Origin of the sequence: Caballeronia sp. LZ029, from assembly GCF_031451275.1 — a bacterium.
Classification (GTDB): Bacteria; Pseudomonadota; Gammaproteobacteria; order Burkholderiales; family Burkholderiaceae; genus Caballeronia; species Caballeronia jiangsuensis.
This window is the reverse complement of sequence record NZ_JARUXO010000001.1, coordinates 2,562,319-2,619,683: the sequence shown is the minus strand read 5'-3', so window position 1 is coordinate 2,619,683 and position 57,365 is coordinate 2,562,319. Positions and strand designations below refer to the sequence as shown.

Genomic DNA, 57,365 nt, shown 5'->3' with positions numbered 1-57,365 from the left:
GCCGCCGACGTGCGTTTCCGCGACGACGCAGCGAAGGAATAAAAGCAACCACGAGGAGAAAGCGCACGATGCGTTCCGTCATCGCCGCTGCGAAGCGAATCGTAGTGAAAGTAGGGTCCAGCCTCGTCACCAACGACGGGCGCGGACTCGACCATGCGGCCATCTCGCGCTGGGCGTCGCAGATCGCGGCGCTGCGCGAGCAGGGCAAGGAAGTCGTGCTCGTGAGTTCGGGCGCGATCGCGGAAGGCATTCATCGGCTCGGCTGGACCAAGCGGCCGCGTGTCATCGACGAATTGCAGGCCGCGGCCGCCGTCGGACAAATGGGCCTCGCGCAGGTCTACGAAAGCAGCTTCGGCGCGCACGGCATCCGCACCGCGCAGATTCTGCTCACGCACGCCGATCTCGCCGATCGCGAACGCTATCTGAACGCGCGCTCGACGCTGCTCACGCTGCTGCGTCTCGGCGCGGTGCCGATCATCAACGAGAACGACACGGTCATCACCGACGAGATCAAGTTCGGCGACAACGACACGCTCGGCGCGCTCGTCGCGAATCTGATCGAAGGCGATGCGCTCGTCATCCTCACCGATCAGCGCGGTCTCTTCACCGCCGATCCGCGCAAGGACCCGAACGCGACGCTCGTCGAGCAAGCCGATGCCGGCACGCCCGAGCTCGAGCAGATGGCCGGCGGCGCGGGTTCGAGCCTCGGACGCGGCGGCATGCTGACCAAGATTCTCGCGGCTAAGCGCGCGGCGCACAGCGGCGCGAACACGGTGATCGCAAGCGGTCGCGAAGCCGATGTGCTCACGCGCCTCGCATCGGGCGAGATGATCGGCACGCAACTCATCGCGCGCACGGCGCGCATCGCGGCGCGCAAGCAGTGGATGGCGGATCACTTGCAGGTGCGCGGCCACGTCGTGATCGACAACGGCGCGGTGCAGAAGCTCACCGCCGACGGCAAGAGCCTTCTGCCGATCGGCGTGATCGACGTGAAGGGAGCGTTCGATCGCGGCGAAGTGATCGCCTGCGTCAACGATCAGGGGCAGGAAGTCGCGCGCGGCATCACGAATTACAGCAGTTCGGAGGCGCGGCTGATTCATCGGCGGCCGAGCGGCGAGATCGAAACGGTGCTCGGCTATATGCTGGAGCCCGAGCTGATCCATCGCGACAACCTGGTGCTCGTCTGATACAAAAAAGCCCGCTGATCCAGCGGGCTTTTTCATTCTGGCGCGACTTGAAATCAGCGCAGATTGATCGAGGTCTGCGTGCGCTTGTACTGGATGTTGTTGACGATCTGCTTCGCATCGCCGGCCGGCAGCTTGCTTGCGCAGAAGTAATCCTGATAGAGCGCCGCCTGATACGCGTTCAGCTCGCCGTTCTCGATGCGCTTGAAGTCGAACGCGGAACCCTGATCCCAGCCGTTCTGATCGTCGTTGATGCTCGCGTAGCGGCGCCATTCATAGTTGTCGCAACGAATGCCTTCATAGTTGACGTTTCGCGCGCCCGCGGGACTCGTCGCGACGATCACATAACGCACGACGCCATCCTTGCCGACCGTGAGCGTCGTCTTGTCGACGGCAAACGTGAGCGGCGTGTTCTGCGATACGTTGAACGCGATCAGATTCGACGCTTGCGGCAGAGGCGGCATCGTGTCGATCTTCTCCTCGGCCCAGGTCGACTTGCGGTCGAGGAGATAGGTGAAGACGCCGTCGTCCTGCGTGGACGGGCCCTTGTTGCTGGAGCAGCCGGCGAGCACGGCAAGCGCTGCCGCGGATGCCGCGATTACCGCGAGTGAGGCATTCACTTTCAATTGGGTCTTCCCGGAAACATGCGCGCGGGACGCGAAGCGCCCGCCCGGCGGAACAAAGCGAGACGGCACGGCGAGAAGTTCGCCGTGCCATCGATCGAAGTCGTGCTGAGTGTCAAAGTGCGCGATGGACCGCAGCGATCAGTCGTACGCTCGCTTTCACGATGAGCGCTGCACGATCAGATGCACTTCTTCGCTGACCGTGCATTCTGCCTGAACTGCCGCGCCGGAGGCAGTAACGGCAGGTGCTTCGATGGTCATCGTCTGGAGCACGCGTGGATAGCGCGGCCCATGATGCGCGGCTCGCTCGCCGCGTTCACCGCGGGAGTTGGTTCGCCGCAGAAAGCGGGACAGCTCGGTGAGAGCCATTTGATAAACGTCGCGCTTGAACTCGATGACCGCGTCCAGCGGCACCCAATACTCGTTCCAGCGCCAGGCATCGAATTCCGGATGGTCCGTCGCACGCAGGCAGATGTCGCAATCGCGTCCTACCATGCGCAGCAGAAACCAGATCTGTTTCTGACCGCGATAGTGTCCGCGCACCTCGCGCTTGATGAACTTGTCCGGCACCTCATAACGCAGCCAGTCGCGCGTGCGACCGACAACTTTCACATGCTCCGGTAACAGGCCGGTTTCTTCGTGTAACTCCCGATACATCGCTTGCACAGGGGTCTCACCGTATTTGATGCCCCCTTGCGGAAACTGCCAGGAATGTTCACGCAGCCGCTTGCCCCAAAACACTTCGTTGCGCGCGTTCAAGAGGATGATGCCGACGTTCGGGCGAAAGCCTTCACGATCCAGCATACAGCCACCTTCAAATCCTTTAAAATTGCTTTGATTATAAACAGTTAACGGACCCCGCGCACCGGCACGAACCCGAATTCGGGGCACGTTTCCCGAGCAGGGTGCAAGGCGCTTTGCCAGGCCACGAGGAAGACGGCAAAATCTTCTTCCTTGCATAGCCGTCGACCGTTTCCGTCGTTCACCCTCGTTTCGCCTGCTCCGGCGCCGCAACGGCTCCGAAGCGCGCGCCGCATTTGGAAAATTTGAATGAAAGCATCCCGTTTCTTCATCGGCACCCTGAAAGAAGCTCCCGCCGACGCCGAGATCGTCAGCCACAAGCTGATGATGCGCGCCGGCATGATCCGCCGTGTCGCGGGCGGCATCTACGACTACATGCCTATCGGGCTGCGCTCGGTGCGCAAGGTCGAAGCCATCGTGCGTGAAGAGATGAACCGCGCGGGCGCGCTCGAACTGCTGATGCCCGCCGTGCAGCCCGCCGAACTGTGGCAGGAGTCGGGCCGCTGGGAGCAATACGGCCCCGAACTGCTGCGCTTCAAGGATCGCCACGAGCGCGATTTCGTGATGGGCCCGACGCACGAGGAAGTCGTCACCGATATCGCGCGCCGCGAGATCAAGAGCTATCGCCAGTTGCCGGTGAACTTCTACCAGATTCAAACGAAGTTCCGCGACGAGATCCGCCCGCGTTTCGGCGTGATGCGCGGCCGCGAGTTCATCATGAAGGACGCCTATTCCTTCGATAAGGACCGCGACGGTCTCGCCGAGTCGTATCGCAAGATGTACGAAGCCTATGTCCGCATCTTCACGCGCATCGGTCTGGAGTTCCGCGCGGTGGCGGCGGACAACGGCTCCATCGGCGGCAGCGGCTCGCACGAATTCCACGTGATCGCGGACACGGGCGAGGACGACATCGCCTATTGCCCGAGCTCGGACTTCGCGGCCAACGTCGAAGCCGCGGATGCGTTGCCGCTCATCGCGCAGCGCGCCGCGCCCACGGAAGAACTGAAGAAGACGCCGACGCCCGGCGCCGCGAAATGCGAGGCGGTCGCGCAGCTTCTGAACATTCCGCTCGAAAAGACCATCAAGTCGATCATTCTCGCAACCGACAACGAAGGCGCCGAGCCCACGATCTGGCTGCTGATGCTGCGCGGCGATCATTCGCTCAACGACATCAAGACGGGCAAGCTGCCCGGCCTCGCGGGCTATCGCTTCGCGACCGAAGCCGAGATCATCGAATGGTTCGGCACGCCGCCGGGCTATCTCGGCCCCATCGGCACGAAGAAGCCGGTGCGCGTGATCGCGGACCGGACGGTCGCGAACATGAGCGACTTCGTCGTCGGCACGAACGAGGTCGATTACCACACGACCGGCGTGAACTGGGGCCGCGATCTGCCCGAGCCGGAAGTGGCGGACATCCGCAATGTCGTCGCGGGCGATCCGTCGCCGGACGGCAAGGGCACGCTCGAAATCTGCCGTGGCATCGAAGTGGGCCACGTGTTCCAGCTCGGCACGAAGTATTCGGATTCGATGGGCGCGACGTTCCTCGACGAAAACGGCAAGCCCGCGCCGATGCAGATGGGTTGCTACGGCATCGGCGTGACGCGCGTGCTGGGCGCTGCGATCGAACAGAACTTCGACGACAAGGGCATCATCTGGCCGGAAGCCATCGCGCCCTTCGAAGTCGTGATCTGCCCGATGGGCTACGACCGTAGCGACGCCGTGCGCGAGCAGGCCGACAAGCTCTACGCGACGTTGCAGCAAGCGGGCATCGACGTGATCCTCGACGATCGCGGCGAGCGTCCGGGCGTGATGTTCGCGGACTGGGAACTGATCGGCGTGCCGCATCGCATCGTGATCGGCGATCGCGGGCTGAAGGAAGGCAAGCTCGAGTATCAGAGCCGTCGCGATACCGAAGCCACGCTGCTGCCCGTCGATGAAGCGGCCGACGTCGTGATGGCCAAAGTGCGGGCCGCGCTCGGGAAGTAATGCAGTACAACTTCCTGTCGGCGACGATCCTTCTGCTGCTGATCACCGATCCGCTCGGCAACATTCCGATCTTCATCAACGCGCTGCGCGGCGTCGCCAAAGAGCGGCGCCGCGTCGTGATTCTGCGGGAAGTCGCGATCGCGTTCGTGATCCTGCTGGTGTTCATGCTGGCGGGCGATCGCTTTCTGCGCGCGATGAACCTCACGGATCTGTCGTTGCGCATCGGCGGCGGCATCGTGCTGTTTCTCATCGCGCTGCGGATGATCTTTCCGCATCCCGATGGCCCGATGGGCGGCGATTCGCGCGGCGGCGAGCCGCTGATCGTGCCGCTCGCGATTCCGGCGCTGGCTGGCCCGTCCGCGCTCGCGACGGTGATGCTGCTGACCTCGCAGGCGCCCGGCAAGATGCTCGAATGGATAGGCGCGCTGTCGGTGACGATGATCGTCTGCGCGATCGTGCTGATCCTCGCGGAGAAGATTCAGCAGTGGCTCGGCGAGCGGGCCGTCACGGCGTTCGAGCGTTTGATGGGACTCGTGCTCGTGGCGATTTCCGTCGAGATGATTCTCACGGGAATACGCACTTTCGTGCATCAGCTATGAAAAAAGCGGCCGAGGCCGCTTTTTTTACGTCGCTTCGTAGAGCGCTTACGCGCCTTCCGTCAGCGCGCGAATCGTCGGCAAATTCCGCCAGTAACCCTTCGCATCCATCCCGCATCCGAACACGTAGCGATCCGGCACCTCGAATCCACAGAAATCCGGGCGCAGCGGCTTCGCCTTCGGGATGATCTTTTCGCACAGCACCGCCGACAGGAACGTCTTCGCGCCCATCGCCATGATGCGGTCGCGGATCGCGGCCATCGTTTCGCCTTCGTCGAGGATGTCGTCGAGCACGAGCACGACGCGATCCTTCACCGATTCCGCCGGCGCCACGCGCCATTGCATTTCGCTGCCGCCCTTGATGGCGTTGCGATAGCGCGTCAGGTGGATGTAATCGAACTCGAGCGGGAAGTCGAGATGCGGCAGCAGCATGCCGGTGAACACGGCCGCGCCTCCCATGACCGAGAGCACGAGCGGGAAGTCTTCTTGCGTCGCGGTCTTGATGGCCGTGGCCATCTTGCCGATCGATGCGTTGACTTCGTCAGCCGTCACGATCTCTTCGGAGTGGCTGAAAATATGGAGAGCTTCTTCGCGATTCATAGGGAAAGCGGGGGGAGAGGCTGACTTCTTAGTGTGGAAAAAAACGGCGGCGTGCGCCATATGATAAACCCGCGCTTCCTTCGCGTCGGGCGACGCGCGAAAACGCGGGTTCGAGGTACTACGATCAGCGCATGCCAGGCAACATGCCCTTCATGCCGCGCATCATCTTCTGCAGATTGCCGCCCTTGAGCTTCTTCATCATGCCGCGCATCTGTTCGTACTGATTGAGCATGCGGTTCACTTCCTGAACGTGCACGCCCGCGCCCGCGGCGATGCGGCGCTTGCGCGCGGCCTTGATGAGTTCCGGCTTCGCGCGCTCCTGGAGCGTCATGGAGTTGATGATGCCTTCCATGCGGCGCATCTGCTTTTCCGCGTTGTTCATGTCCGCGCCTTGCGCAGCTTGCTGAAACTGCGCGGGCAGCTTGTCCATGAGCGACGAGAGGCCGCCCATCTTCTTCATCTGCGAGAGTTGCGCCTTGAAGTCGTTCAGATCGAAGTCGCCGCCTTTCTTGACCTTGTCGGCGAGCTTTTGCGCGGCCTGGCTGTCGACGCCGCGTTGCGCTTCCTCGACGAGCGCGAGAATGTCGCCCATGCCGAGAATCCGGTTCGCCATGCGATCCGGATGGAAGACTTCGAGACCGTCGAGCTTTTCCGCGACGCCGACGAACTTGATCGGCTTGCCGGTGACGTGCCGCACCGAAAGCGCCGCGCCGCCGCGCGAATCGCCGTCGAGTTTCGTGAGCACGACGCCGGTGAGCGGCAGCGCGTCGTTGAACGCCTTCGCGGTGTTGACCGCGTCCTGACCGAGCATGGCATCGACGACGAAGAGCGTCTCAGCGGGCTTGAGCAGCGCGTGCAGCTCGCTGATCTCGTTCATCATCGCTTCGTCGATACCGAGGCGGCCGGCCGTATCGACGATTACGACATCGTGATAGTGGCGCTTCGCCCAGTCGATCGCCGCGCGCGCGATGTCGGCAGGTTTCTGATCCGGCTCCGACGGGAAGAAGTCCGCGCCGACCTGCTCGGTCACCGTCTGCAACTGACGGATAGCGGCGGGGCGATACACGTCGACGGAAACGGTGAGCACCTTCTTCTTGCTCTTCTCGCGCAGGAGCTTGGCGAGCTTGCCGGTCGTGGTGGTCTTGCCCGCGCCCTGCAAGCCGGCCATCAGGATGACGGCGGGCGGCGCGACGGCGAGGTTCAGTTCGGCGGCCTTGCCTTCGTAATCGCCGCCGATCACCGCCGTCAGTTCCTTCTGGACGACGCCGACGAGCGCCTGACCCGGCGACAGGCTCGACACGACTTCTTCGCCGAGCGCCTTTTCCTTCACCTTCGCGATGAACTCGCGCACGACCGGCAGCGCCACGTCCGCTTCGAGCAACGCGAGCCGCACTTCCCGCAACATCTCTTGCGTATTGGCCTCGGTGAGCCGGGCCTCGCCGCGCAGCGTCTTGACGACGCGCGCCATCCGTTGAGTGAGATTATCGAGCATGGGGGAGAGGTAGAGAATGCGGCCCTTTTTCAGCGCAAAACGACTCTGCGCCCCGCGTCGCCGCAAGGGGGAAAACGTCGCGATTCAAGGGCCTAGTGTAAACTTCGAACATGGATATTGTACTGTATGCCCTCACTGCGCTTCTCTACGGCGGACTTGCCGTAGCGGGGTGGCGCGCGCATCGCCACACGGCCGTGGAGCCGGCGTTGGCCGGCGTGCCTTCGGGCATGGCGCCGGCGCCGGCGCCGAAAATGTCGGCGGGCATGGGCGGACTGGGCCGCGCTCTATTATTAGTAGCGTTGCTCGTGCACGGTCTCTTGCTGCACACGACGATCTTTCCCCAGAACGCGATGGTCTTCGGCTTCGCGTTCGCGCTGTCCGCGATGTTCTGGCTCGGTGCGGGCATCTACTGGATCGAAAGCTTTTTCTTCCCGCTCGACGGCCTGCGGCTGCTCGTGCTCCCGCTCGCGTGCGTGGCGTCACTGCTGCCGCTCATCTTCGGCGGCGTGCGCGTGCTGTCGTACTCCGCCGCGCCGATGTTCAAGCTGCACTTCCTGATCGCGAACATCGCGTACGGGCTCTTCGCGATCGCCGCGCTGCACGCCGTGCTCATGCTGATGCTCGAACGCCGTCTGCAGCGTATGCGCGGCATGGCGACGCGTCATACGGGCAACGGCTGGCTCACGAGCTGGCTCGACACGCTGCCGCCGCTCCTGACGCTCGAAAAGCTGCTGTTCCGCCTGATCGCGGCCGGCTTCGTGCTGCTCACGCTCACGCTCGTGTCGGGCATCGCGTTCAACGAGCAACTCGTCGATCGCGCGCTGCGCTTCGATCACAAGACCGTGTTCGCCTTCGTCTCCTGGCTGATGTTCGGCGCGTTGCTCACCGCGCGCCGCATCTCGGGATGGCGCGGACGCGCGGCATTGCGCTGGGTGCTGGCCTCGTTCGCCGCGCTGCTGCTCGCGTATGTCGGCAGCCGCTTCGTGTTCGAAGTGCTGCTGCATCGCGCGGTCGTCTGAGCGCGCACTTTCTATCGGCATTCATTCGATGCGAAATTTCTTCTTTCTGATCGTCCTCTTCTTCCTGAGCCAGTGGCTCCTGAAGAAGCTGCGCCGCGCCAACGAGCGCGCGCAACAGGGCGATGCCCAGGCCGGCGGCGCGACCGCGGGCGGCGCCAATGGCGCGCAGCGCGCGCGCAATGGCAACGGCAATGGCGCGGCCGCGAGCGCGCCGCAACTTGCCGATCCGCTCATCCGTTGTGCGCAATGCGGCGTGCACACGCCGCGCAGCGAGTCGATTGTCGTCGCGGGCGAGCGCTTCTGCTGCGCCGATCACGCGCGCCACTACGCGAGCCGCCCGACCGGCCGCGATGCGCGATGAACATGCAAGTCGTCAGGAAAGGCGATCCGCATATCGACGCGCAAGGCTGGCTGACGAGCGCGACGCGACTGCCGTCGCCGAACTTCGAGGCGCGTCCGGGCGACGCGGCGCCGACGCTCATCGTCGTGCACAACATCAGCCTGCCGCCCGACGATTTCACGACCAACTCGATCGCCGATTTCTTCCTCAACAAGCTCGATCACGACGCGCATCCGTACTTCGATCATCTGCGCGGCATGCGCGTGTCGGCGCACTTCGTGATTCGTCGCGACGGCGCGGTCGAACAGTTCGTCTCCTGCGATGAACGCGCGTGGCACGCGGGCGTTTCGTCGTTCTGCGGACGCGAGCGCTGCAATGATTTTTCGATCGGCATCGAGCTCGAAGGCAGCGATCGCATGCCGTTCGAAGACGCGCAATACGACGCGCTCGTCGCGCTCGTGCGCATCGTCGTGAAGCGTTATCCGATCGACGCGCTGGCCGGACATTCCGACATCGCGCCGGGCCGCAAGACGGACCCCGGTCCGCACTTCGACTGGCCGCGCCTGCGTCACGACAGCGCGCTGCCGCCTTCATTCTTCCCGTTTCAATCCAACATCTGAGCGCTGCGTAAGGTCTTTCTCGTTGCGGCGCAGCAGGGTCGCGCGCGATGCCTTGCCGTGCTTTGCGCTAGCAAAAGTCAACCCCGCAACGCCAGACTCAAGGCAAATAAAACTTTTTGAGACTGCGCGGATGTCCACTATACTTGGTGCCGAAAGACGTACTTTGCACTATATCTTGTGTTGTTGAAGCGGCGCCCGCTCCCATGAGCCGGCGCCGCCAGCTTTCCGGCGTAGAGAAGTTTGGCTGGCCCGGGGCGATGCGCGAGACGGTTTCTCTTTGCGAGGAGAGAGGCGTCGGGCGCATCGGGCGCCAGCGAGCAGCACCGTGAAGAAGGCATGCAAGCAAGCGCGAATTGCGTCGACCGACACCGCGCGCCAACGCGGGCACCGCATGAGACGCCAATAACAATGCGGGCCGTAAGCGCCGCGATTCGTGTTTCCAGCCTGCTGTATTCACAGCCTGGCTTACCGCCAAAACACCGCGTGACCCTCATGACGAACTCGTGACGCGCGCGGCATAAGTGATAAATCCGCGGATCATCCGCACCATTCGAACACCAGGAGTTTTGCACATGCAAACCACCGACAACGCCACGACTTCATTCGAAGGCGCATCCGCACAGCCGATGGGCGGTGCGCAGGCCACGGGCGCGGCACAAGCGCTCGCGCCGAACACGACGTATGCCGACTACAAGGTCATCCGTCGCAACGGAAGCGTGGTGTCGTTCGAGCCGACGAAAATCGCGATCGCCGTGACGAAGGCGTTCATCGCCGTGAACGGCGGCCAGGGCGCGGTTTCGGCGCGCGTGCGCGAACTCGTCGAGCAACTGACGCAAGCCGTCGTGCGCGCGCTCGTGCGCAGCCGTCCGCATGGCGGCACGTTCCATATCGAAGACATTCAGGATCAGGTCGAGCTCGCGCTGATGCGCGGCGGTGAGCACAACGTCGCGCGGGCGTACGTGCTGTATCGCGAGAAGCGCACGCAGCAGCGTTCGCAAGAGCGCTCGGAAGCGCAGAACGCGCAGTCGCACGAAGGCGCGATCAACGTGACGGACAACGGCGTCACGCGCCCGCTCGATCTCGACGCGCTGAAGGCGCTCATCGTCTCCGCATGCGCGAACCTCGGCGACGCGGTGTCCGCCGAGCCGATCGTCGCGGAAACGGTGAAGAACCTGTACGACGGCGTGCCGATGTCGCAGGTCTATGACTCGGCCATCCTCGCCGCGCGCACGATGATCGAAAAGGACCCGGCGTACAGCCAGGTCACCGCGCGCATCCTGCTGCACACGATCCGCCGCGAAATTCTCGAAGACGAAGTGACGCAAGCCGAAATGGGCGAGCGTTACGCCGAATACTTCCCGCTCTTCATCAAGCGCGGCGTCGAAGCCGGCCTGCTCGACGACAAGCTCCAGCAATTCGACCTGAAGCGCCTCGGCGCTGCGCTCGACGCGAACCGCGATCTGCAATTCGGCTACCTCGGCCTGCAGACGCTCTACGACCGCTACTTCCTGCACGTCGAAAGCACGCGCATCGAACTGCCGCAGGCATTCTTCATGCGTGTCGCAATGGGCCTGTCGCTCAACGAAATCGACCGCGAAGCGCGTGCGATCGAGTTCTACAACGTGCTTTCGTCGTTCGACTTCATGTCGTCGACGCCGACGCTGTTCAACTCGGGCACGCATCGCTCGCAGTTGTCGTCGTGCTATCTGACGACCGTCGCCGACGATCTCGACGGCATCTACGAAGCGCTGAAGGAAAACGCGCTGCTCTCGAAGTTCGCGGGCGGTCTCGGCAACGACTGGACGCGCGTGCGCGCGCTTGGCTCGCATATCAAGGGCACGAACGGCAAGTCGCAGGGCGTCGTGCCGTTCCTGAAGGTCGTGAACGACACGGCCGTCGCGGTGAATCAGGGCGGCAAGCGCAAGGGCGCGGTGTGCGCGTACCTGGAGTCGTGGCACCTCGACATCGAGGAATTCCTCGAACTGCGCAAGAACACGGGCGATGACCGTCGCCGCACGCACGACATGAACACGGCGAACTGGATTCCCGATCTGTTCATGAAGCGCGTCGTCGAAGGCGGCGACTGGACGCTGTTCTCGCCGTCGACCTGCCCGGACCTGCACGATCTGTTCGGCGCGGACTTCGAGAAGGCCTATGTGGCTTACGAAGAGAAAGCCGCACGCGGCGAGATCAAGCTGTTCAAGAAGCTGCCGGCCGCGCAACTGTGGCGCAAGATGCTCGGCATGCTGTTCGAGACGGGCCATCCGTGGATCACGTTCAAGGATCCGTGCAATGTGCGCTCGCCGCAACAGCACGTCGGCGTAGTGCATTCGTCGAACCTGTGCACGGAAATCACGCTGAACACGAGCGAGACGGAAATCGCCGTCTGCAACCTCGGCTCGGTGAACCTCGTCGCGCACATGGTGAAGCAGGCCGACGGCAGCTATGCGCTGGATCACGCCAAGCTCAAGCGCACCATCAGCGTGGCGATGCGCATGCTCGACAACGTCATCGACATCAACTATTACGCGGTGCCGAAGGCGCGTAACTCGAACCTGAAGCATCGTCCGGTCGGCATGGGCATCATGGGCTTCCAGGACTGCCTGCATCTGCTGCGCACGCCGTATGCGTCGGGCGAAGCGGTCGAGTTCGCGGATCGCTCGATGGAAGCCGTCTGCTACTACGCGTACTACGCGTCGACGGAACTGGCGGAAGAGCGCGGCCGTTACGCGACGTATCGCGGCTCGCTGTGGGATCGCGGCATTCTTCCGCAGGATTCGCTGAAGCTGCTGGCGGACGCGCGCGGCGGTTACGTGGAAGTGGATTCGTCGGAGTCGATGGACTGGGCGCAACTGCGTTCGCGCATCTCGACCTACGGCATGCGCAACTCGAACTGCGTGGCGATTGCGCCGACGGCGACGATCTCCAACATCATCGGCGTGTCGGCGTGCATCGAGCCGACGTTCCAGAACCTGTACGTGAAGTCGAATCTGTCGGGCGAATTCACGGTCGTGAACGACTACCTCGTGCGTGACCTGAAGGCGCGCGGCCTGTGGGACGAAGTGATGGTGTCGGATCTGAAGTACTTCGACGGCACGCTCTCGCGCATCGACCGCATTCCGGCGGATCTCCGCGCGATCTACGCGACGGCGTTCGAAGTGGATCCGAAGTGGCTGGTGGAGGCGGCGTCGCGCCGTCAGAAGTGGATCGATCAGGCGCAGTCGCTGAACATCTACATGGCGGGCGCGTCGGGCAAGAAGCTCGACGAGGTCTACAAGCTCGCGTGGATTCGCGGTCTCAAGACCACGTATTACCTCCGTACGATGGCGGCGACGCACGTCGAGAAGTCGACGGTGGCGCACGGTGCGCTGAATGCCGTGCCGTCGGGCGATGGCGGGTCGGGCGCATCGGGTGCGCAAGGCGGGTTCGGTGGCGTGTCGGGTGGCGCGTCGAACGCGGGTGGCTTTAATGCCGCGGCGGTGGAGGCAGCGCCGGCTGCCGAAGCCGATGGTCCCGTTTGCATGATGCGTCCGGGGGATCCTGGCTTCGACGAATGTGAGGCTTGCCAATAAGACGGGCTGAATCAGCCCTGCGGACCGGTGCCGGGTGCTTCCTTCTTCGTGAGGGGAGTGGTCGGTGCCGGTTTTTTTTCGCCGTTGGTTTCGGTGTTGTTTTCGCTGTTGTTTTCGCTGTTGTTTTCGCTGTTGTTTTCGCCGGATCCCGGTTTCGTGTCGGTCTATTAGCGTTGCCCCTGTGCGGGGCGGCAGTCACTTTCTTTGCTGCTGCAAAGAAAGTAACCAAAGAAAGCAGCTCGTTCACGCCCGCGGTCACACGCACGTTGGCCATGCTTGCCAGCCCGCGGTGGCCCTCGCCTAAGTGTCGCCCTCGAAGGCCCATCCGGGCTTGGATCGCGCACGGTCTGTCGCGCCAGTTGTTTTAGGGCGCTGGTTCAGCACGAAAGAGCTTCGGCACAGCGCTGCGCGCTGCCGTTGGGTATGCGAGGGAAACCGAAGAGGCGCGCGCGCCCGATTGACCCATCGGCCGCGAAGCGGGCCGGAGCTATTTGGTGCTGAACCCGTTCGTTATGTGGCGCGATGGTTCAGATCGTGCGCGGTCCAAGCCCTTGTCTGCTTGTGGGGGCACTCGCTACTGCCGGGCCATTCAGCCAATCGTCTGTGCCGCGGCCGGTGTGAAGTGCTTAGGCTGGGGATAGCTGCTTTCTTTGGTTACTTTCTTTGCAGCAGCAAAGAAAGTGACCCCTCCGCCGGGGAGGCGGCTACTGAGCAAGCGGCGAGATAACGGAAGAAGCAAGACCGCAAAAGAACCAACACCCTCACCCCCGCGTGCCACGCGAAATCTCCGTCCCGGCATCATGCGCGAGCCGCGCGGTAATCGGCATCGAAAGAAACGAGAACAACCCAACGACAACGAACGCAGGCCAGAAGTCGGACCATTGCACGCTCGCATGACCGTTCAGATATTGCGAGAGTTCCAGCGTGATCCCCGCGATGGTCACGCCGAGACCAAGCGACACCTGTTGCACGAAGCTCGCAAGGCTGGTCGCGCGCCCGACATCGCGCGTTTCGATCTCCGCATACGCGAGCGAGTTGAGGCTCGTGAACTGCAACGCGGGGAAGAAGCCGCCGAGCAGCACGACAGCCCAGATCACCCAGGTCGGCGTGCCGGGGAAGAACGTGCCGCACGCCGCGATGGCGATGCCCGACAGCGCCGCGTTATAGAAGAGCGTCTGACGGAAGCCGAAGCGATGCAGCACACGTGACGCGAGCGAGCGCATGAACATGCCGCCGAACGCCGACGCGCAGGTGATCGCGCCGGACTTGAACGCGGTCATGCCGAGACCTTCCTGCAGCGCGAGCGGCAGAAGAAACGGCACGGCGCCGAGCCCGATGCGAAACATCGAACCGCCGAGAACGCTCGCCTGAAACGTCGGCACGCGGAAGAAGCGCAAGTCGAGCAGCGGCTTCTCCGAGCGGCGCGCGTGGATGCAGTACAGCACGACCATCAGCGCGCCGGCCACGCACATCGCAAATGCAGTGCGTTGCGGAATCAGTTCGCCGCCGACGAGCGAGAGCCCGAGCAACAGCAGCACGCCCGCGCTCGCGGAGAGGAAGAAGCCGAACCAGTCGAGCCGGCCCGGATGGTCCTCGTGCGAGTTGGCGATGTAGCGGTTGGTCAAATAGATGCCAGCGATGCCGATCGGAATGTTGATGAAGAAGATCAGGCGCCAGTGCAGATAGGTCGTGATGAAGCCGCCGAGCAACGGACCGACCGCGGGTCCGAGCATTGCGGGCACCGAGAGGTAGTTCATCGCGCGAATGAACTCCGAGCGGCGCACCGAGCGAAAGATGATGATGCGGCCGACAGGCACCATCATCGCGCCGCCGACGCCCTGGATGAAGCGCGCGACCGTGAACGGGCCGAGCGACGTGGAGGCCGCGCAGAGCAGCGAGCCGACGACGAACACGCCGATGGCCGCGCGGAACACGGCGCGTGCGCCGAAGCGGTCAGCGACCCAGCCGCAGATCGGTATGAAGACGCCGAGCCCGAGCACATAGCTCGTGACGGCGACTTTCAACGTGACGGGATCGCGTCCGAAGGCACGCGCCATTTCAGGAATCGCGGTGACGATCACATTGGCGTCGACGCTTTCCATGAACATCGCGCACGCGACGATGAGAGGGGCAATGAAAGCTTTGACGGCAAGCGGCATGGTGAATCGCGGTCAACTCTTGGCGGCAAGAGCGGCGATTATGGCACCGATATGGAGCAGTCGCTGAGCGATCGAAGCGCGTTGCGTGCTGCGATGAACATTCAACGAGGAGTGAAGAAACGATGGACCCGCAGGATCTGCAACGTCTCGTCACGCAGACGATGCCCTATGGCAAGTACAAGGATCGGCTCATCGCGGATCTGCCCGGTCACTATCTCGCGTGGTTCGCGCGTGAGGGTTTTCCAGAGGGCAAGCTCGGCAAGCTGCTCGCGTTGATGCATGAGATCGACCATAACAACCTGCGCTCGCTGCTCGATCCGTTGCGAGGACGATGAGTTTTTCGTCGAAACGGATCGTCGCGTAAACACGCTATAGGTTGTATCGGCCGGTTTTGCAAGCACAAGATATTGTGGAAATAAGAGACGTCAAATGCTAAACTTCGGCAACGAATTCGAAGCATGCGGCAGGCAGGAGCAGGTGCCTCGACGTACTTGTCCGAGCGTGTTTCGAGTGACGCGGCGCGTGTTCGATGAACAGCATCGAAGCTCATCGAAGAGCGCGAGTGAAGGTAGCAAGCCGCTCGCTTCTCGACACATGTTTTGCATCGCATCGAGTGTCGTCGAGAGACATCGATCGATGAGCGAAGCGAGCCACGCTTCGATGCGTTCGACATCGCACACTCGACATCGAGCTTATGTTCGCAGCAAAACACGAAGTGCTTCGCATCATGCATCGCACGTCGGCCGCAAAGCGCCGTGGGACAAGGCTTTCAAGACATCGATGAAGCCACGCGCAAGCATGTTGCGATGCCTTCGAAGTCACTCGATCAGGACCGCTTCACACACGATTCAACAGATGCCGCATCGAGCTTCACACACACGGCTGCGAGCCAAGTGTTGTATGCAGGTAGCAACGTCGAATCTAAATCGCATGAAAACGAGAATTTTCATGAGCAAACTCTTTTATCGCTCATGAAAAGATGGTACAAACCGATCTAAATTGATGGTGAGAATTTATGCTCAACTGGGATGACGAGACCACTGCCGTAGCTCCCTCGAGCGCTTCGCAACAGAACACGTTGCGCAACGCTCAAGGCACGGCGCAATTCGCGCAAGCTCATCAAGCTACCCATCAGACTGCTCAGGCTAACTCGACGAACATCTTCTCCGATGGCTTCGTTCCGCCCGCAGCCGCTGCACCGTCCGCCGGCGTGATCGCCGCGCAGAGCGAAGCGCGCGTCAATGTCGCCGACAAGCGCATCATCAACGGCAAGACCGACGTCAATCAGCTCGTGCCGTTCAAGTACAAGTGGGCGTGGGAGAAGTACCTCGCCGGCTGCGCGAACCACTGGATGCCGCAGGAAGTGAACATGTCCCGTGACATCGCCCTGTGGAAAGACCCGAACGGTCTCTCGGACGACGAGCGTCGCGTCGTCAAGCGCAACCTCGGCTTCTTCGTCACGGCGGACTCGCTCGCCGCGAACAACATCGTGCTCGGCACGTACCGTCACATCACCGCTCCGGAGTGCCGCCAGTTCCTGCTGCGCCAGGCCTTCGAAGAGGCGATCCACACGCACGCGTATCAGTACATCGTCGAATCGCTGGGTCTCGATGAAAGCGAGATCTTCAACGCGTATCACGAAGTCAAGTCGATTCGCGACAAGGACGAGTTCCTCATTCCGTTCATCCAGACGCTGACCGATCCGGCATTCACCACCGGCACGCTGGAAGCGGACCAGAAATTGCTGAAGTCGTTGATCGTGTTCGCCTGCATCATGGAAGGCCTGTTCTTCTATGTCGGCTTCACGCAGATTCTGGCGCTGGGTCGCCAGAACAAGATGACGGGCGCGGCGGAGCAGTATCAGTACATCCTCCGCGACGAGTCGATGCACTGCAACTTCGGCATCGACCTCATCAACCAGATCAAGCTCGAAGAGCCGCAACTGTGGACCGCCGAATTCAAGGCCGAGATCCGCGAGCTCTTCAAGGAGGCGGTGGAGCTCGAATATCGCTACGCTGAAGACACCATGCCGCGCGGGGTGCTCGGCCTGAACGCGTCGATGTTCAAGAGCTACCTGCGCTTCATCTGCAACCGGCGTTGCCAGCAGATCGGGCTTGACCCGCTCTTCCCGAACGAGGAAAACCCGTTCCCGTGGATGAGCGAAATGATCGACTTGAAGAAGGAACGCAACTTCTTCGAGACACGCGTGATTGAGTATCAAACCGGCGGCGCGCTGACCTGGGAATAATAAAAATCCAGGACGTGTTGCAGACGAAATCGATGGGACGGTCAGGCAGCAGCGTGTCGCTCACGCGCGCCTGATCGACAAGGTTTAGGAGAACGGTCGCCCGATGCAAAGTGCGCCTACTGACTTGGCGAGCCGATTATCGGCACGAATGAAAGACAGGCGTTTTGCGATCCCTTCAATGGGATGGGCAAACTTCCCCCCGGAAAATGCCAGCGGCATGCGCGCTGGCTCGATCAAGCGATGGCCGGCGCCGCGGAGATGCGGTGCTGACTCAATTTGGCGCGCGGTGCCTCGGGGCACGGCGCGCCTTGCCGTATTCATTAGCGTAAGCAGGTGGGATCAGCGTACGCCGATGAATAATCCGCTTCGTAGCGTGCGCTGTGAGAGGCGACGCGTGGGAAGCGGGTTTTGACGAAGGGTGTAGTTTGAACTGACTCTCATCTGAAAACCTGAAGGAGAAAAACCATGGCAGTTGCCAAGAAAAAACCCGCCGCCAAAAAGGCTGCAGCGAAGAAAGTCACCGCAAAGAAGGCCGCACCGGCGAAGAAGGTTGCCGCCAAGAAGGTCGCTGTGAAGAAGGTTGCAGCGAAGAAAGTAGCGGCCAAGAAGGTCGCGGCGAAGAAGGTTGCAGCAAAGAAAGTGGCAACCAAGAAAGTCGCAGCAAAGAAAGTAGCGGCGAAGAAGGTTGCAGCGAAGAAGGTCGCGGCGAAGAAGGCGCCCGCGAAGAAAGCCGCTGCGAAGAAAGTCGCGACCAAGAAGGTAGCCGCGAAGAAGGCCGCAGCCAAGAAGGCGCCTGCGAAGAAGGCCGCGGCGAAGAAGGCGCCCGCGAAGAAGGCCGCAGCGAAGAAGGCCGCTGCGAAAAAGGCTCCTGCGAAAAAGGCTGCTGCGAAGACCGCAGCCGCTGCGCCTGCGCCTGCTGCCGCTCCCGCTGCGAAGAAGGCCCCCGCGAAAAAAGCGCCGGCCAAGAAGGCCGCTGCTGCGAAGAAGACTACGGCTGCTGCTCCCGCAACGACGGCAACGACCGTATCGGCGCCTGCTCCGGCTCCGGCCGCTGCGGTCAAGACGGCGTTGAACCCGGCAGCGGCATGGCCGTTCCCGACGGGCAGCCGTCCGTAAGTTCTCGCAGTACGCGACACCCAGGCACAGTGCGCTGTGCCCTTAGTCCGGGTAAGCCTACCCGGCCTGAACCCGTCGCCGGAAATCTGGCGGCGGGTTTTTCGTTTCGGCGAACGAATTTCATCGCGCGCCTGCCGCTCGCTTCGTGCGGCCAAAGAAAAAGCGCATGCATCTTTCGATACATGCGCTCATACCGGACGAAGTGCTCGCCTTGCGGCGGCTATTCGTCCGCCGAATGCGTCAGTGCCACTGAGTTCAGTGAGTCACGCGCGTGACGCCGCCGCTCGACAACAGACGCACCCGCTCGCCCGCCTGGAAGACTTCGCCGTTCGCGGTCTGCGTGATCGCGCGCATGTCGCCGTTATCGAGGCGCACGGTGATCTCCAGACCGTTCTTCATCGCGACGCTGTTCTCGACCGCGTTACCCGCGACAGCGCCGGCCAGCCCGCCGATGATGCCCGCGATGATCGAGCCATTGCCACCGCCGATCGCGCTGGCCGCCGCGACGCCGCCGAGCGCGCCGCCGCCGATCGTGCCGAGGCCGGTCGGCTGGCCGTTGTTCGAACTGATCTTCACGCCGCGCACGCTTTCGACGGTGGCCATGCGCACCGTTTCCTCGCGCTGCGCCTGCGACGCCGTGTACACGTCCGAAGAACTGCTGTTGTAGGCGCAGCCCGTCAGCGCGACCGAGCCGACGAGCGCCATTGCCAGCGCGATACGACTTACCGTTTTCATTCCTTCACTCCAATCACTCAGAACAGACTGTTTCCGAAAGCCTGTTTGAAACGTTCTTCGATTTCGGCGCGCGTCGGCGCGTAGGTTTGCGGTCCCTGATGTTCGATTTTCAGCGAACCCATCAGACTCGCGAGACGACCCGTTTTCTCCCAGCCAAGCTTGTTCTCGATGCCGTACAGCAGGCCGCCGCGGAATGCGTCTCCGCAGCCGGTCGGATCGACCACCTGATGCGCCTTCACGGAGGGAACGTCGAGCACGCCATCGTCATGATAGATCTGCGCGCCGTGTTCGCCACGTGTGACGACGAGGGCATCGACACGGCTCTTGATGTCTTCGATCGACCAGCCGGTCTTGTTGCTCAACAGCTTGGCTTCGTAATCGTTGACCGCCACGTAGGTGGCGAGTTCAATCATGCGACAAAGTTCGACACCGTCGAGAATCGGCAGTCCCTGACCCGGATCGAACACGAACGGCACGCCGGCGCGGGCCAGTCCTTCGGCGTGTTCGCGCATGCCTCGCGCGCCGTCGGGGGCGACGATGCCGAGCGAGATGCCGCGCGTTTCATCGGCGCGGTTCAGGTGCGATTCCATCATCGCGCCGGGGTGGAACGCGGTGATCTGGTTGTTCGCGAGATCGGTGGTGATGAAGCATTGCGCCGAGTGCTGATCGGGCAGCACGCGCACGTATTCCGTCGACAGACCCAGCGCGTCGAGCCGGTCGACGTAGAGCTGCGAATCCGCCGCGCCGAGCGTGGCCATGATCTTCGGATCGCCGCCGAGCAGCTTCAGCGCATACGCGATGTTGCCCGCGCAGCCGCCGAAGTTGCGCCGCATCGTCGGCACCAGGAAGCTGATGTTCAGCATGTGCACCTGATCCGGCAGGATATGGTCGCCGAAGCGGCCCTGGAAGGTCATGATGTTGTCGTAGGCGAGCGAGCCGCAGATGAGCGTAGCCAAGGCGAACGTCCTTAAGAATAGGTGCCGAGGAAAAAAATGCGCATACGAGGCGCGGCGAGCTTTTCACCGCGCCTCGTATGCGCGGACCGCTCCGGTCGGGAGCGGTCCGCCGAGAGAATTACTTCAGTGCGGCGAGTGCTGCGTCGTAGTTCGGCTCGTTCTTGATTTCAGGCACGAGCTCCGAGTGCAGCACCTTGTTGTTCTCGTCCAGAACGACCACCGCGCGGGCCGTCAGGCCCTTGAGCGGGCCGCTCGTCACGTCGACGCCGTAGGCTTGCGCGAACTCGTGGCCGCGGAACGTCGAGGCCGTCACGACATTTTCGATGCCTTCGGTCGTGCAGAAACGCTTCGCCGCGAACGGCAGGTCGCCCGACACGACGACCACCACCGTGTTGTTCAGGCCGGCGGCTGCTTCGTTGAACTTGCGCGTCGAGGTGGCGCAGGTCGGCGTGTCGAGGCTCGGCACGATGTTCAGCACCTTGCGCTTGCCCGCGAAGTTCGCGAGCTTGATGTCGCCGAGATCGGCGCCGACGAGCGTGAATTCGGACGCTTGCTGGCCTGCGCCCGGAAAGGTGCCGCTGACGTCGATGGGATTGCCGCCGAGGGTAACTTGACTCATGTTGCGCTCCAGAGAATTGTCAGATGCTGACGGGAAAATCGCGCGTGCCGAGCCGTGAGGGCAGGCAAGCGCGTCGTGTGGCACTCGGTTCGGAGTCTTGCGCGTGATGAACGGCGCAAGGCCGTGATCAAGGATAAAAGACCTGAACCCGGTAATTCGCGGCGACCGCGTCGCCGGTATCCAGCCGGACGACGACCGGCTGCGCGCTTTGCGGCGGAAGGCCGACGGCGAATATCGTACCCGCTCGCGCGTAATCTTGCGGCCAGAGCACGCGACGGATCGCGACGTTGTTCTTGTCGTCGAGCAGTGTGAGTTCGAGCGCCGGATACGCAAGCGCGACATCCAGCCGATTGCGCAGCGACAGCTTCAGTTCGAGCTTGTGCGGACCGTCGACCTGACGCAGGCCCGAGCTCTCGATCTGCAATCCGTCGATGTCGCGCGGCGGCGAGATCGTGCAGCCGATCTGATCGCAGACGTCCGAATAGAGCGCATGCGAGGCGGGCACGAAGACCATCACGGATTCGCGTTGCCACCACGCGAGCTGCACGAGCAACAGCAACGCCAGCAGCACGGCGACGATGATGCCCACCACGCGCATGGCCTTCCCCGAACCGACACGCGCCGGCGCGCGCGACTCTCGTGGCTCGCGCGATTCACGTGATTCGCGGACGACCGGAAACGCTTCGTTCGCGCTGACACGGCGAACCGGCGCGGGCGGTTTCTTGCCGACGAAGCCGGGTTCCGCGTCGTCGCGCCACGCGGGTGCCGCGGGCGGTTCCGGCGTCGGCTGCACGGGCGGCGTGTCCTGCTCATGAACCGGCCCGATGAACGGCTCGGCGCGATCGTCGACAGGAGCGAACGGCGCAACGGGCGCGACGGGCGGCTCACCGAGCGGCGCATCGACGCCGCCTTGCGCGGAATTCGCGGCATCGGCATGCGGCGCGCCCACGCGGATGAACTGCTTCAGGCGCCCCGCTTCGCCGGGCAGCGCGGACGGCTCGTTCGCGGCGTCGGATTGCGCCGGCTCCGTGCGCGGTGGCGTGGGTCGCGTTTGCCCCGAGGCACCCGCGAACGCGGGGGAATCGCCGTAGATCGTGCGCTCGCTATCCGCGCCGGACGACTTGACGCCCGCCGGCAGGGAAGGCGTAGCGGCATGTCTTGCCGGCCCGGTTGCGTTGAGATCGAGATTGCGCGGTGCGAAGGGGCGCGGTTTCAGCGGCGGGTCGGGCAAGGCCGTCACGTGCGTCGGCGCATCGGGAGCAGGGCCGGCGCCCGAACTGGTCGTGGGGCCGACGGCGACATCATCGTCGATGATCGCGGCATGCTGAGCGACACCTGCCGCAGCCGGCTCATCGGGAAGCTCGAAGCGATGATGCGCGGCGTCGAAAACTTCCTGGCAGTGGCCGCAGCGCACGCGGCCGTCGTGCGGCGCGAGCAGGTGCGGGTCCAGCTTGAACACGGTTTCGCAGTGAGGGCAGCGGGTTGCCAGCGCCATATAGAAGTGCCGTTGGCCTGACGGCCTATTCGTGGAAGATGGCGCTATTCTAAAGGCTTTCGCGCCGCGTTCCCGCGAGGCATACCCAGCCTTCGTGCTCGCGCCAGACGCCGATGTCGATCCACTTGGCATAGACCGCCGCGACCTCGTCGGCCTGCCGCGCGAGCACGCCCGACAGCGCGATTCTGCCGCCCGGCTTCACCTTCGCGGAGAGCATCGACGCCATCAGCTTGAGCGGATTCGAGAGGATGTTCGCGACGACGATATCGAATTCGCCGGCGGGACACGCGTCGGGCAAGCCGTAGGTCACGTCCGCGCGATTGCGCTCGCTGTTCTGACGCGCCGACTCGACTGCCTGAGGATCGATGTCGATGCCCACGACCGGATCCGCGCCGCACTTCTTCGCGAGAATCGCGAGGATGCCGGAGCCGCAGCCGTAATCGAGCAGCGATTGCCCCGGACGCACGGATTGCTCCAGCCATTCCATGCACAGGCGCGTAGTCGGATGGCTGCCGGTGCCGAATGCGAGCCCCGGATCGAGTTCGAGCACGAGCGCGCTCGGGTCGGGCGCGTCGTGCCACGAAGGCACGACCCAGATACGCTCGCCGATGGAAATCGGATCGAACTGCGCCTGCGTGAGACGCACCCAGTCCTGTTCCTCGACGTCGCGCACGGTGAAAGAGGGCGTCGCCGCCAGGCCGATTTCGTTCGCGGCCGCGGCGAGCAGCACGTCGGGATCGGCGTCCTCGGCGAGCAACGCCACGACGCGCGAGCGGTTCCACGCACGCTTCTCGGGCACGAGCCCCGGCTCGCCGAAGAGCGGCTGCTCGTCGGGCGTGTCGGCGTCGGCGTCCTCGACGGACACCGACAAGGCGCCGACGTCAAGCAGCGCGTCCGACAGCGCTTCCGCGTGCTCGCGATCCAGCTCGGCGATCAATTCCCGGTAACTCATGCTCGTGTCTCGTGCTCTCTTGCTTCGCTGTGCTTCAGGACTCTTCGGCGACCGCCGCCTGACGCGCGGCGAGCTTGTTCTCGAGATAGTGGATGCTCGTGCCGCCTTCGACGAACTTCGCGTCGATCATCATCTCGCGATGCAGCGGGATATTGGTCGAGATGCCTTCCACGACCATTTCCGACAGCGCGATGCGCATGCGGTTGATCGCCTGCTCGCGCGTCGCGCCGTACGCGATCAGCTTGCCGATCATCGAATCGTAGTTCGGCGGAACGAAATAGCTCGCGTACGCATGCGAATCGACGCGGATGCCCGGGCCGCCCGGCGTATGCCACGACGTGATCCGTCCCGGCGACGGCGTGAACTTGAACGGATCTTCCGCGTTGATGCGGCATTCGATCGCGTGGCCGCGGAACTGGATGTCCTTCTGGCGGATCGACAGCTTTTCGCCCGCCGCGATGCGAATCTGTTCCTGGACGATATCGACGCTCGTGATGAGCTCCGTCACCGGATGCTCGACCTGAACGCGCGTGTTCATCTCGATGAAGTAGAACTCGTTGTTCTCGTACAGGAACTCGAAGGTGCCCGCGCCGAGATAGCCCATCTTCTTGCAGGCGTCGGCGCAGCGGTCGCCGATACGCTCGATGAGACGCCGCGCGATACCTGGCGCCGGCGCTTCCTCGATCACCTTCTGGTGACGGCGCTGCATCGAGCAGTCACGCTCGCCGAGCCAGATCGCGTTGCGGAACGAATCCGACAGCACCTGAATCTCGATGTGACGCGGGTTCTCGAGGAACTTCTCCATGTACACCTGCGGGTTGCCGAAGGCGCGGCCCGCTTCCTCGCGCGTCATGTTGACCGCGTTGACGAGCGCCGCTTCCGTGTGCACCACGCGCATGCCGCGCCCGCCGCCGCCGCCCGCCGCCTTGATGATGACGGGGTAGCCGACCGTGCGCGCAATCTTCACGATCTCGCGCGGATCGTCGGGCAACGCGCCTTCCGAACCCGGCACGCACGGCACGCCGGTCTTGATCATCGTTTGCTTGGCGGTGACCTTGTCGCCCATCAGGCGGATGGTCTCGGGACGCGGACCGATGAACGTGAAGCCCGATTGCTCGACGCGCTCGGCGAAATCGGCATTTTCGGAGAGGAAGCCGTAGCCGGGATGGATGGCTTCGGCGTCGGTGACTTCGGCCGCGCTGATGAGCGCCGGCATGTTTAGGTACGAGAGGTTGGATGGCGCCGGTCCGATGCACACGGCTTCGTCGGCCAGCCTGACGTACTTCGCTTCCTTGTCGGCTTCCGAGTAGACGACGACTGTCTTGACGCCCAGCTCGCGGCACGCGCGCTGGATGCGAAGCGCGATTTCGCCGCGGTTCGCAATGAGAATTTTTTCAAACATAGTGGGTCGGCTCATCAACGGGCTCGCGCGAGCGGCCCTTGGGGATCCAATCGGCGGCGCGCTTCTCGACGGATCGATGCTGCTCTGCGCGCCGGCGCGGTGAAGCTGTGCGGCGGCGATGCAGACCGCATCGGCCGCACGGCCCGATGCGCCTTCAGTCGCCGATCACGAAGAGCGGCTGGCCGTATTCGACCGCCTGTCCGTTCTCGACGAGGATTTCCTTCACGACGCCGGCCTTATCCGATTCGATTTCGTTCAAGAGCTTCATCGCTTCGATGATGCACAGGGTCTGGCCTTCCTTCACCGTATCGCCGACCTGGATGAACGGGTCCGCGCCCGGCGACGGCGCGCGGTAGAACGAGCCGACCATCGGCGAGGTCACGATGTGACCTTGCGGTGCGGCTGCCGCCGGCGCGGCCGCTGCGGCCGGCGCACCTGCTTCGCCCGCGCCGGCGAAGTGCGGCGCGGCCGGCGCCTGCATTTGCGGCGCGTACTGTTGCGGCGCCTGCATGTAGACAGGCGCGGCGTTCTTGACGATGCGAACCTTGCCTTCGCCTTCCGTCACTTCCAGCTCCGAGATGCCGGATTCCGAGACGAGGTCGATCAGCGTTTTCAGTTTACGAAGGTCCATCGAAAAATCCCCTTTCAATACTTGGAGACCGGGGTTGCCCGGTGCTTGACTTGATTTGTGGGTGTTCTGAACTGCTCAGCCGCGAGCCTGCGCGGCCAGCAGGCCGACGCGCGCACGCACTCCCGCGCAAGCGCCGACGGCGGAATCGGTCGGCACACCGCGGGCGTTCATGTCGAACGCATCGGCGTGGTCGCTTTGAAGTGCGCGTCCGAACTGCCAGCGCACGACGCCTGCGAATGCCCTGCGGCGACCGCCATCGTTTTCACGGATGTCGGACTCGACGGCGAGGTGGCCACGCGGCACCGGCAGAGTTGTCATAGTCGCTTCGGGTTGTGCGGAATTCGGCGCACTTTAGCGCCGTTTAGAGAATTTTGTCTAGTTTTACCGTGCGGCGCGTTCCGAAACTATGGGACAAATTACCGTTTTGCGCCGCACGGCCGACTGAATTTCCCGCAAGATCGGCTTACTGTACCCTAAGTCACGGCTTACTTAGCGCAATTCACTGCGTACAGGCGGCGAATTTTTACAGGCTGTCGAGCGTGTGCTTCAGCTCGGCGGGATCGACCTCGCCCAGTTTTGTCGAGCGGATCTGTCCTTTTGCGTCGATCACCACCGTGAAAGGCAGCCCGCCCGCGTTGTTGCCGAAGCTACGCGCAAGATCCGCGCCGCCGAAACCGGTGACATAGACGGGATACGCGACCTGCACCTTCTTCAGGAAGTCGTTGACGTTCTTCTCGCTATCCACGCCAAGTCCGATGAACTTGATGCCTTTCTTCTCGTAGTCGCGCTGCATGGCGGAAAGGGTGGGCATTTCCTTCACGCACGGTCCGCACCACGACGCCCAGAAATTGACGACGACCGGCTTGCCCTTGAACGACGCGAGCGGCACGGACGTGCCCGAAGCGCCCGGCGGCGTTGCTTTCCATAGCTGTTCGACGGCGTTGCCGCTCGCCGGGGTCGCGGCGACGCTATCGCCGCCGGTAAACACGTGACCCGCGTAAAAGCCGCCGACGGTCGCGGCGACCGCGACCACGAGGGCCGCCAGAATGCGTGTGCTTTTCATGAGCGTCCAGAAGAAAGATCAGCCGCCGATTTCCAGCGACGGGGCATCGGGATGATCGAGCAGCGTGCGCACCGCCGCCACATTCGCGCGTGCCAGGCGTCCGCGACCGTCCGCGCGCACGGCACCACGGAGATCATCGGTGCCGTAGAGCGCGATATGCAAGCCGATCGGCTCCTCGTTGCGCACTCGATGCAGAAAACTCAGCGTCTCGACATAGCCGCGACCGGCGAAATGCCGCGTCTCGGATACGTCGTACTGCACGTTCGCGTTCAGCAGGTAGATCGCGACTTCCTTCGGATTGTCGCAGAAGCATTGCAGATGGACATCCGAATGCTCGCCCGCCGTGCCGTTGAGCACCGCGCCCGTCAGATACGGGTCGAAGGGTTTCAGGCGCTCCATCCATTCGAGCGCGACTTCGCGCATGCGCCGCAGCACGATCGGCTGGCTCTCGCTCTGGAAAATGGCCTGATATTCGCGGATTTCCTCTTCGATCTGATCGTTATCGGGCAGAAATTCGCCGCCGATCTTCGCCTCCCCGACGACCTGCCGCGCAGCCTTGCGCTTGGCGGTCGAGTAGTCGAGCCCGTCCTCGGCGATCATTCTCGCGGCGGCAATCGCGATTTCCTCGCGCACGCGCTGCGGATCGAAATGTGATTTGCGAACCATGCCGGAATGATACTAGATAAGCTCGGACGGCCCTTTTGCGGACTCGGTGCGGCACGCTCGCGCCGGCGAAAGAGCGCCAGGCGTGCTCGGTTACAATATGCGCCTTCAGGCGCCTTTCTGCACGGGTTTGCCCACGAACGGCGCCGTTCCTGTTTTTGCTTCTCAATCGCCCGCGCGGCGCGACACGGTTTATGCACATCCACATCCTCGGCATCTGCGGCACCTTCATGGGCGGACTGGCTGTTCTGGCGCGCGAGGCGGGCCACAAGGTCACCGGCTGCGACGCAGGCGTTTATCCGCCGATGAGCACGCAGCTCGAAGCGCAGGGCATCGAGTTGATCGAAGGTTACGGCGTGGAGCAGCTCGCGCTCGAACCGGATCTGTTCGTCATCGGCAATGTGGTGACGCGCGGCAATCCGCTGATGGAAGCCATTCTCGATCGCGGCCTGCCGTACACGTCCGGCCCGCAGTGGCTCGGCGAGCACGTACTGAACGGGAAATGGGTGCTCGCCGTCGCGGGTACGCACGGCAAGACCACAACCAGTTCCATGCTCGCGTGGCTGCTCGAAGACGCGGGCATGAATCCCGGCTTTCTGATCGGCGGCGTGCCGCTCAACTTCGGCATCTCGGCGCGTCTGACGGATTCGAGCTTCTTCGTCATCGAAGCCGACGAGTACGACACCGCGTTCTTCGACAAGCGTTCGAAGTTCGTCCACTATCGGCCGCGCACGGCGGTACTCAACAACCTCGAATTCGATCACGCTGATATCTTCCCCGATCTCGCCGCCATCGAAACGCAATTCCATCACCTCGTTCGCACCGTGCCGGGCGTCGGGCGCATCGTCACGAACGGGCGCGAGGCCGCGCTCGAACGCGTGCTGACCCGCGGCTGCTGGTCGGGCGTCGAGCGCTTCGGCGTCGACGGCGGCTGGCAGGCGTTGCCCGTCGAACAGGGCGCGCCCATCGACGAGCATTTCGCCGTGTACTGGGAGGGCGAGCGCCAGGGCGTCGTCGACTGGCAGGTGCAGGGCGAGCACAACCGCATGAACGCGCTCGCGGCGATCGCGGCGGCGCGCTCGGTCGGCGTGCCGGCGGCGCAATCGGTCAAGGCGCTTTCGAGCTTCCGCAACGTCAAGCGGCGCATGGAAGTGAAGGGCAGCGTGGACGGCGTCACCGTGTACGACGACTTCGCGCATCATCCGACCGCGATCGACACCACCGTCGCCGGATTGAGGACGCGAATCGGCGATGCGCGCATCCTCGCCGTGCTGGAGCCGCGCTCCAACACGATGAAGCTCGGCACGATGAAGGCGCAGTTGCCCGCGAGTCTCGCAAGCGCGGATCTGGTATTCGGCTACGGCGCGCGTGAAGGCCGCGACAAGCTCGGCTGGGATCTCGCCGAGGCGCTGTCTCCGCTCGGCGACAAGGCGCGGGCATTCAACGAGATCGAACCTCTGGTGAAGGCGGTCACGGCCGCCGCGCGCCCCGGCGACCACGTGCTCGTGATGAGCAACGGCGGCTTCGGCGGCGTCCATCAGAAGCTGCTCGACGCGCTATCCGCGCGTGGCGCGGGAGGACATTCGTGATTCTCTATCTGCACGGCTTTCGCTCGTCGCCCGAATCCTTCAAGGCGCGCGTGATGCACGCGCGTCTCGCGGAACTCGGACGGCTCGGCGAATGGCAGTGCCCGATGCTGCCGGTGTCGCCGTTCGATGCCGTCGCGCTGGCGGAATCGCTCGTCGCGGACGAAAAGCCGGGCGATGTGACCGTCGTCGGCAGTTCGCTCGGCGGCTACTACGCGACGTATCTCGCCGAGAAACACGGCTGGCGCGCCGTCCTGCTCAATCCGGCGGTGATGCCCGATCGCGATCTGAGCCACTATCTCGGCGAGCAGCCGTTGTGGCACGGCGACGGCAGCATCACCGTATTGCCGAGCCATCTGGACGAACTGCGCGCGCTCGCGATCGAGTCGATCACGCGGCCGGAGCGCTACTATCTGATCGCGGCGACGGGCGACGAAGTGCTCGATTACCGCACGATGCTCGACCACTATCCCGGCGCCCGGACCACGCTGATTCAGGGCGGCGATCACGCGATCAGCGACTTCCCGGCCTATCTCGCCGATGTCATCGCGTTTTGCGATCAGGCGCCGCCACCGCTCGTCGCGCCGGCGGCGGCGTGACAACGGCGTCACACTAATTCAACCACCGGCGCGAATCACGCGGCCCGGTCCACCGTCTTACGAGAGTATTGAGTGAACGTTTTCTTCGAGGAATCGGGTAGTTTCAAGGCCGGATCGGTGTTGTCCAAACAGGGCGACGCGTTCCAGGTCGAGTTGCCGGGCGGGCGGCGCGCCAAGGTGCGCGCGAAAGACGTGCTGATCGAATTCGACAAACCCGCGGCCGGCGACCTGATGCAGGAAGCCGACGCCATCGCGCAGGAAATCGATCTCGACTTTCTGTGGGAGTGCGCGCCCGAAGACGAATTTCCGTTCGCGGCGCTCGGCGCGGATTACTTCGGCGACAAATTCGGTCCGACCGAACGCGCGGCGCTCGTCCTGCGCATGCATGGCGCGCCGGTCTATTTCCGGCGCAAGGGACGCGGCCAGTATCAGCGCGCGCCACAGGAGCAGTTGCAGATGGCGCTCGCAGGCCTCGAGCGCAAGCGTCAGCAGGCGCTCGTGCAGCAGGGCTACGAAGACGACCTGAAGGCGGGCAAGCTGCCCGACGCGCTGAAGGAAAAGGCGCTCGGCCTGCTCACGAAACCCGACAAGAATTCCATCGAGTACAAGGCGCTCGAAGCGGCCGCCGCCGCGCGCGGCATTTCGCAGGCGCGGCTGATGCTCGAATGCGGCGGCATCGCGTCGCCGCGCGCGTTGCACGAAGCGCGCTTTCTGTCGGAATACTTTCCGCATGGCACCGGCTTTCCGTCGGTGCAGCCGGGCCCGTTGCCGGAAGATCTGCCGGAAGCGAATGTCGAAGCCTTTTCCATCGACGACGTCACCACGACCGAAATCGACGACGCCTTCTCCGTGCAGCATCTCTCCGACGGCCGCGTGCGCGTGGGTATCCACATCGCGGCGCCCGCGCTCGGCATCGCGCGCGGCGACATGATCGATGCGATCGCGCGCGGGCGTCTCTCCACGGTCTACATGCCTGGCGACAAGATCACGATGCTGCCGGACAACGTCGTCGATGTGTTCACGCTCGGCGAAGGCGGGCTGCGCCCGGCGCTGTCGCTGTACATCATCGTGAATCGCGAGACGCAGGACATCGTCGCGACGGAAACGCGCGCCGAACGCGTGTTCGTGAAGAGCAACCTGCGTCACAACCATCTCGATGCGTTCGTCACCGAGGAAAGCCTCGCCGCCGGCACGGGCGATTACGCGCACAAGGACGACATCGCGGTGCTGTGGCCGCTCGCGCAGGCGCTCTTCGAAAAGCGTCAGCAGGCGCGCGCGAGTTACGGTCTCAAGCGCGAAGTGCAGCGCAACAACGACTTCAACTTCTATGTCGATGGCGAGCACATCACGATCACGCCGCGCCGTCGCGGTTCGCCGCTCGATCTGATCGTCGCGGAACTCGCGATTCTCGCGAATTCGTCGTGGGGCGCATTCCTCGACGATCACGGCGTGCCGGGCATCTATCGCTCGCAGCGCGGCTTCGGCGGTCCCGGTCCGAAGCGCACGCGCATGCAGACGACGCCCGCGCCGCACGAAGGGCTGGGCGTCGCGCAATATGCGTGGAGTACGTCGCCGCTGCGCCGCTACGTCGATCTCGTCAATCAATGGCAACTGCTCGCGTGCGTGCAGCATGGCGTGACGGCCAAGCTCGCCGCGCCGTTCAAGCCGAAGGACGCGGATCTCTTCGCCGTCGTGCAGGGCTTCGACGACACCTACACCGCGTACGCCGATCATCAGCGCCGCATGGAGTATTTCTGGTGTCTGCGCTGGCTGAAGCAGGAGAACCGGAAGCAGGTTCCGGCGTCGGTCATCAAGGACGATCTCGTCCGGCTCGAAGAAATTCCGCTGATCCTGCACGTGCCGGGCCTCGGCGTGCATGCGCGCGGAACGCGTCTGATGCTGGAAGTCGTGTCGATCGATGAACTGACGGTCGAAGCGTCCTGCCGTCTGCTGCATGTCATCGATGCGCCGTCCGCGAGCGCGCCGGTCGAGGAAGAGGAAGCCGAAGAAGAAATCATCGAGACCGACGATCTTTCCGCCGAAAGCGAAGCCGAAGCGCAGGCGGAAGCGTCGGCGGAGCAGCCACAACCGGAAACGCCGGACAACGCGCAGGAACCGACGCCATGAAAGACCAGTACGCGGTGATCGGCAATCCGATCGAGCACAGCAAATCGCCGTGGATTCACGCGAAGTTCGCCGAGCAGACCGGCGAGACCATCGAATACGGGCGCATTCTCGGGCCGCTCAATGGCTTCGAGCGTGAGGTGAAGAACTTCGTCGCGTCGGGCGGACGCGGCATGAACGTCACGGTGCCGTTCAAGCTCGAAGCGCACGCGCTCGCGGATTCGCTGTCGCCGCGCGCGGCGGCGGCGGGCGCGGTGAACACGCTGGCCTTCGGTCCCGATGGCGTGCGCGGCGACAACACCGACGGCGTCGGCCTCGTGCGCGACATCGAGGTGAATCTCGGCGTGAGCCTGAAAGGCGCGCGCATTCTGCTGCTCGGCGCGGGCGGCGCGGCACGCGGCGTCGTGCTGCCGATCTTCGATCGCGCGCCGGCGGCGCTCACCATCGTCAATCGCACGGCGGCGAAGGCGCATCAACTCGTCGAGCAGTTCGCGCAAAACGCGGCCGAATGCGGCGTGCGTTTCGCGGGCGGCGGCGCCGACAGCGCGGAAACGGGCCGCTACGACGTGATCGTCAACGCGACCGCGGGCAGCCTCGACGCCGCCTTGCCCGATTGCGACGACAGCGCGTTCGGCGCGGGCACGCTCGCCTACGACATGATGTACGGCGCGCAACCGACCGTCTTCATGGAGCACGCGTCGAAGCTCGGCGCGCGCGCATCGGATGGCCTCGGCATGCTGGTCGAGCAGGCCGCCGAATCGTTCTTCATCTGGCGCGGCGTGCGCCCGGACGGCGGCGCGGTGCTGCGCGAATTGCGCCGGACGCTCGCAGCCAAAGCCTGATATGACCACCGCGCCGATCGGGAGCCGCGCGCCACGCGCGCACAAGGCGGTGCGGCTCGGCCCGGCGCGATGGATTCTGTACGGCGTGTCGGTGCTCGGCATCGCATTCATTGCGACGCAACTCTACTTCTTCGCGCAGATCGGCATCTGGACAGTCGTGAATCCCGGCCCGACGGCCTTCATGCGCTCCGATGCGTGGACGCTCGCGAAGACGCATCCCGGCGTGTCGCTGCAGCGCACCTGGGTGCCTTACGACCAGATTTCGCGCAACCTGAAGCGCGCGATCATCGCGTCGGAAGATGCCAACTTCGTCAACAACAACGGCTACGAAACCGACGCCATTCTTCAGGCGTGGGAGAAGAACAAGGCGCGCGGAAAAATCGTCGCGGGCGGTTCGACCATTTCGCAGCAGCTCGCGCGCAATCTCTTTCTGTCGCGCGAGAAGAGCTATGTGCGCAAGGCGGAGGAGCTCGTCATCACGTGGATGCTCGAATTCTGGATGGACAAGGAACGCATCTTCGAGATCTATCTGAATTCGGTCGAGTGGGGCAACGGCGTGTACGGCGCGCAGGCGGCGGCGCAGTATTACTACAAGACGTCGGCGGCGAATCTGTCGGTCGGGCAGAGCGCGCGGCTCGCCGTGATGCTGCCTCGGCCCAAGTATTTCGACGATCATCGCAACGCGCCGTATCTGTCGCAGCGCTCGCGCGTCATCGCGCGCCGAATGGGCGCGGCGGAGCTGCCGCAATGAGTTTTGGTTTGCGAAATTAAGTGAGAGTTTGCAAAACTAAACAATGTAAAGCCCTGATTTATCAGGGCTTTTTTGTTTTTGGATTGCCGCCGACACTCAAAATTTTTCCCATTATATGAGCATGACGATCACATATTGAATAGTTCGAAGAGCCCGAACTACAATCCGACCAAAGCCTAAACGGCACATGCGTGCGACGACCGAAGGAACCCTGCGGCGCGCACGATTAGAACAACGGAGACACGTGATGCACTCGATCGCCTGTCCGCGTTCGCGGACCCTTTCACACGATTTGTACGTCGCGACGCCCGCGAGCGTCAGCCGACGCGCATCGTGATCGAGACCCGCGCCATGACCAAATTCCAGAACCCTGAAACCGACGCCGCCGAAGCGCAATCCGCGCACGCGAGCGGTCCGAGCGTGAAGCGCAACGGCGCGAACGGGGCGAAGCAGACGCCCGATCCCGATGCGATCGCGTTGCCGAGCGCGCTCGTGGATGTCACGCCGCAGCAGGCCGGCACCCAGACGCTCCTGCGCGGCCTCGCGATTCTCGAAGCCGCCGCGAACGGCGCGCGCGATCTGCGCTCGTTCGGCGCGGCGCTCGGCACGACGCGCAGCACGACGCATCGGCTCGTCAGTTCGCTCGTGCAGGCGCGCTATCTGCGGCAGGTGCAGGGCGGCTATCTGCTCGGGCCGAAGCTCATCGAACTGGGCACGATCGCGCTCGAACAGATGCCGCTCACGGCGGTCGCGCGCCCGCATCTGCAGGTGCTCGCGGAACACACGCACGACACCATTCACCTCGGCGTGCGCGACGGCGACGACGTTCTCTATATCGACAAGATTCCCGGCACGCGCGGCCTGGAGATGCGCTCGCGCGTCGGGCATCGCATGCCGCTCGCATCGACGGGCATCGGCAAGGCGATGATGCTCGACCTCGAATCGAACGCGTGGAAGAAGCTGCTCGAAGCGTCGCATCGCGTGCTCGCGAAAACGAGCTTCAAGCCCGACAACCGTCCCGATTTCGACACCTTCCTGCAGCGCATGACGCGTTATTCGCAAGGCGGGTTCACGTTCGATCTCGAAGAAAACGAGGCGTCGATCCGCTGCGTGGCCGCGCCGGTGCGCGATGCGTCGGGCGCGATCGTCGCGGCCTTGTCGGTGGCGAGCACGATTCCCTATATGCCGCATGAACGCATGGAAGAACTGATTCCGGTCGTGCAGCGCGAGGCGCGCGCGATTTCCGAGGAACTCGGCTGGCGCGCTCCGCTGGCGGCCCGCAGGATCAAGCGATGAACGCATCCGTTTCCACGCCCGCGCTCATCGCGCTCGACTGGGGCACGACATCGCTGCGCGCCTATCTGCTGGGCGCCGACGGCGCCGTGCTCGACACGTGCGCTTCGCCGGCCGGCATCATGAATCTGCCCGCGGGCGGCTTCGATCAGGCGTTCGAGGAAACCTGCGGCGCGTGGCTCGATGCGCATGCGACGCTTGCCGCGCCGCTGCCCGTGATCGCGGCGGGCATGGTCGGCAGCGCGCAGGGCTGGGTGGAAGCGCCGTACGTCGAAACGCCGGCGGGCGCGGATGCGCTCGTCGCGGGCATCGTCACGGTGAAAGCGGCGCGCGGCGTCGACGTGCATGTCGTGCCCGGTGTGCTGGAGCGCGGCGTGTTGCCCAACGTGATGCGTGGCGAGGAGACGCAGATTTTCGGCGCGCTGGCGAGCGAGCCGTCGCTCGGAACGTCGGGCGGCGCGCTGATCGGCCTGCCGGGCACGCATGCGAAATGGGCGTTCGTGAGCGATGAGCGCATCGAGCGTTTCTACACCTTCATGACGGGCGAGACCTTCGCCGCGCTGCGCGATCATTCGATTCTCGGCCGCACGATGCAGCCGGGCGCGACGCACGACGAACAAGCGTTCATTCGCGGCGTCGATACGGCGCGCGATGCCGGTCATGCAGGCGTGCTCGCGACGATCTTCACCACGCGCACGCTCGGCCTCACCGGTCAGCTAACGGGCGAGCAGCAGCCCGATTATCTGTCGGGGCTGTTGATCGGCCACGAACTGCGCGGCCTCAACGAAGTGCTTACGCGCGAACGATCCGCGCTCGCGGGCAAGACCTTGCGCCTGATCGGCAACGACGCGCTTTGCGACCGCTATCGCGCCGCGCTCGAGCGCTTCGGTTGCCACGACGCGCCGACCGTCGCGCGGGCCACCGAGCACGGCCTTTATCGAATTGCAGCGCGTGCCGGGCTCGTCGCCGCGCCCGTGCGCACGGCCTGAGAAGGAGCCAACACAATGCAGCCTCCCATCAACTTGCCCGCGCCGTACGGCATGCACGGCGGTCTCGCGAAGGCGTTCGCCGCGTGCCCGCTGATCGCGATTCTGCGCGGCGTGACGCCGGCCGACGCCGCCGATCAGGGCCGCGCGCTGTATGAAGCGGGCTTTCGCATCGTCGAAGTGCCGCTCAACTCGCCGCAGCCGTTCGACAGCATCGCGGCGATCCGTCAGGCGCTGCCCGCCGATGCGATCGTCGGTGCGGGAACCGTGCTGCATCCGAGTTACGTCGACAGCGTGAAAGCCGCCGGCGGCGAACTCATCGTGATGCCACACAGCGACGCCGATGTCGTGCGCGCCGCGAAGGCGCAAGGTCTCGCGTGCGCGCCGGGCGTCGCGACGCCGAACGAGGCGTTTCTCGCGCTGAAGAACGGCGCGGACGTGCTGAAGATGTTCCCCGCCGAGCAACTCGGCCCGACCGTGACGAAGGCATGGCGCGCGGTGATCGCGCAGGACGTGCCGCTCGTGCCGGTCGGCGGCATTGCTCCGGACAACATGGGCTCGTTTCTGAGCGCGGGCGCGAACGGCTTCGGCCTCGGCTCCGCGCTGTACAAGCCGGGCCAGAGCGCGGAGGTGACCGCGTCGCACGCGAAGGCGTTCATCGACGGACTCGCGAAAGCGCGAGGCGAAATCAAATGAACCGGCTCGCCGGCAAAGTGACGATGGTCACAGGCGCGGGACGCGGCATCGGCGCGGCGATCGCGCTGGCGTTTGCCCGCGAGGGCGCGTCGGTGGCGCTGGCGGAACTCGATATCGATACGGCTCGCGCGACGGCCGAGCGTATTTCATCGGAAGTGAGCGGCGCGCGCGTGATCGCGGTGCAGACCGACGTGACGCAAAGCGCGCAGGTGAAAGAAGCGGTCGGGCATATCGAAGCTTCGCTGGGGCCGCTCGACGTGCTCGTGAACAACGCCGGCATCAACGTGTTCTGCGATCCGCTCACGATGACCGACGACGACTGGCGCCGCTGTTTCGCCGTCGATCTCGACGGCGTGTGGAACGGCTGCCGCGCGGTACTGCCGGGCATGATCGCGCGTGAGCGCGGCAGCATCGTGAATATCGCGTCGACGCACGCTTTCAAGATCATTCCCGGCTGCTTTCCGTATCCGGTGGCGAAGCACGGCGTGATCGGACTGACGCGCGCGCTCGGCATCGAATACGCGCCGAACAACGTGCGCGTGAATGCGATCGCGCCGGGTTACATCGAAACGCAATTGACGCTGGATTGGTGGAATTCACAAGCCGATCCGAAGGCCGCGCGCCAGGCGACGCTCGATTTGCAGCCGATGAAGCGCATCGGCCAGCCGCACGAAGTCGCGATGACGGCAGTGTTCCTCGCATCGGACGAGGCGCCGTTCATCAACGCGAGCTGCATCACCCTGGATGGCGGGCGTTCCGCGCTGTACCACGACTGAACAACGAACCACCCAAGAATGACGCACTGGCCGCGGTGCGACATCACGACAGAAAAAAACGCGGCCACACACCTTCGTTAGCGCCCGTGCGCGGGCATTGTTCGACATCGGAAGAAGTCGGGAGACAAAAAATGAAACGCAGACTGTTCCTCACGCTGATCGCCGCTGCAACGGCAACGAGCGCGTCCATGATCGCGGCGCCTGTCGCGCAGGCCGCCGACGACGTCAAGATCGGCTTCCTCGTGAAGCAGCCGGAAGAACCGTGGTTCCAGGACGAATGGAAATTCGCCGAAATGGCCGCGAAAGAGAAGGGCTTCACGCTCGTGAAGATCGGCGCGCCGTCGGGTGAAAAGGTGATGAGCGCGATCGACAACCTCGCCGCGCAAAAGGCGCAGGGCTTCATCATCTGCACGCCGGATGTGAAGCTCGGGCCGGGCATCGTCGCGAAGGCGAAGGCCGACAAGCTCAAGATGATGACGGTCGATGACCGCCTCGTCGACGGTTCGGGCAAGCCGATCGAAGCCGTGCCGCATATGGGCATTTCGGCCTACAACATCGGCAAGCAGGTCGGCGACGGCATCGCCGCCGAAATCAAGAAGCGCGGCTGGGACATGAAGGATGTCGGCGCGATCGACGTGACCTACGAGCAGTTGCCGACCGCGCATGACCGCACGAGCGGCGCGACCGATGCGCTCGTCGCCGCGGGCTTCCCGAAGGCGAACATCGTCGCCGCGCCGCAAGCGAAGACCGACACCGAGAACGCGTTCAACGCCGCGAACATCGCGCTCACGAAGAACCCGCAGTACAAGCACTGGGTTGCTTACGCGCTCAACGACGAGGGCGTGCTCGGCGCCGTGCGCGCGGCGGAAGGGCGCGGCTTCAAGGCGGACAACATGATAGGCATCGGCATCGGCGGATCGGATTCGGCGTTGAACGAGTTCAAGAAGCCGAATCCGACGGGCTTCTACGGCACCGTCATCATCAGCCCGAAGCGTCACGGCGAAGAGACGTCCGAGCTGATGTACGCGTGGATCAAGGACGGCAAGGCGCCGCCGCCGCTCACGCTCACGACCGGCATGCTGGCGACGCGTGAGAACGTGGCGTCGGTCCGTCAGCAAATGGGCCTGGCGTCGAACTAAAACTGTAATGGCGGGCCGCGTCTCGACGATGCGGCCCGCGCGAAACCAGGAGGCGATGTGTCAGCGACGTTGCGTTTTGACAGTATCGGCAAGGTGTTTCCAGGCGTGCGCGCGCTCGACGGCGTGTCGTTCGACGTCAATGCCGGCGAAGTTCACGGCTTGATGGGCGAGAACGGCGCGGGTAAATCGACCTTGCTCAAGATTCTCGGTGGCGAGTACCAGCCCGATTCGGGGCGCGTGCTCATCGACGATAACGAAGTACATTTCGCGAGCGCGGCGGCTTCGATCGCGTCGGGCATCGCGGTGATTCACCAGGAGTTGCAGTACGTGCCGGACCTGACGGTGTCCGAGAATCTCTTGCTCGGCGCGCTGCCGAACCGTCTCGGCTGGGTCGACAAGCGCGCGGCGAAAGCGCACGTGCGCGAGCGGCTCACGGCGATGGGCGTCGATCTCGATCCGAACGCGAAGCTGCGCAAGCTCTCGATCGCGCAGCGGCAGATGGTCGAAATCTGCAAGGCGCTGCTGCGCAACGCGCGTGTGATCGCGCTGGACGAGCCGACGAGTTCGCTGTCGCATCGCGAGACGGAAGTGCTGTTCAAGCTCGTGCGCGATCTCAAGGCGGACAACCGCGCCTTGATCTACATCTCGCATCGCATGGACGAGATTTACGAGTTGTGCGATGCGTGCACGATTTTCCGCGACGGCCGCAAGATCGCATCGCATCTGGCGCTCGCGGACGTGCCGCGCGAGACGCTTGTGCAGGAAATGGTCGGCCGCGAAATCAGCGACATCTACGACTATCGCGCGCGGCCGCTGGGCGAGGTGCGTTTTTCGGTGAAGAACGTGCTGGGTGACGCATTGAGTGCGCCCGCGAGCTTCGAGGTGAAGCGCGGCGAGATCGTCGGTTTCTTCGGTCTGGTCGGCGCGGGCCGCAGCGAACTGATGCATCTCGTCTACGGCGCGGACAAGAAGAAGGACGGCACGATCACGCTCGACGGTCAGCCGATCAAGGTTCGCAGCACCGGCGAAGCGATCCGCCACGGCATCGTGCTGTGTCCGGAGGATCGCAAGGAAGAAGGCATTGTCGCGATGGCGACGGTCGCGGAGAACATCAACATCTCGTGCCGCCGTCACTATCTGCGTGGCGGGCTGTTTCTCGATGGCAAGAAGGAGGCGCAGACGGCCGAGCGCTTCATTCAGCTTCTGAAGATCAAGACGCCGAGCCGCAAGCAGCGCATCCGTTTCTTGTCGGGCGGCAATCAGCAGAAGGCGATTCTTTCGCGCTGGCTCGCGGAGCCGGATCTGAAGGTCGTGATTCTCGACGAACCGACGCGCGGCATCGACGTCGGTGCGAAACATGAAATCTATAACGTGATCTATCAGCTCGCCGAGCGCGGCTGCGCGATCGTGATGATTTCGTCGGAGTTGCCGGAAGTGCTCGGCGTGTCCGACCGGATCGTCGTGATGCGGCAGGGGCGGATAGCGGGTGAGTTGCCGCGTGACAAGGCGAGCGAACAGGCGGTGCTGAGTCTCGCGCTGCCGCAAAGCGATAGCGTCGCCGAAGCGGCGTAAGGACAAGAGGAGCGAATCATGGAAGTAAGAGAAAACATCGTGGGACAGGCGACCGAGACCGTCGCGAACGCGCTGATCCCGCAAAAGAACGACAAGCAGAAGTGGTGGCAGCAGATCACGGAGTACAGCCTGATCGTGATTTTCGTCGTCATGTTCCTGACGATGTCGCTGACCGTCGATCACTTCTTCTCGATCGAGAACATGCTGGGTCTCGCGTTGTCGATCTCGCAGATCGGCATGGTCGCGTGCACGATGATGTTCTGTCTTGCGTCGCGCGACTTCGACTTGTCGGTCGGTTCGACGATCGCGTTCGCCGGCGTGCTCTGCGCGATGGTGCTCAACGCGACCGACAACACGGCGATCGCGATCGTCGCGGCGGTGGCGGCGGGCGCGGTGATCGGCTTCGTGAATGGCGCGGTGATCGCCTATCTGCGCATCAACGCGCTGATCACGACGCTGGCGACGATGGAGATCGTGCGCGGGCTCGGGTTCATCGTGTCGCATGGGCAGGCGGTCGGTGTGTCGTCGGATACGTTCATCGCGCTCGGCAGTTTGTCGATGGTCGGGATTTCCCTGCCTATCTGGGTCACGCTTGCGTGCTTCATCGTGTTTGGCGTATTGCTCAACCAGACGGTGTATGGACGTAATACATTGGCGATCGGCGGGAATCCTGAGGCGTCGCGGCTCGCGGGTATCAATGTCGAGCGCACGCGGGTTTGGATCTTTTTGATTCAGGGCGCGGTGACGGCGCTGGCGGGTGTCATTCTCGCTTCGCGGATCACTTCGGGGCAGCCGAATGCCGCTCAAGGTTTTGAGCTGAACGTGATTTCGGCTTGTGTGCTGGGGGGCGTTTCGCTGCTCGGCGGGCGGGCGACGATTTCTGGCGTCGTGATCGGGGTGCTGATTATGGGCACGGTCGAGAACGTTATGAATCTTCTGAATATCGATGCGTTCTATCAGTACCTCGTGCGGGGGGCGATCTTGCTTGCTGCCGTGTTGCTCGATCAGTTGAAGAATCGTGGGTCGAGGGATTGAAGGTTTTTTGGTTTTGGTGTGATTAGGGTTTCGTGGAAGCCTGCTTTCGTGGTGGTCTATTAGCACTGCCCCTCCCCGGGGCGGGGGTCACTTTCTTTGCTGCTGCAAAGAAAGTAACCAAAGAAAGCAGCTTCTCACCGCCCGCAGTCACACGCAGTTTGGCCACGCTTGCCAGCCCCCGGTGGCACTCGCCTAAGTGTCGCCCTCGAAGGACTTACCGGGCTTGGATCGCGCACGGTCTGCCGCTCCAACTGTTTTGACGTGCTGGTTCAGCACGAAAGAGCTTCGGCACAGCGCTACGCGCTGCCGCTGGGTCTGCAAGGGAAACCGACGGAAGACATATGCAGTGCGTTGAGATGGCGGTGTGAGTAAAGAAGCGTGGAAGCGTAGAAGCGCACGCAGACCCGATTGACCGGTCGGCCGCGAAGCGGGCTGGAGCTATTTGGTGCTGAACCAGTCAGTGGAGCGGCACGAGGCGACGGACCGTGCGCGAGCCAAGCCCAGTTAGTCCTACGAGGGCGACACTTAGGCGATTGCCATCGACGGCTGGCAAGCATGGCCAACGTGCGTGTGACCGCGGGCTTAGACGAGCTGCTTTCTTTGGTTACTTTCTTTGCAGCAGCAAAGAAAGTGACCCCCGCCCCGGGGAGGGGCAGACCTAATAAACCGACACGAACGCAGGATTCCACCACCAAAAGCGCAAGCAAAAGAGACAACCCCATGCCCACCATCAACAAATCACTAGCAAGATACCCAAGCCTGGAAGGCAAAACAGTCCTGATAACGGGCGGCGCAACCGGCATCGGCGAGGCCTTCGTCGAGCATTTCTTCGATCAGGGCGCGAAAGTCGCCTTCTTCGACATCGAAACTGACGCGGGCGAAGCGCTTGCCGACCGTCTCGGCGCAGCCCTGACAGCAAACCAGACACGCCCGATGTTCCTGCGCGTCGACCTCACCGACATCGACGCATTGAGAAAGGGCATCGCCGACGTCCGCGCAGCATTCGGCCCAATCGGCGTGCTGGTCAACAACGCCGCCAACGACAAGCGCCACGCGATCGAGGACGTCACCCCCGAGTCGTACGATGCAGCCATCGCGGTCAACATCCGCCATCAGTTCTTCGCGGCTCAGGCCGTGATCGAAGACATGAAGCGCCTGGGCGGCGGCTCCATCATCAATCTGGGCTCGATAAGCTGGATGCTCAAGCAAGGTAACTTTCCCGTCTACACGACGTCGAAATCGGCGGTGCAGGGCATGACGCGCGGCCTCGCGCGCGATCTCGGCAAGTTCGGCATCCGCGTGAATACGCTCGTACCGGGCTGGGTGATGACCGAAAAGCAAAAACGGCTGTGGCTCGACGACGCCGGCAAGGAAGCGATCAAGCAGGGCCAGTGCATCGGCGGGGAACTGCTGCCCGTGCATCTAGCGCGCGCTGCGCTCTTCCTCGCTTCGGACGACAGCAGCATGATGACGGCGCAAGACATCGTCGTCGATGGAGGATGGGCCTGATGAACTCGACTCGCGCGCAGCTTCTGATCGACAGTCAATGCTCGCTCGGCGAAGGCGCGACATGGTGCGCCGCGAGCGGCCGCTTCTGGTGGACCGATATCGAAGGCGAGAAGCTGTGGCGCTACGATCCGCGCGACGGCGCGAGCGAATCGTTCGCGATGCCCGAGCGGCTCGGCTGCTTCACGCCCTGCGCCGATGCGCGTTTTCTGCTGCTCGGTCTCGCGTCGCGGCTCGCGTTCTACGAGATCGCAACGGGTAACATCGACACCATCATGGAAGTCGAAGCCGATCTGCCCACGCGTCTCAACGATGGCCGCTGCGACCGCGAAGGGCGCTTCGTGTTCGGCACGAAGCACGATATCGAGGATGCGCAGGCAGTCGGCGGGTTTTATCGGCTGAACCGGGATCTGTCGCTGGAGCGCCTGCCGCTCGGCAATTGCGCGATTTCGAACAGCATCGGCTTTTCGCCCGACGGCGCGACGATGTACTACTGCGATTCGCCGACGCGCCAGATTCGCGTCTGCGACTATCCGACGTTCGCCAACGATCGCGTGTTCGTCGAGTTGACGGATGCCACTGGCGTGCCCGACGGCTCGATCGTCGATGCCGATGGCGGCCTGTGGAACGCGCAGTGGGGCGGCGCGCGCGTCGTGCGCTATGGACCCGACGGTCGCGAGACCGCGCGCATCGACGTGCCGACCGCACAGCCGAGTTGCGCCGCGTTCGGCGGCGCGGACTTCGGCACGCTGTTTATCACGAGCGCGCGCATCGGACTCGCCGATGACGCGCTGAAAAGCGATGCGCACGCAGGCGGCGTGTTCGTCGCGACACCCGGCGCGCGCGGCATCGCCGAAGCGGTATTCGCAGGCAAGGCGTAACGGAAAATAGCGAGGCGGCGCGCGACCGACGCGCCGCCCGGCACACCCCGGCGACGCCGGGTTCTTCGCCTCTCGATGGAGCACGAGTCATGGCTGTTGCGCGCACAGAGCAAAGACCGAATCCTGCATCGACGTCCAAGCAGGCGAACGCCCGGCGTTCGAGGCTCGCCGCCGCAACCGAACCACCGATCCGCCCCGGCCCCGGCACCGCGATGGTCGCAATGGGCGGCCGCGATGTCGATGGCTGCATCACGCTCGCCAACGCGCATCTGCGGCTCGAACTCGCGCCGTCGCTCGGCGGCGGGATCACGCGTTTCGACTGGCGCCACCAGGGCACGCTGGTGCCGATCTTCCGGCCGTGCGTCGATCCCGGTCCGGACACGGACCCGAATCAGCTCGCGTGCTATCCGCTTCTGCCGTACTCGAACCGTATCGGCAACGGGCACTTTCAGTTTTCAGGACGCTCGATCGACGTGCCGTGCAACCGCGCCGGCGAACCGCTGCCGCTACATGGCGATGGCTGGCTCGGCGCGTGGGAAGTCGCGGAGGAAACGTCCGCACGCGTGCGTCTCACGCTCGATCGCAGCGACGGCAAGCCGTATGCCTTTCGCGCCTCGCAGACCTACGCGCTCGACGAAGCCACGCTCGCCGTGACGCTCGATGTGCAGAATACCGGCGACGAAGCGCTGCCGTTCGGCCTCGGGCTGCATCCGTTCCTGATGCGCGAGGCGGACACGGAGTTGTCCGCGGCGGCGGGCGGCGTGTGGCTCTGCGGCGACGACTGGCTGCCTGTGCGGCACGTGCCCGCGCCGCCCGCATGGCAATTCGGCGTCGCGTATCCGATGCCGTCGGAGATGGTCAACAACGCGTTCACCGGCTGGAGCGGCCGCACGAGCGTGCTGTGGCCGAAGCGCCGCCTGTCGCTCACGATCGCCGCGGACACCGATTACTACGTGCTCTACGCGCCGCCCGGCGAAAGCTTTTTCTGCTTCGAGCCGGTCGATCATCCGATCAATGCGGTGAATCTGCCCGGCGGCGGCGAAGCGCACGGGATGACCGTGCTCGAACCGGGCGAGCGGCTGTCGCGCGAGTTTCGGTTCACCGTCGAGCGCACCGGGGACGCGGCGCGGCGCTCGAGGCCGCGCACGCGAGCCGGAGCGAAGGCGCGGGCGCGGGACGCTGCGCGCTGATCGCGAAAGGGAAGCGATGCCGCGCACGTTAAAATGCGTGGCATCGACGTTCAACGAAATCCCGCCATGTCCTTCATCCAGACCCTCAACGCCGCGTGGTCGCGGACGCAATCGCTTCTTTGCGTCGGCCTCGACCCGGAACCCGCCAAATTTCCCGGCGCCCTGAACGGACGCGCCGATGCGATCTTCGAGTTCTGCAAGACCATCGTCGATGCGACCGCGCCGTATGCATCGTCGTTCAAACCGCAGATCGCGTACTTCGCGGCGCATCGCGCGGAAGATCAGCTCGAAGCGCTGATCGCGCATATCCACGAGAAACACGCCGGCATTCCGGTGATTCTGGACGCGAAGCGCGGCGATATCGGCAGCACGGCCGAGCAGTACGCGAAGGAAGCGTTCGAGCGCTATCAGGCGGATGCCGTGACGGTCAATCCGTACATGGGCTTCGATTCGATCGAGCCGTATCTCGCGCATGAAGGCCGCGGCGTGATCGTGCTGTGCCGCACGTCGAATCCGGGCGGCTCGGATCTTCAATTCCTCACCACCGATGGCAAGCCGCTGTATCAGGTCGTCGCGACGCTCGCGGCGGAAAAGTGGAACGCGAGCGGCCAGCTCGGGCTGGTCGTCGGCGCGACGTTTCCGAAGGAAATCGAAACGGTGCGCGGGATCGTCGGCGATATGCCCTTGCTGATTCCGGGCATCGGCGCGCAAGGCGGCGATGTCGAAGCGACCGTGCGCGCGGGCCGCACCGCGAGCGGCGCGGGCATGCTGATCAACTCGTCGCGCGCGATCATCTACGCAGGCAAGGGCGACGACTACGCACAAGCCGCGGCCGAAGCGGCGAAGAAGACACGCGACACGATCAACGCCTACCGCTGAGCGCGCGGTTCAGGCATCGGGAATCGGCGCGAGCAGCGCGTCGAGGTCCTCGGCGGAAAACTTCTCCACGGCGCGCGCGTCCTCGGACAGGATGCCCGCCGCGAGCGCTGCCTTGCGCTCCTGCATCGACAGTATCTTTTCTTCGATGCTGCCGGTCGCGACGAGCTTGTACACGAACACCGGCTTGTCCTGCCCGATGCGATGCGCGCGATCCGTCGCCTGATTCTCGGCGGCGGGATTCCACCACGGATCGTAGTGGATCACGGTATCGGCGGCGGTCAGGTTCAGTCCGACGCCGCCTGCCTTCAGGCTGATCAGGAAAATCGGCGCCTCGCCCGCCTGAAAGCGCTGCACGGGCGTCTTGCGATCTGCGGTCTCGCCGGTCAGCGTGACGTACGTGAGCCCGGCTTCATCGAGCGCCGTGGCGATGATCGCGAGCATGCCCGTGAATTGCGAGAACACGAGCACGCGCCGGCCTTCCTCGATGAGATTCGGCAGCATATCGAGCAAAAGCGCGAGCTTGGCCGATTCCTGCGTCTTCTTCGCGCCCGGCAGCTTGACGAGCGACGGATCGCAGCACACTTGCCGCAGCTTCAGGAGCGCGTCGAGCATCAGGATATGGCTGCGCGCGAAACCCTGCTTCTCGATGGCGTCTTGCACTTTCTTCTGCATCGCCGCGCGCACGGTCTCGTAGAGATCGCGCTGCGCGCCCTCCAGTTCGACGCTGCGCACGATCGTGGTCTTGAGCGGCAGTTCGGTGGCGACATCGTCCTTGCGGCGACGAAGCACGAAGGGGCGAATTCGACGAGCGAGCAGGTCGCGGCGCGTCGGGTCGTTTTGCTTTTCGATCGGTTTGCGCCAGCGGGCCGCGAAGTCCTTTTGCGTGCCGAGAAAACCGGGCAGCAGAAAATCGAATTGCGACCAGAGCTCGCCCAGATGGTTTTCGAGCGGCGTGCCTGTAAGACACAGGCGATGTCGCGCGCGCAGCGTGCGGATCACGCCCGCCGCCTTGCTCGAAGCGTTCTTCACGTACTGCGCTTCGTCGAGTATCAACAGGTGATAGTCGTGCGCGTTCAGCGCCTCGTGATCGCGCCACACGAGCGGATACGTCGTGACGATGAGATCGTGCTCCGCGATGCCCGCGAAACGGTCGTGCCGCTGCGGCCCATGCAGATCGAGCACCTTGAGTCCGGGCGCGAAACGCCGCGCTTCTTCCTGCCAGTTGTTGACGAGCGTGGTCGGAACGACGATCAGCGCCGGCCGCGTAAGCCGGCCGGCTTCCTTTTCGACGAGGATATGCGCGAGCGTCTGCACCGTCTTGCCGAGGCCCATGTCGTCGGCGAGCACGCCGGCGAGTTCGTGCTCGCGCAGGAACTGCATCCAGTCGACGCCCTCGCGCTGATAATCGCGCAGCGTCGCCTTCAGGCCGCTCGGCACATCGATCCGGCGCGGGCCCGAGGCTTTGCGCAGCCGTTGCACGAGTCCGACCATCGATGCGTCGCCGTCGAATTGCCAGCGCAGCTTTTCATCGGCTTCGGTGAGACGGCCGGCTTCGAGCGCCGAAAGCCGCAACGGCGTCTCCGCGTTGAAGTCGGCGCGGTCGAACAGATCGATCAGTGCGCGCACGAGCGGCTTGATTCTCGCGGCGCGCACGCTGAAGCGCCTGCCCGCGTGCGTGCGGAATTCGACGGCATGCGCGTCGTCGATCTTGTCGATGGCGCCGCCGAGCCAGCGGCGGTCGCGGGCGAAGAGTTCCGCGAGGAGCGGTTCGAGCCGCACGCGTTCCGCCTCGACCATGATGCCCAGTTCGAGATCGAACCAGCCGTTCTCCGCGGCGCGCGCGGCCGCCTCGATTTCGTCGATTTCCACGACATCGAAACGCGAATTCGGCACGATGACGACGCGCCAGCCCGCCTCGCGCATTGCAGGCAACTGTTCGGCGATGAACGCGGGCCATGCGTCGCGCCCGGGCATGATGAAGCCGCCGGCGTCGGGCGAATCGTCGTGAAGGTCTTGCACGCCACCAATGAACTTCAGCCCGGCCTTGGCTAGACGAGTCCAGCACGCGCTCTCGAAATCGTCCCGGCGCGCGACGTGAACGCGCTGGCCGTCCGGCAGCCGCAGGATCGTCTCGGAACTTTGCGCCGAAAGCGTGATGCCGTCGTAGTCGAAACCCAGTCGGGCGATGTCGAGTTCCGCCGGCGGCGTATTCAGCCTGCGAGGCGCGTCGAGCAGAAGCGTGTCGAGCGTGAGCACGGGCACCGGCGCGACGTCGATCATGCGGGTTCCCGTGTCGCCGTCGCCGGGCGGCGCGGGCAGCTCGGGCGCGAATTCGGCGAGCGTCGCGCGCACAATAGCCGCTTCCTCGAGCGTGAGCATCGGCATCGCCCGATAGTCGGCGAGCAGTTCGTCGGGAATCTGCGTTTCGACGAGTCCGCTTTCCTTCGCGATGCCGTCGAAATACCACGGCGGTTCGGTCGGCAGCACGATGCCGCCTTCCGGCTCGGTTTCGAGCGACGCGAAAATCATGTCGTCGTGGCGCGGAATCCATTCGACGGTCCCGCGACGGCGCGCGCCTTCGCGCAAGGGCTGTTTCAACTGCAGGGCATTCGCGTTCGACTCGAAGTAGAGACGGCCCGTCGCGAGCATCATCTGCCAGGCCACCGCGCCGCGCTTCCCGAGTAGTTCGTAGCAGTTGCTCGAAAAGCCGCGCTCGGTTCTGAGCGCGCGAATGATCGCTTCGTCTTCCGCGTTCACGAATTTCGGCGGACTTTTCCAGGCGGCATAGTTCGGGTACCAGCTTTCCGTCGCGCGAATCTCACCATTGACGTTGAGCCGCGCCTTGAGCGTCACCAGTTCGAAACCGAAGCTGCCGCGCAGGGACGGCAGGAGCGCGTAGACAATCTGATACACCGCGCCGGTTGCGGGCCGCGCCGCTTTCGCCTGCGCCAGCCGCGTCGCCTCGACCTTGGCGCGAACGCCCGACAGCCACCGCTCGACGCCCGGGCTCAAGCCGCTTCGCTCAGCGGCTTCCTTTCGCTCCAGCCAGGCGAGCAACGTCGCCGCGATATGCTTGCACTCGTATCCGACCGGGCAGGAGCAGTAGCCGTACGGCCGGCTCTTCCTCAATTCGATTTCTACCTGGTACGGCTCCGCTTGGGTCCCCTGGACTTCCGCTTGCAGGACATTCCCCATCAAGACGATATCGCCGACATCGCGGACATAGCCGAGCGCCTTGCCGATGGTCTTGGGGCCCATCCAGCGCGCCACCTGATCTCTGGTGTATGTGGCCGGATCGGCCATCTCGCTGTTTGATCTTGTCATGCGATGTCGCTGCGTTTCACCGTTCGTTCCGATCCAGAAACTCCAGCAGCTTGCGCAGCGCATGCGCCGCCGCCTGCGCGCGCACCTGCTCGCGATCGCCCTTGAACAGTTGCGTTTCGACGCCGGTATCCAGCCGGTTGCTCCACGCGAACGACACCGTGCCCACCGGCTTCGCATCGCTTCCTCCCGCCGGACCCGCGACGCCGGTGATCGCGACCGACACCTGCGCGCGGCTGTTGCGCAGCGCGCCTTCGGCCATCGCTTTCGCGACGGGCTCGCTGACCGCGCCGTGCTGCTCGATCAACGCGGCGGGCACGCCGATCATCTCGATCTTCGCGAGATTCGAGTAGGTGACGAAGCCGCGCTCGAACCACGCGCTGCTGCCGGAAATATCGGTGATGGCGGTCGCGACCATGCCGCCCGTGCACGACTCGGCGGTGGCGAGCATCAGCCTCTCGTCGCGCAGCTTGTTGCCGACGCGAATCGCAAGTTGGTGGACGACGGTGTCGGTTGGCATCGTGGTGTTCTCGAAGAATTGAAATATCAGGCGGTCATGCGCCAGAGCGCGATCACGAGCAGCGTGAAGAACGCCGCGACGAGATCATCGAACATGATGCCGAAACCGCCTTTCAAATGGCGATCGAAATAGCGGATGGGCGGCGGCTTCACCATGTCGAAGAAACGGAACACGATGAACGCCCAGAGCTGACCGGTAACGGTCGCGGGCGTGACGAGCAGCAGCACGAGCCAGAACGCGACGATCTCATCCCACACCACCGGCGACGGGTCCGCGATCCCCATCTTCTTCGCGGTGAAGCCGGTGAACCAGCATCCGGCGATGAAACCGGCGACGATCAGCGCACCCCACTCGGCGACCGTCAGATGCGGATTGAACACGACGAACGACACCCACGCGAACAGCGTGCCGACGGTTCCGGGCGCGATGGGAGACAGGCCGCTGCCGAAGCCGAGCGAAAGAATATGAAGCGGATGGGTGAGCATGAAGCGCGCGCTCGCCTTGCGCGGCGCGGCGCGCGGCGGGTTGCGCGAATCGTTCGATTCGCCCGCGAGTGTCGGGTCAGTCTGCATGAAAATGATCGAAGCCTTGCAACGTCAGAGAGAGCGGGGCGCCCGAGGCATCGCGCCAGGCGATACCGGCGATACCCGGCGCACCGGATGATTCGATTGTACCGATGCGGGTCAGCGGCACTTTGACGCTCATCGCGATATTCGCGAGCGTGTCGCGCGCATCGGCGGGCGCGGTGAAGCAGAGCTCGTAGTCGTCGCCGCCCGCGAGCGTGCAGGCGCGGCGCGCGGCGTCGGGCAGCGCGCGCACGGCGTCCGAGCACGGCACGGCATCGGCATCGACGACGGCGCGAACGCCCGAGCGCTTGAGGATGTGCATGAGATCGCCGGCGAGGCCATCGGAGATATCGAGCGCCGCGTGCGCCACGCCGCGCAACGCGAGGCCCAGCGCCACGCGCGGCTCGGGCCGCTCCAGCGCGTGCTTCCAGTCCGCGGCGGCGTCGTCATCGGGCGCGCGCCATTCGCCGCGAATCGCGCCGAGTCCCGCGCGCGCATCGCCCAATGCGCCCGACACCCAGATGTCGTCGCCGGGCCGCGCGGCATCGCGGCGCAATGCCGCGCCATGCGGCACGTCGCCGAACACGGTGATGCACAGGTTGAGCGGACCGCTCGTCGTATCGCCGCCGATGAGCGCGCAGTCGTGACGCTCCGCGAGCGCGAAAAGGCCGTTGCTGAACGCTTCGAGCCACGCTTCGTCGGCGCGCGGCAACGCGAGCGCGAGCGTGAACGCGTGCGGCTTCGCGCCCATCGCGGCGAGGTCCGACAGATTCACCGCGAGCGCCTTGTGGCCGAGCGCGTAGGGATCGACATCGGCAAAGAAGTGGCGGCCTTCGACCAGCATGTCCGTCGAAATGGCGAGCTGATGCCCGGCGGGCGGCGCGATGAGCGCGCAGTCGTCGCCGATGCCGAGCGGCGTCGCGGCCTCGTCGTCATGACGTGGCGAGGGCGCCGTCGCGCGGCGTGCGAAGAATCGGTCGATCAGTGAAAACTCGGAGAGCATCGTCGGCGATGAATAGGTTTTTTGTGCGCTGCAAGAGAAAAGCGCGGGACGTGCAGGAAAGCCCGAAAGCCTCCGTCCCGCATCTCGAAAAAATCGAACGATGTGCCGCGAGCCTTGCCCCGCGAGGCGATCAGACCGTTTCCGGTCATGGCACTTGTAGCCGAAATGCATGGAGCGCGGTCCGAAACCGTCTCTGATTGGCGCTACAATGCGTTCGAACTTCCATTCTAAATCCCGCACTGCTAGCCCGCCTTATGACGACTGACGCCAATACCAAGTTGCGCGAAGCTGCACTCGACTATCACGAATTCCCGGTCCCGGGAAAGATCGCGATCGCGCCCACCAAGCAGATGATCAACCAGCGCGACCTCGCGCTGGCCTATTCGCCGGGCGTCGCGTTCGCGTGTGAAGCGATCGTTGAAGATCCGCTGAACGCCGCGCGGTTCACCGCGCGCAGCAACCTCGTGGGCGTCGTGAGCAATGGCACGGCCGTGCTGGGTCTCGGCAACATCGGGCCGCTCGCGTCGAAGCCGGTGATGGAAGGCAAAGCCGTGCTCTTCAAGAAGTTCGCGGGCATCGACGTGTTCGATATCGAGCTGAACGAAAGCGATCCGCACAAGCTCGTCGATGTGATCGCCGCGCTCGAACCGACCTTCGGCGGCATCAATCTGGAAGACATCAAGGCGCCGGACTGCTTCATCGTCGAGCGGGAATGCCGCAAGCGCATGAAGATTCCCGTGTTCCACGACGACCAGCACGGCACCGCGATCGTCGTCGCGGCGGCGGTCACCAATGGTCTGAAGGTGGTCGGCAAGAGCATCGGCGAAGTGAAGCTCGTCGCCTCGGGCGCGGGCGCGGCCGCGCTGGCCTGCCTGAACTTGCTCGTCGATCTCGGCATGAAGCGCGAGAACATCTACGTGACCGATCTCGCCGGCGTGGTCTACAAGGGCCGTGCCGAGCTGATGGATCCGGACAAGGAACTGTTCGCCCGCGAAACCAGCGCGCGCACGCTCGCCGAAGTGATGGAAGGCGCGGACGTGTTCCTCGGCCTCTCGGCTGGCGGCGTGCTCAAGCAGGACATGGTCAAGCAGATGGCCGCGAAGCCGCTGATTCTCGCGCTCGCGAATCCGACGCCTGAAATCCTGCCGGAGCTCGCGCTCGAAGTGCGCCCCGACGCGGTGCTGGCCACCGGCCGCACGGATTATCCGAACCAGGTCAACAACGTTCTGTGCTTCCCGTTCATCTTCCGCGGCGCGCTCGATGTCGGCGCGACCGTGATCACGAAGGAAATGGAGATCGCGGCGGTGAACGCGATCGCGGAACTCGCGCGTCAGGAGCAGAGCGATATCGTCGCGACGGCTTACGGCATTCAGGATTTGTCGTTCGGTCCGGAATATCTGATTCCGAAGCCGTTCGATCCGCGTCTCATCGTGAAGATCGCGCCGGCAGTGGCGAAAGCCGCGATGGATTGCGGCGTGGCGACGCGTCCCATCGAGGACATGGAAGCCTACGAGCAGCATCTGCAGCAGTTCGTCTATCACAGCGGCACGACGATGAAGCCCGTGTTCCAGCTCGCGCGCAGCGTGGAGTCGGAGAAGAAGCGCATCGTGTTCGCGGAGGGCGAAGAAGAGCGCGTGCTGCGCGCGGTGCAGATCGCCGTCGATGAAAAGATCGCCAAGCCGATTCTCATCGGCCGGCCGGCGGTCATCGAGCAGCGCATCCAGAAGTTCGGGCTGCGTCTTGCGCCGGGCGTCGATTTCTCGGTCGTCGATACGGATCACGACGAGCGTTACCGCGACTTCTGGCAGTCGTACGCGAAGATGATGGCGCGAAAGGGCATCAGCCAGCAGATGGCGAAGCTCGAAATGCGCCGCCGCACGACGCTCATCGGCGCGATGCTGGTGCAAAAGGGCGAAGCCGACGGCATGATCTGCGGCACGGTGAGCACGACGCATCGTCATCTGCACTTCATCGATCAGGTCATCGGCAAGAAGGAAGGCGCGAAGGTCTACGCGGCGATGAACGCGCTGGTGTTGCCGGGCCGCCAGATTTTCCTGGTCGACACGCACGTGAACGTCGATCCGACGCCCGAGCAGCTTGCCGAAATCACGATGCTTGCCGCCGAAGAAGTGAAGCGCTTCGGCATCGTGCCGAAGATCGCGCTGTTGTCGCATTCGAACTTCGGCACGAGCAACGCGCCGACCGCGCAGAAGATGCGCGACGTGCTCGCGATCCTGAAGGAGCGCGCGCCCGATCTCGACGTGGACGGCGAGATGCACGGCGACGTCGCGCTCGATGCGCGGCTGCGTAAGGAAGTGCTGCCGGAATCGACGCTCGAAGGCGACGCGAATCTGCTGATCCTGCCGAACATCGACGCGGCGAACATCTCGTACAACCTGCTGAAGACGGCGGCGGGAAGCGGCATCGCGATCGGGCCGATCCTGCTCGGCGCAGCGAAGCCGGTTCACGTGCTGACGTCGTCGGCGACCGTGCGGCGGATCGTCAATATGACGGCGTTGCTGGTGGCGGACGCGTCGGCGGCGCGCTGATCGGGGCTTGGGTAAGCGATGAAACGCGGCGGGCTTGCCCGCCGCGTTTTTTTGTCCGGGCGAAAAAAAAGCGTGCCGTGTGTCCACGGCACGCCCGAGAAAAAGCCAGAGGGGCATCTGCTTTAACCCGCGAAACGCAGGATCGGCGGCGGAGCGCAATGCCGTGAAGCTGGCGATGAGTGAGGCGGCTCATCCAGAGGCTTCAAGATCCCACGAGCAAAGTATTATCCTGTTCAAGATAAAAATCTCTCAGATTTGGGCTAAATTGTCGAACGGCAGGTCGGCCGGAAATGGCAGGCTTCCGCCAAACTGAGAAAAAAATTCCGATTTTCCGCCCAACGTTGCTTCGCCCTGTCATTAGCGATACCCTTACATCTTTCATGGTCGCCGGATTCTGGTGCAACGCGAGGGCAGCCGTTTGGTGACACGCGCGCGAGGACTCTCCTTTTTCGTCGCTCTGAGCGTCCTATTGGGCGCGTGCGGCAAGGATGAACCTCGAAGCGGCGGTCAGGAACCGGTTGCGTCCACGAGTGCGGCGCCGGTGTCGCCAGCGGAGCCGGTCCGGGAGGCGCAGGTACGGCAACCGGACGCGACCGGCGAGCGCAAGCGTGACGGACTGGCCACCGTCCAGATTGCGCAGTTGCCGAGGCAGGCGGTCGCGACCTTGCGGCTGATCGAAACGGGTGGCCCATTCCCTTACGAGAAGGACGGCGTCGTGTTCTTCAATCGCGAGCGTTTGCTTCCGCGGCATCCACGCGGCTACTACCACGAATACACGGTTCCCACGCCTCGCGCGAGGGATCGCGGCGCGCGCCGGATCGTGTGTGGCGGCCCGAAGAAGCAGGTCGATGACTGCTACTACACAGACGACCACTACGCCAGTTTCAAACGGATTGCGGATTAACTACAGGATTTACGGCATGAGCGACAACATCTACGCGCACGACCACAGCGTCGCGAGTGATCTTTTCGCCACCGGCGATGGCAACCTGTTTCAGCGAGTACTGCGGCTACGCATGACAGAACACGACAACAGACCCGACGACGAGACAAGGCCGGAGGAGGCCCATCCGCACGAGGATCCGGAAACGATGTTCGCGACGGTGCGGCCGAATATCGTTCAGTCGATTCGCGCGTTCCGCGTGCAGGATCTCGCGGACGAGGCGAACCGCCTCGGCCAGCATTTCCTCTACGCTTATCTCGGGCAGGCTCAGAGCAAGCAGGAAGTGCTGGAGACCATCGCCACGTCGTTTCTGTTTCCGAAGCACTTTGGCAAGAACTACGACGCGCTCTACGATTCGCTCACCGATCTCGTCCACAAGGCGGGCTCGCAGCCGGGTTTCGTGATCGTGCTCGAACAACTGCCTATCGCGCAGAAATTCGATAAGGAAGGCCGCGAAGTCCTGCTCGACGTGTTCCGCGACGCGGCGGAATTCTGGGCCGAAAGGAAAGTGGCTTTCCGCGTGTTCTATTCGTTCGTCTGATCGGCGCAGCGGGCACGAACGCGCCAGTCGAAATAAGCAACAGCCCGATGGACGCGGCGACGCGCGTCCATCGGGCTGTTTTCGTTTGTGTGCGCCGTGCGGATCACCATCCGCCCCAACGCGCGGCCAGCGCGGCGAGCACCGCGATGCCCGCCGTTTCCGTGCGCAGCACGCGCGGGCCGAGGCCGAGCGCGGAGAATCCCGCATCGATGATCGCGCTTTCCTCGCCGGGCGAGAAACCCGCTTCCGGTCCGATCAGCAACGTGACCGGGCCGCGCGGCGCATCGGCCGGCAGCGAGGCGAAGCTCACGTCGGCGCGCGGCGAGAGCAGCAGGCGTAGTTCGCCATCGGTGGCGGCGGGGAGATCGGCGAGCCAGGCGTGGAGGTCGCGTGGCGGCGCGACATCGGGCACGCGATTGCGTCCGCACTGCTCGCATGCCGCGCGCGTAAGCGCCTGCCAGTGCGCCTGGCGCTTGAGCGCGCGTTCGCCGGAAAGTCGCACGACACCGCGTTCGGCCGTGATCGGCGCGATGGCCGCCACGCCCAGTTCCACCGCTTTCTCGATGAGCCAGTCCATCTTGTCGCCGCCTGCGACGCCCTGCGCGAGCGTCAGGCGATAGGGCGGCTCGGCTTCGCGATCGCTGTGTCCGTCGATGCGCGCGGTCGCGGCGCGCTTCGCGATATCGATCAGCTCGCCGCGATATTCACCGCCGCGGCCGTCGAAGAGCGTGACCGGATCGCCGGTTTGCAGGCGCAGCACCTGCACGTGACGCACGACGTCATCGGGAAGAGAGAGGGTTTGGCCCACGAAGAGCGGACCGTCGACATGAAAACGTGGCATGAATGGTCGATCGCGAACGTTCTGTCCGCGGATAGTGGACGCCTGCCGGCGAGGCGGCGCTTCAGCGCAGATGCCGCGCGATCGCCCAGCGATAGCCGTCCGGGTCTTCGAACTGCGCGAAGCGGTCGCCCCAGAACTGGTCCTGCGGCTCGATGAGCGGCTTCGCGCCGACGGCGAGCGCCTGCTGAAAAGTGGCGTCGACGTCATCGACATAAAGATAGAACGATTGCGGCGCCATCTGCCCTGCGCTCTTCGGCGTGCGCGCCTGCGAACCGTATGCGCCTTCGGGCGCGAACATCACGATCAACTGCCCGCGATACGTCATCTCGACATGGATGACAGTACCGTCGTCGTTCACGCTGTCGCGCACCGCGAAGCCGAGCGCCTTCTCGTAGAACGCGATGCTCAGGCGCGCGTCGCGCACGGTGAGATACGGAGTCAGCCAGGGCACGTCGGCGGGGCGAGGGTCGGTCATCGAAAGCACTCCTTGAAGCCTTGCTGCACATGGGGAATCATTTTGCCATGAAGCCGTACGAACAATGGAGCGGCAGGCAACTTGCAAAAAGTCGGCGCGCCGGACGGATTTCGCCGGATGAACGTCCGTTGGCGGCGCGCGTTACCGTGTAATGTCACGCGTTGTCACGATCTCGTGACACTGTTGTTTCGCTTGCGACGCACGCGACGCGCAGCGGTTCCCGCAAATCGCCGACGGTGTTTTGCACGGAACATGCCAGCGCGCCGGGACGCCCGGCCGCACCGGACTCGCGCCTTACAGGCGCGTGTCAATCGGACCGGTCTGTTAGAATGACGGCCTCCCGATCCTCGTCGTTTCTCGTCGTTCCGGTCCTGAAAACGTTGTGTCCTGCGGGTCCGGCTCGTGTGAGAAGTACTGCCAGAGAAGCATCGCGGATCATTTCAGGACCTGCCCAGACTCGACATGACGCTCCCGACCTCCAGCCAGACCGCCCTCATGGCCAACGCAATCCGCGCGCTCGCCATGGACGCCGTTCAACAAGCCAATTCCGGTCACCCCGGCATGCCGATGGGCATGGCCGAAATCGGCGTCGCGCTGTGGTCGCGCCATCTGAAGCACAACCCGACGAACCCGCACTGGTTCGATCGCGACCGTTTCGTTCTGTCGAACGGTCACGGCTCGATGCTGCTGTATTCGCTCCTGCACCTCACCGGCTACGACTTGCCGATGAGCGAACTGAAGAACTTCCGCCAGCTGCATTCGAAGACGCCGGGCCATCCGGAGTACGGCATGACGCCGGGCGTCGAGACGACCACCGGCCCGCTCGGCCAGGGCGTCGGCAATGCGGTCGGCATGGCGCTCGCCGAAGCGCTGCTCGCCGCTGAATTCAACAAGGCTGACGCGAAGATCGTCGACCATTACACGTACGTGTTCCTCGGCGACGGCTGCCTGATGGAAGGCATCTCGCACGAAGCCTGCTCGCTCGCGGGCACGCTCAAGCTGAACAAGCTGATCGCGCTTTACGACGACAACGGCATCTCGATCGACGGCCACGTCGAGCACTGGTTCCACGACGACACGCCGAAGCGCTTCGAAGCCTACGGCTGGAACGTGATCCGCGCGGTGGACGGTCACAACGTCGATGCGGTCGATGCCGCCATCGCTGCCGCGAAGAAGTCGGACAAGCCCACTTTGATCTGCTGCCGCACGGTCATCGGCAAGGGCGCGCCGACGAAGGCGGGCGGTCACGACGCGCACGGCGCGCCGCTCGGCGACAAGGAAATCGCGGCGACGCGCGCGGCCATCGGCTGGAACTATGGTCCGTTCGAAATTCCGCAGGAAGTGTATGCGGCGTGGGACGCGAAGGAACAAGGCACGCACGCCGAAGCCGAGTGGAACAAGGCATTCGACGCATACAAGGCGAAGTACGCCGGCGAAGGCGCCGAATTCGCGCGCCGCATGAGCGGTGAGTTGCCGGCGAACTGGGCGGAAGCGGCCGCGAAGATCATCGAGGATGCGAACCAGAAGGGCGAAACGGTCGCGACTCGCAAGGCGTCGCAGAACACGATCGAAGGTCTCGCGGCAGCGCTGCCGGAACTGCTCGGCGGCTCGGCCGACCTGACCGGCTCGAACCTCACCAACTGGAAGGCTTCCAAAGCGGTGCGTGCCGCAGGAGACGCGGAAAACGCGAATCCTTCGGGCATCCAGTGGGGCAATCACATCAATTACGGCGTGCGCGAGTTCGGCATGAGCGCGGCCATCAACGGCATCGCGCTGCACGGCGGCTATCGTCCGTTCGGCGGCACGTTCCTGACGTTCTCGGACTACAGCCGCAACGCGCTGCGCGTCGCCGCGCTGATGAAGTCGCGCTCGATCTTCG

General features: G+C 64.0%; 52 protein-coding genes and 1 pseudogene (2 of these 53 only partly in view). 32 read left to right on the top strand and 21 right to left on the bottom strand.

Going from position 1 to position 57,365, the window contains the following annotated elements:
- Both cgtA and proB read left to right on the top strand, forming a co-directional pair.
- Positions 1-42, top strand: the end of a protein-coding gene (gene cgtA, locus QCE73_RS12365; protein ID WP_035511296.1) for an Obg family GTPase CgtA. Its footprint begins 1,044 nt before the window's first position; 42 of the gene's 1,086 nt are visible here — the last part of the coding sequence; its start codon lies off the left edge, out of view; its stop codon occupies positions 40-42.
- A gap of 26 nt (positions 43-68) precedes the next feature.
- On the top strand, positions 69-1,187 hold the full coding sequence (gene proB, locus QCE73_RS12360) for a glutamate 5-kinase (protein ID WP_035511294.1): 1,119 nt from the start codon (positions 69-71) through the stop codon (positions 1,185-1,187).
- Positions 1,188-1,240: 53 nt separating this feature from the next.
- On the opposite strand, the gene QCE73_RS12355 is transcribed toward proB, so the two are convergent.
- Positions 1,241-1,804: a CNP1-like family protein gene (locus QCE73_RS12355; RefSeq protein WP_035511310.1), complete on the bottom strand. Its 564-nt coding sequence runs from the start codon at positions 1,802-1,804 to the stop codon at positions 1,241-1,243.
- Between the two features lie 162 nt (positions 1,805-1,966).
- Positions 1,967-2,611 carry an RNA pyrophosphohydrolase gene (locus QCE73_RS12350; protein WP_035511291.1) on the bottom strand — a complete coding sequence of 215 codons (645 nt, stop codon included), beginning with the start codon at positions 2,609-2,611 and terminating at the stop codon, positions 1,967-1,969.
- Positions 2,612-2,857: 246 nt separating this feature from the next.
- On the opposite strand from QCE73_RS12350, the gene QCE73_RS12345 reads away from it, so the two are divergent.
- Both QCE73_RS12345 and QCE73_RS12340 read left to right on the top strand, forming a co-directional pair.
- Positions 2,858-4,594: a proline--tRNA ligase gene (locus QCE73_RS12345; RefSeq protein WP_035511288.1), complete on the top strand. Its 1,737-nt coding sequence runs from the start codon at positions 2,858-2,860 to the stop codon at positions 4,592-4,594.
- Positions 4,594-5,193, top strand: a complete 600-nt coding sequence (locus QCE73_RS12340; RefSeq protein WP_035511285.1) for a MarC family protein — start codon at positions 4,594-4,596, stop codon at positions 5,191-5,193. Before QCE73_RS12345 ends, QCE73_RS12340 begins: the two co-directional genes overlap by 1 nt.
- Before the next feature lie 45 nt (positions 5,194-5,238).
- Here the strand turns inward: QCE73_RS12340 and QCE73_RS12335 are convergent, their stop codons facing one another.
- Complete coding sequence (locus QCE73_RS12335) at positions 5,239-5,790, bottom strand: hypoxanthine-guanine phosphoribosyltransferase (protein WP_309881421.1); 552 nt, start codon at positions 5,788-5,790, stop codon at positions 5,239-5,241.
- Between the two features lie 124 nt (positions 5,791-5,914).
- Positions 5,915-7,282 (bottom strand): signal recognition particle protein, encoded by a 1,368-nt coding sequence (ffh, locus tag QCE73_RS12330; RefSeq protein WP_035511281.1) that lies wholly within the window; start codon positions 7,280-7,282, stop codon positions 5,915-5,917.
- Between the two features lie 110 nt (positions 7,283-7,392).
- On the opposite strand from ffh, the gene QCE73_RS12325 reads away from it, so the two are divergent.
- From QCE73_RS12325 to QCE73_RS12310, 4 genes are all read left to right on the top strand, one after another.
- On the top strand, positions 7,393-8,301 hold the full coding sequence (locus QCE73_RS12325) for an inner membrane protein YpjD (protein WP_035511279.1): 909 nt from the start codon (positions 7,393-7,395) through the stop codon (positions 8,299-8,301).
- A gap of 28 nt (positions 8,302-8,329) precedes the next feature.
- The gene (locus tag QCE73_RS12320; RefSeq protein WP_309881420.1) at positions 8,330-8,662 is read left to right on the top strand and encodes a PP0621 family protein; all 333 of its coding nucleotides are present in this window, start codon (positions 8,330-8,332) and stop codon (positions 8,660-8,662) included.
- A complete protein-coding gene (ampD, locus tag QCE73_RS12315; protein WP_309881419.1) occupies positions 8,659-9,261 on the top strand; it encodes a 1,6-anhydro-N-acetylmuramyl-L-alanine amidase AmpD in 603 nt (200 codons plus the stop codon). Before QCE73_RS12320 ends, ampD begins: the two co-directional genes overlap by 4 nt.
- A gap of 572 nt (positions 9,262-9,833) precedes the next feature.
- On the top strand, positions 9,834-12,833 hold the full coding sequence (locus tag QCE73_RS12310) for a ribonucleoside-diphosphate reductase subunit alpha (RefSeq protein ID WP_309881417.1): 3,000 nt from the start codon (positions 9,834-9,836) through the stop codon (positions 12,831-12,833).
- A 761-nt stretch (positions 12,834-13,594) separates the two neighbouring features.
- On the opposite strand, the gene QCE73_RS12305 is transcribed toward QCE73_RS12310, so the two are convergent.
- On the bottom strand, positions 13,595-14,992 hold the full coding sequence (locus QCE73_RS12305; protein WP_309881415.1) for an MFS transporter: 1,398 nt from the start codon (positions 14,990-14,992) through the stop codon (positions 13,595-13,597).
- Positions 14,993-15,114: 122 nt separating this feature from the next.
- Here QCE73_RS12305 and QCE73_RS12300 point away from each other — a divergent pair, with 122 nt between their 5' ends.
- From QCE73_RS12300 to QCE73_RS12285, 4 genes and pseudogenes are all read left to right on the top strand, one after another.
- Positions 15,115-15,327, top strand: a complete 213-nt coding sequence (locus QCE73_RS12300; protein ID WP_035507762.1) for a DUF3820 family protein — start codon at positions 15,115-15,117, stop codon at positions 15,325-15,327.
- Between the two features lie 680 nt (positions 15,328-16,007).
- Positions 16,008-17,240: a ribonucleotide-diphosphate reductase subunit beta gene (locus QCE73_RS12295; protein WP_035507759.1), complete on the top strand. Its 1,233-nt coding sequence runs from the start codon at positions 16,008-16,010 to the stop codon at positions 17,238-17,240.
- A 103-nt stretch (positions 17,241-17,343) separates the two neighbouring features.
- Positions 17,344-17,674: pseudogene (locus QCE73_RS12290) on the top strand (hypothetical protein).
- Positions 17,675-17,705: 31 nt separating this feature from the next.
- Entirely contained in the window at positions 17,706-18,356 is a 651-nt protein-coding gene (locus QCE73_RS12285) for a histone H1-like DNA-binding protein (RefSeq protein WP_035507757.1), read from the top strand.
- A gap of 255 nt (positions 18,357-18,611) precedes the next feature.
- Here the strand turns inward: QCE73_RS12285 and QCE73_RS12280 are convergent, their stop codons facing one another.
- From QCE73_RS12280 to QCE73_RS12235, 10 genes are all read right to left on the bottom strand, one after another.
- Entirely contained in the window at positions 18,612-19,091 is a 480-nt protein-coding gene (locus QCE73_RS12280) for a glycine zipper 2TM domain-containing protein (protein WP_035507755.1), read from the bottom strand.
- 17 nt (positions 19,092-19,108) lie between these two features.
- Complete coding sequence (locus QCE73_RS12275) at positions 19,109-20,047, bottom strand: carbohydrate kinase family protein (protein ID WP_035507752.1); 939 nt, start codon at positions 20,045-20,047, stop codon at positions 19,109-19,111.
- 118 nt (positions 20,048-20,165) lie between these two features.
- Positions 20,166-20,666 carry a thiol peroxidase gene (gene tpx / locus QCE73_RS12270; RefSeq protein ID WP_035507749.1) on the bottom strand — a complete coding sequence of 167 codons (501 nt, stop codon included), beginning with the start codon at positions 20,664-20,666 and terminating at the stop codon, positions 20,166-20,168.
- A 127-nt stretch (positions 20,667-20,793) separates the two neighbouring features.
- Positions 20,794-22,161, bottom strand: coding sequence for a DUF3426 domain-containing protein (locus tag QCE73_RS12265; RefSeq protein ID WP_309881412.1), 1,368 nt, complete (start codon positions 22,159-22,161; stop codon positions 20,794-20,796).
- Positions 22,162-22,210: 49 nt separating this feature from the next.
- Entirely contained in the window at positions 22,211-23,113 is a 903-nt protein-coding gene (prmA, locus tag QCE73_RS12260; protein WP_035507744.1) for a 50S ribosomal protein L11 methyltransferase, read from the bottom strand.
- Positions 23,114-23,147: 34 nt separating this feature from the next.
- Positions 23,148-24,515, bottom strand: coding sequence for an acetyl-CoA carboxylase biotin carboxylase subunit (gene accC, locus QCE73_RS12255; protein ID WP_035507740.1), 1,368 nt, complete (start codon positions 24,513-24,515; stop codon positions 23,148-23,150).
- A 154-nt stretch (positions 24,516-24,669) separates the two neighbouring features.
- Complete coding sequence (gene accB, locus QCE73_RS12250) at positions 24,670-25,146, bottom strand: acetyl-CoA carboxylase biotin carboxyl carrier protein (protein ID WP_035507736.1); 477 nt, start codon at positions 25,144-25,146, stop codon at positions 24,670-24,672.
- Positions 25,147-25,221: 75 nt separating this feature from the next.
- Positions 25,222-25,464, bottom strand: a complete 243-nt coding sequence (locus QCE73_RS12245; protein WP_309881409.1) for a hypothetical protein — start codon at positions 25,462-25,464, stop codon at positions 25,222-25,224.
- Between the two features lie 205 nt (positions 25,465-25,669).
- Entirely contained in the window at positions 25,670-26,209 is a 540-nt protein-coding gene (locus QCE73_RS12240) for a TlpA disulfide reductase family protein (protein ID WP_309881408.1), read from the bottom strand.
- A gap of 18 nt (positions 26,210-26,227) precedes the next feature.
- Complete coding sequence (locus QCE73_RS12235; protein WP_309881407.1) at positions 26,228-26,875, bottom strand: UDP-N-acetylmuramate--alanine ligase; 648 nt, start codon at positions 26,873-26,875, stop codon at positions 26,228-26,230.
- Positions 26,876-27,066: 191 nt separating this feature from the next.
- Here QCE73_RS12235 and mpl point away from each other — a divergent pair, with 191 nt between their 5' ends.
- The 16 genes from mpl (at position 27,067) to pyrF (ending at position 44,727) form a co-directional block, all read left to right on the top strand.
- Positions 27,067-28,461 carry a UDP-N-acetylmuramate:L-alanyl-gamma-D-glutamyl-meso-diaminopimelate ligase gene (gene mpl / locus QCE73_RS12230; protein WP_309881405.1) on the top strand — a complete coding sequence of 465 codons (1,395 nt, stop codon included), beginning with the start codon at positions 27,067-27,069 and terminating at the stop codon, positions 28,459-28,461.
- Entirely contained in the window at positions 28,458-29,057 is a 600-nt protein-coding gene (locus QCE73_RS12225; protein ID WP_309881403.1) for a YqiA/YcfP family alpha/beta fold hydrolase, read from the top strand. Before mpl ends, QCE73_RS12225 begins: the two co-directional genes overlap by 4 nt.
- A gap of 72 nt (positions 29,058-29,129) precedes the next feature.
- Complete coding sequence (locus QCE73_RS12220) at positions 29,130-31,184, top strand: RNB domain-containing ribonuclease (protein ID WP_309881401.1); 2,055 nt, start codon at positions 29,130-29,132, stop codon at positions 31,182-31,184.
- Positions 31,181-32,023: a shikimate dehydrogenase gene (gene aroE / locus QCE73_RS12215; protein ID WP_309881399.1), complete on the top strand. Its 843-nt coding sequence runs from the start codon at positions 31,181-31,183 to the stop codon at positions 32,021-32,023. Before QCE73_RS12220 ends, aroE begins: the two co-directional genes overlap by 4 nt.
- Before the next feature lies 1 nt (position 32,024).
- Positions 32,025-32,774, top strand: a complete 750-nt coding sequence (mtgA, locus tag QCE73_RS12210) for a monofunctional biosynthetic peptidoglycan transglycosylase (protein WP_051627117.1) — start codon at positions 32,025-32,027, stop codon at positions 32,772-32,774.
- A 351-nt stretch (positions 32,775-33,125) separates the two neighbouring features.
- Entirely contained in the window at positions 33,126-34,070 is a 945-nt protein-coding gene (locus QCE73_RS12205) for an IclR family transcriptional regulator (RefSeq protein WP_035507714.1), read from the top strand.
- On the top strand, positions 34,067-35,056 hold the full coding sequence (locus QCE73_RS12200; RefSeq protein ID WP_309881396.1) for a 2-dehydro-3-deoxygalactonokinase: 990 nt from the start codon (positions 34,067-34,069) through the stop codon (positions 35,054-35,056). Before QCE73_RS12205 ends, QCE73_RS12200 begins: the two co-directional genes overlap by 4 nt.
- Positions 35,057-35,071: 15 nt before the next feature.
- Complete coding sequence (locus QCE73_RS12195) at positions 35,072-35,749, top strand: 2-dehydro-3-deoxy-6-phosphogalactonate aldolase (RefSeq protein ID WP_309881395.1); 678 nt, start codon at positions 35,072-35,074, stop codon at positions 35,747-35,749.
- Positions 35,746-36,525, top strand: coding sequence for an SDR family oxidoreductase (locus QCE73_RS12190; protein ID WP_309881393.1), 780 nt, complete (start codon positions 35,746-35,748; stop codon positions 36,523-36,525). The genes QCE73_RS12195 and QCE73_RS12190 overlap by 4 nt, the downstream gene beginning before the upstream one ends.
- A gap of 131 nt (positions 36,526-36,656) precedes the next feature.
- On the top strand, positions 36,657-37,664 hold the full coding sequence (locus QCE73_RS12185; protein WP_035507702.1) for an arabinose ABC transporter substrate-binding protein: 1,008 nt from the start codon (positions 36,657-36,659) through the stop codon (positions 37,662-37,664).
- Positions 37,665-37,721: 57 nt separating this feature from the next.
- Positions 37,722-39,236, top strand: coding sequence for an L-arabinose ABC transporter ATP-binding protein AraG (gene araG, locus QCE73_RS12180; protein WP_035507699.1), 1,515 nt, complete (start codon positions 37,722-37,724; stop codon positions 39,234-39,236).
- An 18-nt stretch (positions 39,237-39,254) separates the two neighbouring features.
- Positions 39,255-40,271 carry an L-arabinose ABC transporter permease AraH gene (araH, locus tag QCE73_RS12175; RefSeq protein WP_035507697.1) on the top strand — a complete coding sequence of 339 codons (1,017 nt, stop codon included), beginning with the start codon at positions 39,255-39,257 and terminating at the stop codon, positions 40,269-40,271.
- A gap of 720 nt (positions 40,272-40,991) precedes the next feature.
- Positions 40,992-41,780 carry an SDR family oxidoreductase gene (locus tag QCE73_RS12170; protein WP_309881995.1) on the top strand — a complete coding sequence of 263 codons (789 nt, stop codon included), beginning with the start codon at positions 40,992-40,994 and terminating at the stop codon, positions 41,778-41,780.
- Positions 41,771-42,658, top strand: coding sequence for an SMP-30/gluconolactonase/LRE family protein (locus QCE73_RS12165; protein ID WP_309881389.1), 888 nt, complete (start codon positions 41,771-41,773; stop codon positions 42,656-42,658). The genes QCE73_RS12170 and QCE73_RS12165 overlap by 10 nt, the downstream gene beginning before the upstream one ends.
- Before the next feature lie 89 nt (positions 42,659-42,747).
- Positions 42,748-43,848, top strand: a complete 1,101-nt coding sequence (locus tag QCE73_RS12160; RefSeq protein ID WP_035507689.1) for an aldose 1-epimerase — start codon at positions 42,748-42,750, stop codon at positions 43,846-43,848.
- Positions 43,849-43,914: 66 nt separating this feature from the next.
- Complete coding sequence (gene pyrF, locus QCE73_RS12155; RefSeq protein ID WP_238288292.1) at positions 43,915-44,727, top strand: orotidine-5'-phosphate decarboxylase; 813 nt, start codon at positions 43,915-43,917, stop codon at positions 44,725-44,727.
- Positions 44,728-44,736: 9 nt separating this feature from the next.
- Here pyrF and QCE73_RS12150 read toward each other — a convergent pair whose 3' ends face one another.
- The 4 genes from QCE73_RS12150 to thiL are packed head-to-tail and all read right to left on the bottom strand — an operon-like array spanning position 44,737 to position 50,137.
- Positions 44,737-48,051 carry a DEAD/DEAH box helicase gene (locus QCE73_RS12150; RefSeq protein ID WP_309881387.1) on the bottom strand — a complete coding sequence of 1,105 codons (3,315 nt, stop codon included), beginning with the start codon at positions 48,049-48,051 and terminating at the stop codon, positions 44,737-44,739.
- A gap of 16 nt (positions 48,052-48,067) precedes the next feature.
- On the bottom strand, positions 48,068-48,568 hold the full coding sequence (locus tag QCE73_RS12145) for a CinA family protein (protein ID WP_309881386.1): 501 nt from the start codon (positions 48,566-48,568) through the stop codon (positions 48,068-48,070).
- Between the two features lie 26 nt (positions 48,569-48,594).
- Positions 48,595-49,140, bottom strand: a complete 546-nt coding sequence (locus QCE73_RS12140; protein WP_309881385.1) for a phosphatidylglycerophosphatase A — start codon at positions 49,138-49,140, stop codon at positions 48,595-48,597.
- A complete protein-coding gene (gene thiL / locus QCE73_RS12135) occupies positions 49,130-50,137 on the bottom strand; it encodes a thiamine-phosphate kinase (protein WP_309881384.1) in 1,008 nt (335 codons plus the stop codon). The genes QCE73_RS12140 and thiL overlap by 11 nt, the downstream gene beginning before the upstream one ends.
- A gap of 254 nt (positions 50,138-50,391) precedes the next feature.
- Here thiL and QCE73_RS12130 point away from each other — a divergent pair, with 254 nt between their 5' ends.
- From QCE73_RS12130 to QCE73_RS12120, 3 genes are all read left to right on the top strand, one after another.
- A complete protein-coding gene (locus QCE73_RS12130) occupies positions 50,392-52,686 on the top strand; it encodes an NADP-dependent malic enzyme (RefSeq protein WP_035507673.1) in 2,295 nt (764 codons plus the stop codon).
- Positions 52,687-53,107: 421 nt separating this feature from the next.
- Positions 53,108-53,590, top strand: a complete 483-nt coding sequence (locus tag QCE73_RS12125) for a ribonuclease (protein ID WP_309881994.1) — start codon at positions 53,108-53,110, stop codon at positions 53,588-53,590.
- Between the two features lie 16 nt (positions 53,591-53,606).
- Entirely contained in the window at positions 53,607-54,170 is a 564-nt protein-coding gene (locus QCE73_RS12120) for a barstar family protein (protein ID WP_035507669.1), read from the top strand.
- Between the two features lie 103 nt (positions 54,171-54,273).
- Here QCE73_RS12120 and QCE73_RS12115 read toward each other — a convergent pair whose 3' ends face one another.
- Complete coding sequence (locus tag QCE73_RS12115) at positions 54,274-55,011, bottom strand: 16S rRNA (uracil(1498)-N(3))-methyltransferase (RefSeq protein ID WP_309881382.1); 738 nt, start codon at positions 55,009-55,011, stop codon at positions 54,274-54,276.
- A 61-nt stretch (positions 55,012-55,072) separates the two neighbouring features.
- Entirely contained in the window at positions 55,073-55,486 is a 414-nt protein-coding gene (locus tag QCE73_RS12110) for a glyoxalase/bleomycin resistance/extradiol dioxygenase family protein (protein WP_035507663.1), read from the bottom strand.
- A 462-nt stretch (positions 55,487-55,948) separates the two neighbouring features.
- Here QCE73_RS12110 and tkt point away from each other — a divergent pair, with 462 nt between their 5' ends.
- Positions 55,949-57,365 carry the 5' portion of a transketolase gene (gene tkt, locus QCE73_RS12105; RefSeq protein WP_309881381.1) on the top strand. The gene runs 629 nt beyond the window's last position, so only the first 1,417 of its 2,046 coding nucleotides appear in the window; the start codon lies at positions 55,949-55,951; the stop codon falls past the right edge of the window.

Coding starts and splice junctions, on each gene's coding strand:
- proB (WP_035511294.1), top strand. CDS start 69: ATGCGTTCCGTCATCGCCGCTGCGAAGCGAATCGTAGTGAAAGTAGGG.
- QCE73_RS12350 (WP_035511291.1), bottom strand. CDS start 2,611: ATGCTGGATCGTGAAGGCTTTCGCCCGAACGTCGGCATCATCCTCTTG.
- QCE73_RS12345 (WP_035511288.1), top strand. CDS start 2,858: ATGAAAGCATCCCGTTTCTTCATCGGCACCCTGAAAGAAGCTCCCGCC.
- QCE73_RS12340 (WP_035511285.1), top strand. CDS start 4,594: ATGCAGTACAACTTCCTGTCGGCGACGATCCTTCTGCTGCTGATCACC.
- QCE73_RS12335 (WP_309881421.1), bottom strand. CDS start 5,790: ATGAATCGCGAAGAAGCTCTCCATATTTTCAGCCACTCCGAAGAGATC.
- ffh (WP_035511281.1), bottom strand. CDS start 7,282: ATGCTCGATAATCTCACTCAACGGATGGCGCGCGTCGTCAAGACGCTG.
- QCE73_RS12325 (WP_035511279.1), top strand. CDS start 7,393: ATGGATATTGTACTGTATGCCCTCACTGCGCTTCTCTACGGCGGACTT.
- QCE73_RS12320 (WP_309881420.1), top strand. CDS start 8,330: ATGCGAAATTTCTTCTTTCTGATCGTCCTCTTCTTCCTGAGCCAGTGG.
- ampD (WP_309881419.1), top strand. CDS start 8,659: ATGAACATGCAAGTCGTCAGGAAAGGCGATCCGCATATCGACGCGCAA.
- QCE73_RS12310 (WP_309881417.1), top strand. CDS start 9,834: ATGCAAACCACCGACAACGCCACGACTTCATTCGAAGGCGCATCCGCA.
- QCE73_RS12305 (WP_309881415.1), bottom strand. CDS start 14,992: ATGCCGCTTGCCGTCAAAGCTTTCATTGCCCCTCTCATCGTCGCGTGC.
- QCE73_RS12300 (WP_035507762.1), top strand. CDS start 15,115: ATGGACCCGCAGGATCTGCAACGTCTCGTCACGCAGACGATGCCCTAT.
- QCE73_RS12295 (WP_035507759.1), top strand. CDS start 16,008: ATGCTCAACTGGGATGACGAGACCACTGCCGTAGCTCCCTCGAGCGCT.
- QCE73_RS12285 (WP_035507757.1), top strand. CDS start 17,706: ATGGCAGTTGCCAAGAAAAAACCCGCCGCCAAAAAGGCTGCAGCGAAG.
- QCE73_RS12280 (WP_035507755.1), bottom strand. CDS start 19,091: ATGAAAACGGTAAGTCGTATCGCGCTGGCAATGGCGCTCGTCGGCTCG.
- tpx (WP_035507749.1), bottom strand. CDS start 20,666: ATGAGTCAAGTTACCCTCGGCGGCAATCCCATCGACGTCAGCGGCACC.
- QCE73_RS12265 (WP_309881412.1), bottom strand. CDS start 22,161: ATGGCGCTGGCAACCCGCTGCCCTCACTGCGAAACCGTGTTCAAGCTG.
- prmA (WP_035507744.1), bottom strand. CDS start 23,113: ATGAGTTACCGGGAATTGATCGCCGAGCTGGATCGCGAGCACGCGGAA.
- accC (WP_035507740.1), bottom strand. CDS start 24,515: ATGTTTGAAAAAATTCTCATTGCGAACCGCGGCGAAATCGCGCTTCGC.
- accB (WP_035507736.1), bottom strand. CDS start 25,146: ATGGACCTTCGTAAACTGAAAACGCTGATCGACCTCGTCTCGGAATCC.
- QCE73_RS12245 (WP_309881409.1), bottom strand. CDS start 25,464: ATGACAACTCTGCCGGTGCCGCGTGGCCACCTCGCCGTCGAGTCCGAC.
- QCE73_RS12240 (WP_309881408.1), bottom strand. CDS start 26,209: ATGAAAAGCACACGCATTCTGGCGGCCCTCGTGGTCGCGGTCGCCGCG.
- QCE73_RS12235 (WP_309881407.1), bottom strand. CDS start 26,875: ATGGTTCGCAAATCACATTTCGATCCGCAGCGCGTGCGCGAGGAAATC.
- mpl (WP_309881405.1), top strand. CDS start 27,067: ATGCACATCCACATCCTCGGCATCTGCGGCACCTTCATGGGCGGACTG.
- aroE (WP_309881399.1), top strand. CDS start 31,181: ATGAAAGACCAGTACGCGGTGATCGGCAATCCGATCGAGCACAGCAAA.
- mtgA (WP_051627117.1), top strand. CDS start 32,025: ATGACCACCGCGCCGATCGGGAGCCGCGCGCCACGCGCGCACAAGGCG.
- QCE73_RS12205 (WP_035507714.1), top strand. CDS start 33,126: ATGACCAAATTCCAGAACCCTGAAACCGACGCCGCCGAAGCGCAATCC.
- QCE73_RS12200 (WP_309881396.1), top strand. CDS start 34,067: ATGAACGCATCCGTTTCCACGCCCGCGCTCATCGCGCTCGACTGGGGC.
- QCE73_RS12195 (WP_309881395.1), top strand. CDS start 35,072: ATGCAGCCTCCCATCAACTTGCCCGCGCCGTACGGCATGCACGGCGGT.
- QCE73_RS12190 (WP_309881393.1), top strand. CDS start 35,746: ATGAACCGGCTCGCCGGCAAAGTGACGATGGTCACAGGCGCGGGACGC.
- QCE73_RS12185 (WP_035507702.1), top strand. CDS start 36,657: ATGAAACGCAGACTGTTCCTCACGCTGATCGCCGCTGCAACGGCAACG.
- araH (WP_035507697.1), top strand. CDS start 39,255: ATGGAAGTAAGAGAAAACATCGTGGGACAGGCGACCGAGACCGTCGCG.
- QCE73_RS12170 (WP_309881995.1), top strand. CDS start 40,992: ATGCCCACCATCAACAAATCACTAGCAAGATACCCAAGCCTGGAAGGC.
- QCE73_RS12165 (WP_309881389.1), top strand. CDS start 41,771: ATGGGCCTGATGAACTCGACTCGCGCGCAGCTTCTGATCGACAGTCAA.
- QCE73_RS12160 (WP_035507689.1), top strand. CDS start 42,748: ATGGCTGTTGCGCGCACAGAGCAAAGACCGAATCCTGCATCGACGTCC.
- pyrF (WP_238288292.1), top strand. CDS start 43,915: ATGTCCTTCATCCAGACCCTCAACGCCGCGTGGTCGCGGACGCAATCG.
- QCE73_RS12150 (WP_309881387.1), bottom strand. CDS start 48,051: ATGACAAGATCAAACAGCGAGATGGCCGATCCGGCCACATACACCAGA.
- QCE73_RS12145 (WP_309881386.1), bottom strand. CDS start 48,568: ATGCCAACCGACACCGTCGTCCACCAACTTGCGATTCGCGTCGGCAAC.
- QCE73_RS12140 (WP_309881385.1), bottom strand. CDS start 49,140: ATGCAGACTGACCCGACACTCGCGGGCGAATCGAACGATTCGCGCAAC.
- thiL (WP_309881384.1), bottom strand. CDS start 50,137: ATGCTCTCCGAGTTTTCACTGATCGACCGATTCTTCGCACGCCGCGCG.
- QCE73_RS12130 (WP_035507673.1), top strand. CDS start 50,392: ATGACGACTGACGCCAATACCAAGTTGCGCGAAGCTGCACTCGACTAT.
- QCE73_RS12120 (WP_035507669.1), top strand. CDS start 53,607: ATGAGCGACAACATCTACGCGCACGACCACAGCGTCGCGAGTGATCTT.
- QCE73_RS12115 (WP_309881382.1), bottom strand. CDS start 55,011: ATGCCACGTTTTCATGTCGACGGTCCGCTCTTCGTGGGCCAAACCCTC.
- QCE73_RS12110 (WP_035507663.1), bottom strand. CDS start 55,486: ATGACCGACCCTCGCCCCGCCGACGTGCCCTGGCTGACTCCGTATCTC.